Genomic DNA, 57,671 nt, shown 5'->3' with positions numbered 1-57,671 from the left:
AACAATGAATGACCGGCTTGGGGTTATAGAACAGATGACGAATCTGGAAGACTGCGCCATACCACGGCAGATTCTCGACAGGGTTGGAGATAAATGGAGTGTGCTGATCATTGTAAATCTGGGTGTGGAGTCCTTGCGGTTCAAGGAGCTGCAGCGGCGATCCGGCGGCATATCCCAGCGTATGCTGACGCAGACGTTAAGGCAATTGGAGCGGGATGGAATGGTCTGGCGCAAGGCGACACCGACCGTGCCATTAACCGTGGAATACGGACTCACCATGCTTGGGGAATCACTGCTTTTGCCGCTGACTTCTCTGGTGGAGTGGGTTAACGAAAATCGTGAAGTCATCACTCAGGCGCGCAGCAGCTATGACAGTGAGCATGGCGATATGGACATAACAGTTTCTACAGAACAGACAGAAGCGCCGTAAGCGGCGGAAACGATAGGGGCGGAATTAATAGTGTTGGCAAATACAAATTCAGATACAAGCGTGGAGCATCCATCTTATATATATACCTACGCGTGCTCAGGGGATGAAGTCTCCTTATGCGGGATGGAGCTGCGCAGTCTTTTTGGCCGGGAGATTCCGCCTGTAATATTTGACAGTGAGCGTGAAGTGGAGGTCAGCCGCAGTCCTTTTATTAAGGAGCGCATTGATGTCATGTACGCGGGAGACACGCTGGAACAGATTTATAAGATGACCGAGCAGGTGGAGGTAGCGGGACAGACCTTTAAGGTTATTTTTGTCAAGATGAATGATCTGTTACCGGCGGAAAAAATAGAGTATGATGAACGCAGGGTGATCGAACGGGAAATCGGCATGCGCATCGAGGGAGAAGCGGATGTCAATCACCCGCAGCTTGTGTACGGCATTGTAACGCTGGGAGGACGCTGGTATTTCGGAGCTTATCACAAGAACAAGGCAACCTGGTTCCGGCAGATGAAAAAACCGCGAAGCTACTCTATTGCACTCAGCACCCGCGTAGCCCGGGCGGCAGTGAACATCGCGGTGCCAAACCCGGCAGGCGTAAAAGCCATTGATCCCTGCTGCGGCATAGGAACGGTAATGGTCGAGGCGCTGTCGATGGGTATTGATATTGTCGGCCGTGACATTAATCCCTTTATTGCGGCCGGTGCGCGGACGAATATTGCCCATTTCGGGTTCAACAGCGAGGTTACCCTTGGGGATATTGCTGACATTGAGGAGCATTACGATGTGGCTGTCGTGGACATGCCTTACAATTTGTACTCGCGGATTACACCGGAGGAGCAGTTCGCGATTCTGGTCCATGCGCGCCGGATTGCAGACCGTGTTGTTATTGTAGCGATTGAGGCAATGGATGAAATGATCTCCTCTGCGGGTTTTACCATTATCGACCGCTGTGTGGCGAAGAAGGGCGCGTTCTCCCGTCATTTAATGCTGTGTGAATGAAGCGGTGCCGATATCTAATGAGGGCGGTGCGGATATGGAACAGAAATGGTTAACCTGGGCCAAAGAGATTCAAGCGATCGCCCAGACAGGTCTTACGTATGCTAGGGATGTATATGATATCGAACGTTATCAGGCGCTGCGGGAGCTAAGTGTGGATATTCTGGCGAACTATACGTATGAGAGCAAGGAGAAGATCAGGCTGGCTTTTGCCGGAGATGAGGGTTACGCTACACCGAAAGTTGATGTGCGCGGTGTGATTTTCAGGGAAGACAAGATTCTGCTGGTTCGTGAAAAGCTGGACGGCAACTGGGCGCTTCCCGGAGGCTGGGCCGATATCGGGCTGTCTCCCAGTGAGGTGGTTGTCAAGGAGATTGCTGAGGAATCGGGCTTTCAGGCCGAGGCTGTCCGTCTGCTTGCCGTGCTCGACAAGAAATTTCATGCTCATCCGCCGGAGCCTTATCATGTGTACAAGCTGTTTATTCTCTGCCGGATTGTCAGCGGGGAAGCGGCGGGAGGCGTGGAGACGAGCGAGGCGGCTTTTTTTGCCGAGGATGAACTGCCGGAGCTGTCGCAGGAGCGTAACACGCGGGAGCAACTGCTGACGATGTTTCAATTTTTAAAAAATCCTGAGAACCCAGTCATATTAGACTAAACAACGGCATATTATGCAGAAATAAGCTGAAAAACAAGTTTTCTGAAGTGGAAATTTATTTATTAATAATAATGTAAGCCTTTACAAATGAGTGCCGCTGAGCCTTTATATCTAAAAAAACTACCAAAAATGCAACTTTTGGGTCAGGCGGTCTACATTTTTTCCTCTACTGTGACGATAAGATATTTTAGGAGGGGATCGCATGGAACAAGAAGAATTGAGGCTTCCACTGAAGCAGGAGGTCATTACACGTCCTGCAGAAGGCAATATTGCCAACGGTTTGGTATGGGGCATCCTCATCAGCATTCCTTTATGGATCTCGGTTATCGGCTGGATTATGGGCATCTGGCATTAAAACTGCAGCAGAGCTACTACTTACTACTTAATTGCAACTATACAATGAAGGCTGCCTCTTCGTGATGAAGAAGCAGCCTTTTTAAATGATTGAATCAACAATCCGGAAATAGTGCAGGCTCTGCCGTATCAGGCACTACTTGCGGTGTACCAGCTTAAAGTTCTCGCAGATCACCCTCATTCCAGGGTCAAACTCTTTATTGTAAGCCTTAAGCTCTCTAGTAAAATAGACTTCATGCTCATAGCGCCACGATTCCAGGGTGCGGTCATCCTCGCCTTCGGAATAGGCAAACTCCGCAGTCACCTCGGCAAAAGAAACAATTTCAAACTTCGTTGTTTTAACGATTCCACGCGGCTCGCCATTACTGTCCAGCAGGATCGAATGCCCGCCGATAAAAGGCAAAGGCACACCCAGCACTTCGTTCAACTCGTAATTCATAGCCGTTCCGGTCTTGGTTCCGTCCAGCACCAGTGCAAGCAGTTCATCCGCCAGCCGGGGGTTGTCGCCAAATGCCCAGGCGCTGTCATAATAATCTGCTGCTTCAGGATGATCCTTCAGGTAGTCGTTCCAGTATTGTGTGATTTCTAGTTTTTCTGTCATGCGGTTCACCCGTTTCTTCTATTAGTTAATTGTCAGTCTCGTTCAGCCAGCCAGAATAGAGGTTATCAAGCTTCGCCTGCAATGCATCCCGGCTTAGCTGCATCGCTGCAAGTTTCTCTGCATCGCTGACGCTTAGCGGATCGAGCATGTCTGCGTCAATGAGTGCAAGCTGCGCTTCAACTGCGGCGATTTCCTCCTCCCATGAGATTTTGGGGCGGGGTTTGCGGGAGACAGCAGTGGTTGGGGAGCCTCCGATTCCGGCATTGGGATTGCCGTTTGGCTGGCGGCCTGCTTGGGAGCGTTGCAGTTCAGATGATACTTTGCCGTTAGGCTTGAGCGCAGTGGCATCGGCAGCCTTCTCAGCCTGCTTTTCCTTGTAATATTCGTAATTCCCGGAGAAGGCGCTGAACCTTCCATCCGCAATTGACCAGAGCTTGCCGAAGATGCGGTTGATGAAATAACGGTCATGGGATACAGCCAGCACGGTGCCCGGAAACTCCTCCAGTGCTTCTTCAAGCGCTTCACGGGAATCAATATCCAGATGGTTGGTCGGCTCATCGAGAATGAGCAGGTTCGGACGGCGGTGCATCAGCACCGCGAACCGCAGCCGTGTCCATTCTCCGCCGGAGAGATTGGCGACGCTTTTAAAAACATCGCTGCCATAGAAAAGAAACCGCGCGAGCTGCCCCCGCGCCTCACCTTCCTCCAGGCCTGCTTCCTCACGGAAGTAGCGCAGCACCGACTGGCTCCCCTCTTCGGGAACGGCTTCCTGTGCCAGATAGCCGACAGCCGCTCTTGAGCCGAGGGTGCAACTGCCACTGTCCGGTGTTTCCTGGCCCAGAATGATCCGCAGCAACGTACTTTTGCCCGCGCCATTGCCGCCGATCAGCGCCGTGGTCTCCCCGTACCGCAGAACGTCACTGGCTTCCGAGAAAAGCGTGCGTTCTCCGTATGTTTTGCCGATCCGGTCGAGAATGACAACCTGGTTGCCGGAACGGTCCTCCTGCTGCAACTGTAAATCCATAGCTTTGCGCTCCAGAATTGGCCGTTTGACCTTTACCATCCGGTCGAGCGCCTTCTGCATGGAGGCGGCCCGGCGGTGGAAGGAAGGATTCGGCGGATTGGAGCGGTTACCCCACTCAATCAGCCGCTTGATGCTCTCCTGCATCTGCTTGATTTTCTTCTGCTGCTCTTGATAATCGGCAAATTGCTGCAGCAGCCTTGCTTCCTTCTCGACCTGATAACCGCTGTAATTGGTGTGGAATGTGAAGGCTTCCCCGTCTTCGATCTCAATGACCTTCTTCACTACGGCATCGAGGAAGTAGCGGTCATGGGAAATCGCGAGTACGGTACCGTCGTAGCTCTGGAGAAACTGCTCAAGCCATTCGATGGCTTCCATATCCAGATGATTTGTCGGCTCATCCAGCAGCAGAACGTCGGGCTGGCGCAGCAGCAGCTCAGCCAGGCCGACTTTGGTTTTCTCGCCGCCGGAGAGGGAGCAGAAGAGGCGGTCATACTGGCTGGCTCCAATGCCCAGCCCCGCAGCTACACGCTGGATGGAGGCTTCAATCTCATAGCCGCCGGCCGCCTCGAATTGTTCCTGCAAAGCGCCGTATTCCTTAAGCAGCCTGTTCCAATCCTGCTTATTCGCTCCGGCGTCCGGTACAGACATTTCCTGCTCCAGCTCCCGAAGCCTCGCCTGCCACTGCAGAGGTTCGGCAAAGCTGCGCTGCAGCACGCCATAGACCGTCTCGCCGTCACCTACCTCTTGAATCTGCGACAGCAGTCCGACTACGCTGCCTCTGCGGATGGAGATTTGGCCCTGGTCGGGGCGTTCTTCCCCGTTCAGGAGGTGGAAAAGGGTGGTTTTGCCGCAGCCGTTGCGGCCGATCAGGCCGATCTTTTCGCCTTGGCGGATATCGAAGGTGATGTCGCTCAGGACGAGCTGGGCACCGTGGTGTTTTTGAACATTTTGGCATGAGATAATCATAGGTATTCTCCTTTTAAGAATGCCTACCCGCCGCGTTCAGCCTTGGAACATACAAAAAGACCGCAGGGAAATTTCCCCACGGCCTAAATGTTCTCCGGTTTAAAGAGTCCGTTGAAGTGCAGGCAGGAAAGGCATTTCACAATGTTGTAGTGTTATTAAATTCGTGTAAATGGACAGACTTCTCCCGTTGTCGGCATTTACATGAACGATGCCAGCCATAATATTAATCAGCCGGCTGCTAACACTGTTGGTCCGATTGTGATCCATTCCTCCTACACCTCCTTTCATGACAAATTTATAATTAGTTTAACCAATTATGGACAGATATGCAAGACCAAAAGCTCGCAGGGTGTGTTGTGCCGCCTATTTTATATAATTGGCCGGTTTGCAGCCACAATGCGAAAGGCCGGTCAGCTAAACTTTGTGCATGGCTCACAAAAAACCACTGAATCCAATTGACAAGGGTTTTGGCTGTGCTGTTAAATGACACTAACTTGAACGACAGGAATGGGGGATGGGGAGCATGACGACAGGTCCTGTAATCGGCACAAAAACGATGGTGGTCAGCCCTCATTATTTGGCTTCCGCCGCCGGAGCACGGATTTTGCAGAAGGGCGGCAACGCTTTTGATGCGGCGGTAGCGGTCAGCGCTGCGCTTGCGGTGGTGTATCCGCATATGACGGGGCTGGGCGGCGATGCTTTTTGGCTCACTTATTGCGCCGGTGAAGGGCGCGTCCGGGCTTACAACGGCAGCGGACGTTCGGGCTACGCCGTCCGCCGTGACTGCTACGCCGGCGAGGAGGAAATTCCGAGACGGGGAGTACGAAGTGCCATTACGGTACCCGGAATGGCGGATAGCTGGTCGGCGGTCCAGCGCGAGTATGGACGCCTGACGCTCGCGGAGGTGCTGGAGCCGGCCATCGGCTACGGTACGGACGGGTTTCCGCTGTCGCCGGACCAATACGGCAACAGCGTGCTTGCGGGAGCGGCGCTGTCCCCTGAAGCGGCGGCGATTTATCTTCCCGGCGGCGCGGCTCCCGCCGCCGGAGGCAGGTTTGTGCAGAAGCAGCTAGCGGCGTCGCTGCGGGCTCTGGCCGGGGGCGGCCGGGATGCTTTTTATAAGGGGGAGATTGCCGGGGAGATAAGCCGTTATATGCGGGCTTCCGGCGGGTATCTCACCCGTGAGGATTTTGCCGATCATGAGGGGAATTGGGAGGAGCCGGTGTTCACGGATTATCACGGGCATCGGGTCTACCAGGTTCCGCCGAACTCCCAGGGCTTCACGGCGCTGATGGCGCTGAATGTTCTGGAACGCTACAATTTCGGAGATATCGCGCATGGCTCTTATGAATATTATCATCTGCTGGTAGAGGCGCTGAAGCTGAGCTTCCGCGACCGGGATAAGGTGCTTACCGACCCTGCTTTCAGTAGGATACCGCTGGAGCGGCTGCTGGATAAGCAGTATGCGGAGCAGTTGGCCGCTTCGATATCATTTGCACAGGCTGCACCGCTGAGCAGTGATCCCGTAGGCCGGGATACGGCTTATGCGGCGGTGGTGGATGATGAAGGAAACGCGGTATCGTTCATCCAAAGCCTGTACTTTGAATTCGGCTCCGGTGCCGTGGCCGGGAATACGGGCATTCTGCTGCAGAACCGGGGCTCGTTCTTTTCGCTTGACCCAGGTCATGTCAATACGCTGGAGCCACACAAGCGAACGTTCCATACGCTGATGCCCGCAATGGCCTTCCATGACGGTAAGCCGGCTTATCTTTACGGCACACAGGGCGGCGAAGGCCAGCCCCAGACCCAGAGCCTGCTGTTGACCCGGATGCTGCATTACGGGATGGACCCGCAGGCTGCGGTGAGCGCGCCGCGTTTTGTCTGGGGCAGAACTTGGGGGGAACGGACCCAGGAGCTGAAGGTGGAGAGCAGAGTAGCGCCGGAGGTGCAAAATGAGCTTGCCCAAGCTGGACATCTGGTACGCCAGGTGGGCAGCTACGATGGCATTGTAGGGCATGCCCACGCGATTTCCATCGGTGAAAATGGCTACCGCAGCGGCGGAACGGACCCGCGTTGTGATGGAGCAGCGATAGGATGGTAGCGGTGTGGCCGGAGGACTGGGAGCAGAGAGGCGAAGGTGAGGGGAGCGGGGTAGGGAGAGTTAGGGTAGGGTGAGGTAAGAGGGGAAAAAAGGGCTGGGGCATTCGTGAACTGGAGGGAAAAAGAGAGCGGGTAGGGTTAAAAGAAGTTGAAGGTGGGGGGAGAGTAGAAGGAGTTGAGGAGCAGAAGGAGTTGAGGGGAGTAGGAGAGTTAGGGCAGTAGAAGGAGTTGGGGGGGAGAAGAGTGAGGGAGTAGAAGGAGTTGAGGGAATAGGAGAGTTGGGGCAGTAGAAGGAGTTGAGGGAGTAGAAAGAGTTGAGGGAGTAAAAGTAGTTGGGCAGTAGGAGAGTTGAAAGTGCAGGAGAGTTGAAGGAGCAGGAGAGTTGAGGGAGTAGGAGAGTTGAGGGAGTAGAAAGAGTTGAGGGAGTAGAAGTAGTTGGGCAGTAGGAGAGTTGAAAGAGCAGGAGAGTTGAGGCAGTAGGAGAGTTGAGGGAGTAGAAGGAGTTGGGGGAGTAGGAGAGTTGAGGGAGTAGGAGAGTTGGGGGAGTAGGAGAGTTGGGGGAGTAGGAAAGTTGAGGGAGTAGAAGGAGTTGAGGGAGTAGAAGGAGTTGGGGCAGTAGAAGGAGTTGATGAGGTAGAAAGAGTTGACGAATGAAAAGAGTAGTAGAAAGGGAAGGAAGAGTGGGATAATTGCATTTTGTGCAATTAAAAGAGGACATAACGGAGCAAAATCAAAGTTAACTGCACTTCGTACACTTAAATAATGCTTTATTCACCAAAACAAAGTAAATCGTCATTTGTAATTGTACGAAATGCAATTATCTTCCTAAATAGGCGGCTTCGCCTCCTTTTAATTGCAGGAAATACAATTATCTGTCCAGCAGGGTTGACAGGTTCAGCAGCATAGTGAAAACAACAATGCTTTCCCGGTTGTCAGGGAGGGAAGGAGGGGGAACGATGGTTCTTACTAATTTATATGGCGCGTTCATTAATCCGGGGCTGGAGGTCCCTGCCCTGCGAATAGGGGGGGCGCTGGATGGTCTCAACTTTGCTGTTAAAGATGTGTTTGCGGTAGCGGGGCACCGTTCTTCCGCCGGGAATCCGGATTGGCTGCGCAGCCATCCCCCGTCACTGGAGCATGCGGCTGTAGTACGGAGGCTGCTGCAGGCCGGAGCCGGCTTGCGGGGGGCTACGCATACCGACGAGCTGATGTACAGTCTCGGCGGTGAGAACCATCATTATGGCACGCCGGTCAACCCGCGTGCGGAGGGCCGCATACCCGGCGGCTCCTCCAGCGGCTCGGCAGTGGCGGTGGCCGGCGGCAGTGTGGATTTTGCCTTGGGTACGGATACGGGCGGCTCGGTCCGTGTGCCGTCATCGTACTGCGGCGTATACGGCTTCCGCCCGACGCACGGGGCGGTGGAACTGGACGGTGTGATCCCGCTTGCGCCGGGCTTCGACACCGTCGGCTGGATCGCCGACAGCCCGGAGCTGCTGCTGCGGGCGGGCGAGGTGCTGCTCGGGGCGGCAGCTCCCGGCAGCGGGAACAGCACGATGGGCAATCTGCACATCGTGCCTGAGGGTTGGGCGCTGGCGGGCGCAGAGAGCGCCGCCAGCCTGAAGCAGGGCCTGCGCAAGCTGCAGGCCGGTGCAGGGCAATCCGCCGACACGCGGATTGCCCCGGAGGGGCTGAAGACATGGATGGATGTCTTCCGTGAATTGCAGGGCGCCGAGATCTGGGCGACCCACGGGGCCTGGATAGAGCGGGAGCAGCCGCTCTTCGGACCCGATATCGCCGCCCGCTTCGCTTGGGCGGCAGGCCTGGCCGGGCAGGATCACCGCCGCGCGCATAGCTTGCGCGCGGAAATCGCGGCCCGGCTGCGGCAATTGCTCGGGGAGGACGGCTGCCTCGTCCTCCCGACGGTCCCCGGCCCCGCGCCGCTGCGGGGCGGAGATCTGGCGCAGCTCGAGCTGAACCGCAGCGGCGCCATGATGCTTAGCTGCATCGCCGGCCTGGCCGGCCTTCCGCAGCTTACGCTTCCGGTGACAGGACCCGGCGGCTTGCCGCTCGGCCTGTCGGTGATCGGCGGGCAGGGGCAGGACCTGCGCCTGCTCGCCTGGGTAAGGCAAATATGCGGGTAGACGCATATGGAATGACATAACTCCCGGCTCCGCGCTGTCCTGCGGAGAACGGGAGTAAGCCCGGCATGGGCTATAGCTCCGCTAAGGGTGTCCGGCAGAGGATTCAGCGCTGAACAGCCGGCACGTTTTACCGCATCAGGCACTGTCATGGCCAGTAGGTTTATTTTTTCTTAGCGACCAGGCAGGGAGAAGTAACAGCAGCAGGGGAATGACCAACCCGTTGGTTAAATCCCAGAGCGACCCGTAAGGGGGAAAGGTGCTCATATAGTATTCCAAATCCGGTGCGACAATAAGAGTCAGTCCAAAGATAACCATTGCGGCCACCCGGATCAGGGAACGATAATTCTTGAGTCTGAACAACTGGGCGGTTCCCAGAATAGTAGCATAGAAACTAAGAACGGTTTTGAAGAAGGCCGTGATGATCCACGCTGTCGCCAAAAAAGCTTCAAGCCGCTGCAAAAAGTCCCCGATACTGATCTTCTTGGCCATAAAAAACGTAGGGTATAAAGTACCTTCAGAGAGAAAAGGCCCTATTACCAGCAAAGAGGTCAGCAAAATGACCGTAAGCAGCGTTCCCCCGGCTATAGCTGCCAACAGCACATCACGGCTCAGATGCGGCTGCTTGTTCACCATAGGAAGCAGCATAGTGAACACTATGCTTTGTCCATAGGGATTGGCGATGACCATAACGGCGGCATGGAGGATGGACAGAGGCCTATTTTCCAGCAGCGGCTTCAGTTGTGTCGTATCACTTTGCGGCAGCAGAGAAATTACAAGAAAGGCCGATGCGAGCAGAAGTATCGGCAGCAGGAGTTCAGCACTGCGTGCAATAGGCTCGATACCAGCGGTTACTCCCCAAATCAGAAGGATAATAAACAGGATAACAATCAAGCTTAGGGGGGTGTTGTTAAAGTATTGTGTGACCAGAAAATCTGCAATTTGTCTGACGTACAGACCCGTGCTGAGGTAGAAATAGAACAAATACCATAAAGAAAGCATACCGCCTATCCATTTTCCCAGCACGGTTTGAGCGATTTGGATCAAGTTCTGTGAAGGATATTTGTGGTGCAGGCGCAACAGGACCCATACCAGCAGCACTCCGCACGACACCCCCAGGATGGAAGAGATCCAGGCATCCTGTTTGGCAATCGAGGTGAGCATGTTGGGATAGACGACTATGGTTTCTCCCAGAAGAAAGATAAACATAAGAACAGTGATCTGCCTGATACTGATGCGTCCTTTCTCAAGCACAATAGCTCCTCCTAATTACTAGAATACATACTTCAACATTTGCAGAACAGGCTGGAAAATCAGTTCAATCAGATGCAGCGGGGTGGGAACCGCCGTGAAGCTGACAGCTATGATGCTGAGCCATACCCCGAGTCCCAGCATCAATACATATACCAGCAGTTCCCTGAATCTCTTTTGCCGGAGCAAGGGCGGAACCTCTCTCCAGGAAATCAACAGCCCTGCCGCGCAGACCATTACGGTATCCTTCATGCTCATTTCGTGTTCTCCCTCATTTGCTTCAGATAGTTATCTCCTAGCTGGCCTACTCTTTTAACATGAACATCTGCGGATAGGTCGATCTTAAGCCCGCTAAAGGTTTTGCTCCAATCCTGTTTGAGGGTCTTCCAGACCTTGGGATGGGTCTGATGAATCAGACTTCCGAATCCGAAAATGTCCACTTTGAATTTGTGCTGTAGGACATCACAAGTGTTTTGCAGGATATGAACAACTGAGTCACTGCATTCCTGCTCTATTCTGCGGTAATCCTCCCTGCTTCTGAGGGATAGTTCAGTCGTTCCCATTTCGACAATTGCATTCATGTTGGTCACCTTTATCTGGATATGAGGCTCTCCATTGATTATTTTGGCTTTGACGTCCGTGGTGCTCTGCAGAATTCTCACGCCGACAAGCCCATTCCCATAGGCAATATGCCCGAAGCTCTGATTGACTTGATCGCGGATATAGTTGTAGCCTTTGCTCTCTTCCTCATTCAGCCAGCCAATCAGACGATCATTGTCGAATACAGCCAGGGAAGATACGCGAAGCTCTGTACGGGGTTTGATTGGTTCAAGATTATTATTCTCATCATCCCCTGCTGGCGGCGTGCTTCTTACGATTTGAATGCCTGTCAACACAGCTTCAACGCCTTCGGTCACTAAGCGTTTCATAAGCTCGTCAATGGTCACTGTAGAGGTTGGAGCCCAAGTTTTGGATGAGGCCAGCAAGGAGGAGTAGACTTGATTGGCAGGAATCCTTTCCAGCGGGGTAGACACTTGCAGAATATCCTCCGCCTTTGCCCCTTTGGCTACAACCACAAAGTAATCGGTACGGGCAAAAACATCCCGCATAAGCGTCTCCACCATGTTGCTGATCCCTCTACGGGCATAATCTTCTCCCAGAACGACAACCCGCAGTTGAGGGATGTATAACACACGGGGACTGGTTTCGATCAGCTTCCTGATAGCCTCGTATAATGTAGGTGCGGTAGCATCATACACCGTCACCGCATTGCCGTTCCCCCCGGATCTGGACTTTGAGGCTATTTCTGTGGGCAGTACCACCTGGGCAGATACCTTGTATAAATCACCCTGCATATCAATACCAAGGGCAAGCGCAATGCCAAGCTCGTTCAGTTCATCTTTATCCCAGCAGCCCGTTACCAGCAGGAGCATTCCAAGGGCTAGTACCTTGACCGTTTTAGATTTTAGGATACAAATGTTTTAATTTGCCTCTGGCTTCCTCGGTTGTGAATTGCCACTGGACCGATTTTTGATCCTGGTTGCGCTTGACTTTCCAAGCCGTTACTTCTTGCTGTAATTGTTCAATTGAGCTAATTCGGCGGTGCAGACATTGTATCGTCATTGCGCTCAGTTCAATTTCAGCAATATTTAGCCAGCTTCCATGCTTCGGTGTGTAGTGGATCTCCAAACGCTTTGCTAACGAGAGCGCTACATCAGGAGAAAAAGTTTCATACAGCGATGAGAGGGTATGCGTATTCAAGTTATCCATGACAAGTCGAATGCGCTTCGCCTTTGGATAGTGGACTTCGAGCAATTCGCGGATCTGTTCTGCCCAATCCGATTTGGTCCGTCTTTGGCTCGCACAAACGTGGCGCCAACCGGCCAAAGGTTCTGTGAATAAAAACAGGGTGCAACTACCTTTACGCTCGTATTCATAGTCTTCCCGGCGTACCTTCCCTGGTTTCATCTTCTCCGGCGGGCGGGTGTGATCCAGCAGTTGCACAGGCTGCTCATCCATACAAATGAGCGGGATCTCGAAATCATACGGGAGGGCGTAGGTTTCAAGCACGTCTTCCATGCGGGCAACAAATTCAGCATTGGCTTTTGCGGGTATGCACCATTGCTTTTTCAAATGAGGCTTAAGTTTCGTTTTTTTAACGTTTGGCGAATGGTTTCCCGTCCAACGGACTCCAGAATACCCAGTTCAATCACTCGACTTGTCAGAAGACGAATCGTCCAGCGGGCATATCCGTTTGGTGGCTCAGAACACGCGAGTGCAATGATCCGAGCTTCCTCTTCTCCGGTAATCGCAGCCGGACGGCCGGGATTGGGACGTTGCCGATAGTGAAGTGTCGATTCCAGCCCATACGTACAATAGTCTTTTATTGTATGATAGACGGTAACATCGCTGACACCAACACGCTGGGCAATTTCAATCTGTTTTGGAATCTGCCCCTGACTCTCATCAGCCAATAACAAAATGAGGCAGCGATTGCGGATGCCTTTGGATGTCTTCTTGTCATGAATACATTGATTAATCTGCTCCCGTTCTTTTAGACTCAATTCTATCTTATATTTTTTGTACATTGGTTTAACCCTCCCGTATACTTCTATATTAAGAGGGTAAGTCTAAAATGCTATGCGGTCAAGGTACTAGTGTACAGTGCAGGATTAGTCTTAGTCTTACCACCGTGTTCTCCTTTTCTTTTGCCTATAGGTCCGCGTTTGGGGGGACTGCTTCTCTTCGGAGATGAAAGAGACGGGTCTTGTTCTCATCCGGTGCCAATTGACCCGGAAAATGCTGTCCTTCAAGTCATCTGAAATAAACGGGCCAAACGGACTCATGTACGGGATGCCGAATGACCGCAGTGAGGTCAAATGCAAGGTCATCAGCACCAGACCAATCATAATGCCGAATAACCCTATGGAAGCAGCCAGCATCATTAATATAAACCGCAGCATGCGCACAGCTATTGACATGCCATTCTCAGGAACGACATAGGTGGAGATCGCTGTAATGGAGACGATGATAACCATTGCGGCTGAAACCACACCGGCTTCTACTGCTGCTTGTCCTATGACGAGAGTGCCTACAATGGACACTGCTTGACCGGCGTTCTTGGGGATGCGCAAGCTCGCTTCCCGCAGAATCTCATATGTGATCTCCATCAAGAGCGCTTCGATGAAAGCCGGGAAAGGAACGCCTTCCCGCTGCGCCGCCAAGCTGATAAGCAGATTGGTAGGAAGCATCTCCTGATGAAAAGTGGTAACGGCGATGTAAAAGGCCGGAGCCAGCAGAGCTATGAAAAATGCCAAATAGCGCAGAAAGCGCAGGAGTGTGCTGATATCGGCCCGTTGATAATAGTCCTCAGGCGATTGAAAGAACTGCATGAACAATGCGGGAATCAATAACACAAAAGGGGTGCCGTCCACAAAGATGGCAATTCTCCCTTCCAGAATACCAGCGGCAATAATGTCGGGACGTTCGGTGTTATAGATCGTCGGAAACGGGGTACGGGCTGTATCCTGTATCTGCTCCTCGATATATCCGCTCTCCAGAATGCCATCAATATCTATGTGGCCTAATCTGCTCTTAAGCTCAGCAAGAACATCCTTATTCACAACGTGTTCCAGATACATAATGGCCACTGTGGTCTTCGTAATCCGGCCTATTTTTCTGGACTCAAGCCAAAGCCGCTGATCTTGAATCCTCTTTCTGACAAGAGAAGTGTTGGTGCGGAGGTTCTCGGTAAAGCCCTCCATTGGACCGCGTACAACACTTTGGGAGATTGGCTCGGTGACGCTTCTTTCTTCATATCCGGCAGCGTCCGCCCAAATTCCGTAGCTGCTTCCCTCCAGGAGCACAATGATCTGACCCGAGAGAATCCCTTTGAACAGTTCGTCGGTAGAGCTGAACGTGCCTGCTTTAGATGCAATCAGCACATGCTTAAGGATAAAATTCAGCCGCTCTTGAGGGGGGAGAAGTGCAAGCCGCTCAGTCTCCATTTGAAGCAGGGATGGCAGAACGGAGTTGTTCAAAACCCCAGTGTCGACAAGGCCATCCATGTAAATCAATAGCATGTCCAAGGAGCCGCCACCCCGAATCTCTTTAGAAATGAGATCGCTGCTGTCCCCGAGACTTTTTTTAATGAAGGCGATATTGTCCGGAAGGCCAGGAGAGAGGTTGCGCGCAAAGCTGCTGCTATTGTGATCCGAACCTGCGGTCATGATTCATCTCCTTCCTTTTATGTACTAAGTTTGCTTCCAATATCAGCAAATTATCCTCAAATCATTCCTCCGGAAATTATTCAGCTATGAGCGGCAACCGTTAAGATTATGTGACTTGTGTTATTTTATCTAACATATTTATGTGTTTTTTTACTTTTCTCTTTCCATTGAGGGTCTCATTATCTATAATGTTACATAAAGTAACATTGAAGTCGCAGTTTCATTCAGTGTATGCAAGCTTAATCATATATTCATTGCAAAAAAGGAGGGGTGGCATGCATCTTACAGTCGAGGAAGCGTTGTCCGTGTATCCTTTGTCTGAAGCTAAGCTGATTGCAGGCTCTAAGGGGAAACACCGGATTATCAAATCAATTAATGTGATGGACGCCCCGGATATTTCGGATTGGATCAAAGAAGGGGAAATGCTGCTGACGACGGCTTATTTGATCAAAGACAGCCTGGAGGATGCCTCCGCTCTGCTGCATACCCTGAACCGCCGCGGTTCTGCGGGGCTTGGCATCAAGCTGGGCCGTTTTTGGGATACCGTGCCGGAGAAGCTGATTGCCGAGGCGGAGTCGCTGAATTTCCCGCTGATTGAGCTGCCGTTCCAGTTTACCTTCTCCGACCAGATGAACGGGCTGTTCCGTGCCGAGCTTTCGCGCAGCACCGGCGTGCTGCAGAGCATGATGGAGAAGCAGCGCAAGCTGATGCGGTTGGCCTTGCGTTCGGGGCGCAGCCGCCCGCTGTTCGAAGCGGTGTCGGAGGTGATTGATTACCCGCTTGCGGTTATCAGCGCAAGGGGCGAGGTTGTTTTTAACAATTCGGAGAATGCGCCGCCGAAGCTGCTGGAGGGCTGGCCTTGGCAGAACCGGAAGCAACGCTTCCGCATCGGCGACAAGGCGGGGTTCCGAATCCCGCTGCTCCAGGGAGAGAAGTGCCCGGGCTATCTTTTATACTGCTCAATTGACCCTTTGCTGCTACCAGTGGAAGAGAGCTTGTTCGTCCAGGGGGCGGAGCTGATTTCCTATCATATTCATTCCGGTTATGAGGATTATTTCGAGCATGCCGGGCACAGGGAGTTCAGCGGACTTTTGCGGCGCTGCCTGAATGGCGGAATGCCCTGCAGTGAACTGGCCCAGGCTGCTGACAAGCTCGAGGTTACGGTGCTGCAAGCGCCTTTCGAGCTGATGCTCACGGATACCCTGGCAGCGGGAGAGGCGCGGCAGGGAGAACTGCTCCGGCTGAAGGAGGAGTATCTTGAGCATCCGGTGCTGCGGGAGCTGAATGCGATACATGTAATGATGGACGAGGGCTTGGTGTCACTGTATCCTGCCGGTCAGCATAGTCCTGAGCAATTCCGTGATCTGATCCAGGCCTGCTTTCAGAATTTGACGTTCAATAAAGGATATTATCCGCGGGCGGCGATCAGCAGCACCAAGGTGAAGCCGGAGGGGCTGAAGGAGGCTTTTGGCGAGGTCAAAGAGTGTATGGGCGCAGTCCAGCATTGGGGAACGCACGGAAATGTGGTGCATTACCGGCAGCTTGAGCTGAACCTGCTGCTAGGCCGGATTCCGGCGGAAACGATGGAGAAATACTGCAACGGCAGCCTGCGCGGACTGCTCAGCCGGGAGCCGGAGTACATCAAGGAAATGCTGCATACGCTGGAGGTCTATCTGGAGAATGACGGCCATGTCAATGAAACGGCCAAAAAGCTGTTCATTCACCGCAATACCGCCACTTACCGGATCGAGAAGCTCAGCGAGCTGCTGGATGTTGATTTCAAAAAAATCAATGACCTGATGCGGTTGAAGCTGGTGTTTATTTTCCGCAAGATGCTGGAGCGAGAATAGGTGGACACGGGTTTACCGTTACAACAGATTATGCGCTGAACAAGTGACATAAAATTGGCTGATTCTGAAGTGTGTGTTAGAAATTATCACATATTTTAATCATAATTCAAGCTACTCTAGTGCTTAAAGCACAAAAAAACCAGAGCTTCTTATCAATTGCTACAAACGTATGTTATATAAATTTACGTGAACGCTGTGTCTCAGTATAGTAGAGATACATTAATGGCAGCAGCTATTATGAGAGATCTATTGGAGGAGGAGAATTATGAAAAAAAGGGGTCAGGCATTTACGTTCAGCTTTGTATTCATGTTCCTGTTAGCGGTGGTTCTGGCGGGGTGCGGCGGCAACAACAATTCCGGTACTAACGCCAAAGCATCTGAAGCGCCGGCAGCGTCAAATGCAGGTACAGCAACAGAGGCGGCGGCATCAACCGAGCCGGCAGCCAAGAAGCCGACGGTTGCTTTTGTCTACATCGGGCCTCCGGGTGACGGCGGTTATACGTATCAGCATGATCAAGGCCGTCAGTACATGGAGAAGGAGCTGGGCATCAAAGCGGACACGGTAGAAAATGTTCCGGAAAGCGCCGATGCCGAACGCATTATCACTGAGCTTGCCCAGTCCCATGACATCGTATTTACAACAAGCTTCGGATACATGGATTATACCCTTAATGTTGCTAATAAATTTCCAAATGTAAAATTCATGCATGCTTCCGGCTACAAAACAGCTCCCAACATGGGCACTTACTTCGGTAAAAACTATCAAGGCAGCTACTTGGCGGGGATCGCCGCAGGTAAAATGACCAAGAACAACCAGCTTGGTTATGTGGGAGCCTTCCCGATCAGCGAGGTTATTTATAACCTCAACGCCTTCACACTGGGCGCACAAAGCGTTAACCCGGATGTTAAGGTCAGCGTAGTCTGGACCAATACCTGGTATGACCCTGCGACGGAACGCCAGGCGGCGATCAGCCTTCTGGATAAAGGGGCAGATGTGCTGCTTGCTTATCAGGATTCTCCTGCAACGCTGCAGGCGGCTGCGGAACGCGGCGCTTTTGCCGGAGGGAATGACTCCGATATGGGCAAATACGCACCGGATAATTATTTGACCAACCCTGTGTGGAACTGGGGACCTTATTATGTGAAGGCTGTGAAGTCGGTCATGGACGGAACCTGGACGAATGAACAATATTCCGGCGATATGGCGGACGGCATGATTGATATCGCCCCATTCGGCAAGAAAGTCCCGGATGATGTGAAGAAGCTGGTGGAAGATGCCAAAGCCAAAATTATCAGCGGAGAGCTGAATGTGTTCACCGGCCCGATCTCGGATAACCAGGGCAAGGTTCAGGTTCAGGAAGGCCAAAAGCTGACGCTTGAGGAAGTTCTGGCGATGAACTGGCTGGCCAAAGGCATAGAAGGAACAATCCCGAAATAAAGAAATAATCCAATTGCATATTGCACGGCCTTATGGGTGGGGCGGGTTCCGTACAGCGGGACCTTCCCCACCCGTACTACAACTAGATAAGTTGAACTAAAGAAAACATAAAAGGGCCGAAGTGACGGAGGGGAAGTTTGGATACTTACGGAGCGGTAGCGACCGCCTCTGTCTGCGGATTTCCACCGCGAAGAGCGGTCATAATCAAGAAATCTGCAGGCGGGCAGCGGCCGGAAGTCCAACCATTCCCCGCAGTTACGACCAGACCTCAATATGAAAATCTATAGTTCAACTCTAATTATAGAAGGGAAGGAGCGTCACCTATGCAGGACCATTCAGTTGAAATGCGCGGAATTGTGAAGAAATTCGGTTCTGTCACGGCCAGCGATCAAGTCGATTTTTCGGCAAATGCGGGTGAGATTCACGCGCTGCTTGGTGAGAACGGGGCAGGTAAAAGCACGGTCATGAGCATGCTGTCGGGTGTGTACAGAGCAGACGCGGGGGAGATTCTGCTTCACGGCAAATCGGCGAAAATCCGTTCCCCCAAAGATGCTGCACTCCTTGGCGTCGGCATGGTATTCCAGAACTTCAGACTGGTGCAGAGCCTCACGGCAGCGGAAAATATCGTGCTTGGCGAAAAGTCGTCTTTCTGGCGGGGCAGCAAATGGATCAAAAATAAGCATAAGGAAATCGGAGTACTGGCGGAGCGGTTCGGGCTGAAGTTTCCGGTTGACCGTCCGGTCTGGCAGTTGTCTGTCGGCGAGCAGCAGCGTGTTGAAATCGTTAAGACGCTGTACCGCGGCGCGGATATCATCATTCTGGATGAGCCGACCTCTGTACTTACTCCGGGTGAGGTGGAGCAGCTCTTCGCCACACTGCAGGTAATGAAGCAGGCGGGCAAGACGGTCATTATGACCACGCATAAAATGAAGGAGGTTATGGCCTCCTCCGACCGTATTTCCGTCATGCGCAAAGGGAAAATGATTGCAACGCTGGATACTGCCGAGACCGATGAGCTGGAGCTGGCCCGGCTGATGGTTGGCCGGGAGGTTACGATCACCCGCCAGGAGCGGGAGGCTACGGAAGGAGAACCGCTGCTGATTGTTAATAATTTGGAGGTTTCAGCCGATCATGGCCGCAAGGCGCTGGACGGCTTGTCCCTCAGCGTACGCGAAGGGGAAATTGTAGGGGTCGCCGGGGTTGCCGGCAATGGACAGAAGGAGCTGGCGGAAGTGCTGACAGGACTTAGAACCTGGAGGAACGGTGAAATCATATTTGACGGCAGCACGGTAAAAACGGCTTCGGTACGGGGCGCGATTGACTCTGGAATCTCCCACGTGCCGGAGAACCGGATGAAAAGCGGTCTAGCCGGGCGGCTGGGCTCTGTGGATAATCTGCTGTTCAAATCCTACCGCAGCAGCGAGCATTCCAAATTCGGCATTCTGAAGGCTGCAAAAAACCGTTCCTGGTCGCAGGAGCTTGTGCAGCGCTTCAACGTCAAGACGCCGGAGCTGGATACACCGGTGCAGCAGCTCTCGGGCGGCAATCAGCAGAAGCTGCTGTTCGCCCGCGAGGTCAGCCATCGGCCGAAGCTGATGGTTGCCGTCCATCCGACGCAGGGGCTGGATGTGGGTGCAACTGCCGGAGTGCATGAGCTGCTGATGGAGCTGCGCGGCTCCGGCAGCGGAGTGCTGCTGATCTCGGAGGATCTGGATGAGCTGCTTCAATTATCGGACCGGATTCTGGTGATTTATAACGGGGCGATTATCGGGGAAAGCGATCATGAGCATGCGGACCGGGAGCAAATCGGCCTGATGATGGCCGGAATCAGGAACAAGGAGGTTAGCGCCGTATGAGTCAGAAAAATGCAGCAAATGCTGCGCTGCTTAATTCCGTTCCGGCTAAACCCGGAAGACGGCTGCCGATGCGCCTTGAGTATGACGCCAGCCGGACACGTTCTCCCTGGTGGTCGCCAATTCTTTCCATTATACTGGCGCTGCTGCTCTGCGCCGTGTTTATTGCCGCGAACGGTATGAGTCCGATAACCGTATATGAGAAAATGTTCCGCGGCGCTTTTGGTACTTCTTACGGATTCACCGAAACGATGGTGAAGGCCATCCCGCTGCTGCTCTGCGGGCTCGGCATCGCAGTCGCATACCGGATTTCCGTATGGAACATCGGTGCGGAAGGCCAGCTTACTGTCGGAGCAATGGCGGCTACGGCGGTAACGATTTATTTTCCCGATCTGCCTTCGTTCTGGTCTATTGCACTGATGCTTGTATTTGGAACCGCCGCTGGTGCCCTCTGGGGACTAATGACCGCCATTCCACGGACACATTTCGGTGTTAATGAGCTGATTACTTCACTGATGCTGAATTATGTAGCCCTGCTGGCACTGGATTATGTGGTGTTCGGACCGTGGAAAGACCCGAAGGGCTTCAACTTCCCGGGTTCACCCATGTTCACCGCTGCCCAGTCGCTGCCGGTGCTGGGGACTACGAGGCTGCATATTGGACTGATCTTCGGCCTGGTTGCGGTCGCTATCTATTATCTGATGATTAAGTTTACCCGCTGGGGTTATGAGCTGCGTCTGATTGGAGCGAATCCAACGGCGGCCCGGTATGCTGGGATTCACATCAAGAAGCATATTATCATTGTCATGCTGATCAGCGGCGGTCTGGCCGGCATTGCGGGAATGGCCGAGGTGTCCGGTGTTACCCACAAGCTGATGCAGGGGATTTCGCCGGGCTACGGCTATACCGCCATTATTGTCGCTTGGCTTGCCAAGCTGAACCCGCTCGGCCTAATTGTCACCTCCGTTCTGTTCGGGGGATTGATCGTCGGCGGATACAGTGTGCAGACCATCGGACTGCCTTCGTCCATTTCGGAAATGCTGCAGGGTGCGATCCTGTTTTTCCTGATTGCCGGCGAGATGATTCACCGCTTCCGCATCCGCCGGAGCGCATAGCAGCATCCTCTTATAGAAGGGAGTAAACCTATGGATTTCACAACACAATTATTGATAGCCGCCATTTCCGCCGGAACGCCGCTTTTGCTGGCGACACTTGGAGGCATATTGAATGAACGGGCCGGCATTATCCAGCTTGGCTCGGAGGGGCTGATGCTGATGGGTGCAGTCACAACCTGTATCGTCTACATCCGCAGCGGCAATCTGCTGCTGGCCCTGCTTGCGGCCATTGCCGTCACCGCTGTGCTTGGGATGGTTCACTCCTTCCTCTGTGTCACACTGCGGGCGAACCAGACGATGTCGGGACTAGCGATGACCCTGTTCGGCAGCGGCCTCAGCGCATATCTTGGCAAGTCGATCAGCGGTATTCCGCTGCCGGGCACTTCGCCAAAGCTTGATCTGGGCTGGGTGAAGTCGATCCCGGTGCTCGGCGATATTTTTGGCAGAATGGATTATTTGACCTGGTTCAGCCTGCTGCTGGTGCTTGTATTGCATTTGCTGATTCACTATACCTCCTGGGGCCTGCATTTGCGGGCGGTTGGCGACAGTCCGGCCACAGCCGATGTTATGGGTATCCGGGTGCAGCTCATCCGCTACAGCTATGTCACCGCCGGTGCTGCATTGATCGGTCTTGCAGGTGCCGATATGGTGCTGGCCTACGCGCCGACCTGGAATGAAGGGCTTACGGCGGGCCGGGGCTGGATTGCTGTCGGTCTGGTCATTTTCGCCAGATGGAATCCGCTGCGCGCTTTATTCTGCGCCTATTTCTTCGGAGCGCTGGACTCGCTGGGCTTCCGCATCCAATTGCTCGGCAGTGTAATTCCGTCTTATTTCCTGAAAATGATTCCGTATGTTGTAACGATCCTGGTGCTCATGTACCTTGGTTACCGCAACCGCAACAAGCCTTCCGGCACGCCGGAAGCGCTGGGGACGCCTTATATCCGCGAGCAGCGGTTCTAAAGAGTTCAAAAGAATGACAGAAAGAGGGGAAGAGGATGACAACACCGGCTTCAGTTTTGACCCTTGAAGAGATTAACAGCATGAGCAGAGATGAATTTGTGGCGAAACTCGGAGGAATCTTTGAACATTCCCCTTGGGTGGCGGAGATGGCTTACGGGCAACTCCCCTTCCATTCTGTTCAGCAATTGCATACCGTGATGCTCGAAGCGGCGCGAAGTGCCGGCCACAGCCGGGTTGAAGAACTGCTGCGAGCACACCCCGATTTGGCAACAAGGCTGCAGGTCAGTCCGCTGTCGGCGGTGGAGCAGCAGGGGGCCGGGCTGGACCGGCTGACGCCAGAGGAGTTCACACGGTTGACGGAGCTGAACGTTGCGTATACAGAGAAATTTGGTTTTCCTTTTATCTTGGCTGTACGGGGCAAAAACAAGGATGATATTATTGCGGCTATCGAAGAACGTGTGAATCGTACGCTACAGGACGAATGGGAGCAGGCGCTTGCGGAGATCGGCACAATCACCGGCTTCCGGCTTAATGATCTGATCATTGAAAAGAGTGCGGAAGCATGAGCGGGCGGCTGACTACCCATGTGCTTGACCTGTCCCGGGGACTGCCGGCCGCAGGGATGAAGCTGCAGCTCTGGAGCCTTGAGGCCGGGGAAGGCAAGCTGCTGTGCGAAGCTTCGACGAACAGTGACGGGCGGCTGGACGCGCCGCTGCTGGAAGGGCCGGAGCTTGTGCCCGGCTGCTACGAGCTGCTGTTCATGGCCGGAGATTATTTTCGCGGCAGCATGCCGGTATTCGAACAAATTCCGATTCGCTTCAATATTACAAGCTCAGATGACCATTACCATATTCCGCTGCTTGTAGCTCCAGGGGGATACAGTACGTACCGGGGCAGTTGACCAAAGCAAGAGCACAAGTGACCGGAGGTGACCTATTTATGAAGGAAACATATGAACTTATCATCAAAAATGGGGATGTAGTGCTGCCCGGTGAAGTGCGCAAACTGGATATTGGAGTGAAGAATGGCAAGATCGCCGCGCTGGCTGAAAACCTTCCGGCTGGTGAGGCGACCACAGTGATTGATGCCAAAGGGCAATATGTGCTGCCCGGCATGATTGATATGCATGTCCACTTCAATGAGCCGGCGTTCGGCCATTGGGAAGGCTTCCGCAGCGGTTCGGCTGCGCTTGCGGCAGGCGGCTGCACCTGTTATGCGGATATGCCGCTGAACGGGAATCCGCCCACAGTGAACAAGGCTGCGCTTGGGCTGAAGGCAGAAGCCGCCTCGGGGAACTCGGCAGTGGATTATGTGCTGTGGGGCGGGCTGGTTCCCGGCAATCTGGAGGATTTGGAGGAGCTGGCGGCGGCCGGAGTGACCGGCTTCAAGGCTTTTATCTCCAATCCCGGAGGCGAAGGGGAAGGTCGCTTCCGGGAAGTGGACGATGAGACGCTGTATCTGGGGATGCAAAAAATCGCCGCGCTCGGCGGTATTCTCGCCCTGCATGCGGAGAGCGAGGAGATTACAGCGGTATTAGCGGCGGATGCCGTCCGCAGCGGCAGGACGGGTGCGCGGGATTTCGCCGCTTCCCGTCCGGCGCAGGCGGAGCTGGAGGCCGTAGCCCGGGCGCTGCTGTACAGTGAACGAACCGGCTGCCGCCTGCATTTCGTGCATATCAGCACCTCCGCCGCGATTGAACTGATCCATGCAGCCAAGCTGCGCGGTCTGGATGTGACGGCGGAAACCTGTCCGCATTATCTGATGCTTAATGAGGGTAACATGGAACAGCTTGGACCAGTCGCCAAATGCGCGCCGCCGCTGCGTAGCCCGGAGGAACAGGAGAAGCTGTGGAAGGTGCTGGCCGAAGGCAAAATTGATCTCATCGCCTCAGACCATTCCCCCTGTCCGCCGGAGCTTAAGCTCGCCCCGGGCCTGTCATTTTTTGAAGCCTGGGGCGGGATTTCCGGGGCGCAGAGCAGTCTGGAGCTGATGTTCCATGAAGGCGTGCATGTGCGTGGTTTGCCGGTTACGCAAATCTCGGCCCTGCTGTCGGAGCTTCCCGCGAGGCGTTTCGGGCTGGATCACCGCAAAGGCTCCATCGCGCTTGGGCTTGATGCCGATTTGGTGCTGCTGAATCCTGCTGCGAACTATACATTGTCTGCGGAGGATCTGCTCTACCGTCACAAAATTAGCCCGTATGTCGGGATGACCTTATCCTGCAAGGTAACGGCTACGATCTGCCGGGGGAATATAGTATACACTGCCGAACAAGGCGTGATTTCAGCGGACGGGGGCGAGTGGCTGCGGATTTATCGTGAGCAGCCCGCCCTATGACCCCGCCGCTTCTAAAGGCCCCGGCCCGTGAAATGCTGGCGCTGCTGGAGGAATTGGCGGCATTCAGCGCCCCGGGGCCGGGGGTTACCCGGCTGCTGTACACGCCGGAGTGGAGCTCGGCGCAGCAATTTCTGCAGGAGAGAATGGCCGGGTGCGGGCTGGAGGTCTATACTGATTCTGTCGGCAACGTGTTCGGGCGGCTGAACGGATCTTTACACAGGGATAAAGTGATTCTAACCGGCTCGCATATGGATACCGTTGTGAACGGCGGCAAATATGACGGAGCTTACGGGGTAGCTGCCGCCATGACCGCGCTGCATGCTTTGCAGCAGACGTTCGGTCCCCCGTTGCGGACAGTGGAGGTTGCCGCCTTCTGCGAGGAGGAGGGTAGCCGTTTCCCGTTGACATTCTGGGGCTCGGGCCATGTGACGGGCCTCTATGACGGAAGCGGCGCGGAATCCGTTGCCGATGCTGAGGGCGTTACGCTTATGGCGGCGATGCAGGCTTGTGGCCTGGGCAGCGATAGGCCTGATGCTGCTGCCAATGTGAATACTTCTTTGAGAAATGACATCGGCATGTATGTTGAGCTTCATATAGAGCAGGGAATTATTCTGGAGCAGTCGGCACAGCAAATCGGGGTAGTGCAGGCTATCGTGGGTCAAAGGCGGTATACTGTCAAGGTCAGCGGAACCGCCAATCATGCCGGAACAACGCCGATGGGACTGCGCCGGGATGCCCTTGCCGGTGCGGCGGAAATGCTGCTTGCATTGGAGCGGTCGGCTGTGAAGGCGGGAGATCCGCTGGTAGCGACAACTGGCAGGCTTGAGGTAATTCCGGGCACACCGAATGTGATCCCGGGCGAAGTGTTGTTCACGCTGGATATCCGCCATAGTGAAGCGGAGCAGCTAGAAAGCTTTTGCACCGGAATTATGACCGGGTTCGCAGAGATTGCGGCGGGGCGCGGGCTTGCGCTGGAGGTTAAACAGACGTTAGCTACAGCTCCGGCACCTATGGACAAGGAACTCTGCGGAGTCCTTGAACAAATTTGCCTGGAACAGGGAAAAACCTGGCGGAGCATGGTAAGCGGAGCGGGGCATGATGCCCAACTGTTCGCGCCGAAATGTCCTGCTGCGATGATTTTTGTGCCCAGCCGGGCAGGGATCAGCCATTCGCCGGAGGAATATTCTTCGCCAGAGGAGCTGGCGGCGGGACTGGATGTTTTGACGGCATTATTATATAAGCTTGCCTACGAGGAGAGCTGAACATATAGAGGGAGAGATGATCATGAAGCGGTACGAAGATTTGTCGCCGTCCTTGCGGTGCATTATGACCCCTGGACCGGTGGAGGCCGATCCGCGTGTGCTGCGGGCGATGTCTTTTCCGATACTGGGACAGTTCGATCCCGAATTTACCGATATTATGAATGAAACGATGGAGATGCTGCGCGAGCTGTTCGCTACCGGCAATAAGTGGGCATATCCGGTTGACGGCACCTCACGCTCCGGTATCGAAGCGGTGATGACCAGTCTTATAGCGCCGGGCGACCGGGTGCTTATTCCGATCTTCGGCCGGTTCGGCCATTTGCTGCATGAGATTGCTGAACGCTGCGGCGCTGAGGTATTTACCCTTGAGCAAGCCTGGGGCAGCGTATTCACACCGGGGGAAGTCATTGCGGCTATCGAGAGCTATAAGCCCGATGTAGTAGCAATGGTCCACGGCGAAACCTCCACGGGCCGTGTGCAGCCGCTGGCGGAGATTGGCCGGGCTTGCCGCGAGCATGATGCGCTGCTGATTGTAGATGCAGTGGCGACCATCGGCGGCGTGCCGGTGGAGACGGATGCCTGGATGCTGGACGCCGTAATCGGCGGCACGCAGAAATGCCTCTCAGTACCGTCAGGCATGGCGCCGGTGACGTACAATGAACGCGCCGAAGCCAAGCTGCTGAGGCGCAAGCAGGTCGAGCGCGGACTGCGTACCGGCGGCGATCAGCACAGCGAGCTGCCGGTAGTGCGCAGCAATTACTTCGACCTCGGCATGCTGCAGGATTATTGGAGTCCGCAGCGGCTGAACCATCATACAGAGATGACCTCCATGCTCTATGCGCTGCGCGAGGGCCTGCGTCTGGCGCTGGAGGAGGGGCTTGAGGCGCGGTACGCCAGACATGCTCTGCACGAAAAAGCACTCGTGGCTGGACTTACGGCGATGGGCCTCACGCTGTATGGAGATCCTGAGAGCAAGCTGACTGTCGTAACCTGTGTGCTCATTCCCGAGGGCGTGGATGGCGAGTCGGTGCGGGCGATGCTGCTCAGCCGCTTCGGCATTGAGATTGCCAGCTCCTTCGGCCCTCTCAAAGGCCTGATCTGGCGCATTGGCACGATGGGCTTCAGTTGCCGTGAGAATAATGTGCTGCGTCTGCTTGGAGCCCTGGAGGCCGCGCTGCTGCGCCACGGCTATCCGGTTCCGTGCGGGCTTGGTGTTCAGGCAGCGCTTGACGTATATGAGCCGAAGGTGTAATATCGGCTGATTATGAGCTAAGCGGGGAGGAATGGAAGTCATGTCTTATCAAAGAAAACCGCTCGCGGATTGTGTGCCTGAGCTTGTGGCTACAGCCCGTGGCGATAAGCCGGCTACCTTGGTCATCACTGGAGGCAAGCTGGTCAATGTCTGCTCCGGCGAAATATTAGAGGGGATGTCTGTCGCGGTGCAGGGAGGCCGGATTGCCTACGTTGGCAAAGACGTCTCGCATATGATCGGCCAGCACACACAGGTCATTGATGCAGCCGGGAGATATATCGCTCCGGGACTGCTGGACGGACATTGCCATATCGAGAGCACGCAGCTTACCGTGACGGAATTTGCCCGTGCAGTGCTGCCGCTGGGGACTACCGGGGGCTTCTTCGATGCGCACGAAATCGCTAACGTCTTCGGGCTGAAGGGCATCAGGCTGATGCTGGATGAAATGCGCGGAACCCCGCTGGCTGCATACATGCAGGTGGCTTCCTGCGTCCCTTCGGCCGGTGCGGAATTTGAGACGACCGGGGCTTCGATTGGACCGGAAGAAGTGGCGGAAGCCTATACCTGGGGCGCGGATGTTATCGCCTTGGGCGAAGTGATGAACTTCCCCGGTGTAGTCTATGGCGACGAGAAAATGCTCGGCGAGATTCAGGCGACACTGCGGGCGGGACGATACGTGGATGGTCATTTCACCTGGCCGGCGGGTGACTGGCGGCTTCCGGTATATGCGGCTGCGGGCGTAACCGGGGACCATGAATGTGTTACAGCCGAGGATGTGATCGAGCGCGTCCGTCTGGGCATGTATGCCAAAATGCGCCGCGGCTCCGCCTGGCACGATGTGGCGAAGACGATCACCGCGCATACGGAGCATGGGCTGGACCCGCGCCGGATGCTGCTTGTGACCGACGACCGCAGCTCGGAATCGCTCCGTGACGAGGGTCATATGGACTTTGTGGTGCGCCATGCAATTTCGCAAGGGGTAAAGCCGGTTACCGCCTTCCAGATGGCGACCATCAATACCGCTGAGCGCTTCGGGGTTGCCCGCGATATCGGCTCAATTACACCCGGCTCGTGTGCCGATATTATTTTGCTGGATGGAAATCTGGCGGATGTTCATGTAGTTATGACTATAGCGTCAGGTGTTGTGGTGGCCGAGAATGGCAGAATGACCGCTGAGCTCCAAGCGTATACCTATCCCGATGAAGTGCTGGCCTCTGTTCATCTGCCGCAGCTTCCTGTGGCGGAGGATTTTGTAATCCATGCCCCGATTGAATCGGGCAGTCTCTCCACCCGGGTCATCAAGGTAATTGAGAACCATGTGGAGACCGGGGAGCTGATCATGAAGCTGCCTGTAACGGATGGCAAGCTGCAGGTGGACAATGGATTATGCAAGATAGCGGTATTTGAACGTCATAAAGGGACTGGAAACAAATCAGTGGGTGTTGTAGCAGGAATCGGCTTCCATGAGCCGGCGGCGATCGCCATGACCGTTGCCCATGACAGCCACAATGTATTGGTGATCGGCAATGACGATGCCCTGATGGCCGAAGCAGCCGGAGCGGTTGCGCAAGCACAGGGAGGCGTGGCTGTGATTACAGCCGGTGGAACCACGTTGTTCCCGCTGGCGATTGCCGGACTGATGTCCGCTGAGCCGTTCGAAATTGCAGCGGCCCAGTCCGCAGCCATCAGCACAGCGCTGTATGATGCGGGCTGCACGCTGAATTATGCATTTATGACCTTGTCCCTGCTGGCTTTGGCGGTAATCCCTACACTGCGGATATCCGATAAAGGCCTGGTGCGCATTTCGCCCGAAGAGGGAATTCAACTGGTGTCCCTTTTTGTATAAAGCGCGTTTTGGGAATGAATGAAGAAGAGTTTCGATGCGTTTCGATAAGCTAATTTTGCCCGACCTCTATTGCTTTTGGAGAGGATGTATCCCTCGACAACAGCTCAAATAGAGGTCTTTTTGAATTTCGGGAATTTAATTAACCATTTCATCACATTTAGAAACATGGTTTATTAAATTTTAACAAAAAGCATTAACAATCCATACAGAATGGACGATAATAATTTTAAATTAGTTTAAATTGTTGTCATATCATGATTTTGCAGAAAAGTTACAGAAAGCCCAAATACAAGGAACGGGGTGGATGAGATGTTGAAATTAGATACACAGGACATCGTGAATATCACCATGAAGCAAATTGCGAGTATTTTTAAAATGAAGCCGGTTGAACTGAGATTTGTCAACGATTTTCAGGGGGAGCAATATCTCTTGACGAATGATAAGCTGCATCTCAGCAATCAGCATTATTGGGCCAAGGTGATGGAATGCTCGTTCGATAATCATGTGCGTCCGGTTCTGATGTGTGAGGTGCTGTACTTCCTGCGGAATGAGTTTTTGGAGAGTGACATCAAGCTTAGATTCTCATACGATTTCTCGGACGGGGCGAATGGCGAGGCGGTGGCTTCCGCGGAGGTCAGCTTCAATGATACGCCGGAATTGCAGCAAGAAGAGATTGCTGAATTAATTGATCTCGCGCTTGCCATGCAGGATAAGCAATGGTTCGAGGAACTGACGGCCAAATACAAGCAGTTGACGGTGTGAGCTGCGGGGTTAAAGCATAGATCCAGCCGTGGGCATTTTCGTTTACAATTTGCTCTAACAAATCCGGTGTGGTGCTTAAGCGGCTTGCGGGCCGAAGCGGGTGCCCCTTTCGCGCAATTAGGCAGGAGAGGCATTCAATTTAGCGGCTGGTTCGGCATCGTAAAGCTTATTTACTATAAGCATGACATCGTTTCAAAATATCACATCGGGGTTCAAAACCGCAGTAAAAGATATCACATTGTTTTCATAAGACGGAGCAAATGGGAGAATCTGAGAGGTAAAAGCAATGTATTTTTTGTGTTAATTGCCGAATAGTGATGTTTCTTATAGGGTATGTGATTTTGTATACAGAGAAGGTAAGGATAAATTTGATACCATCAAGCCACAAATTACCACTAGCAGACTTGAATCCTTTTATGTGAATTTATTCACCTTATTATGTGAATTGTTTCACCTTTTACAAAAACATATAATTGGATGCAATTTTTCGTACACGGGATGGGTCGCGGAGGAATGGGAAAGGGGGGATGACCTCTTATGAAGAGACATGATGTTCTTCGTAAGAAGGGATGAGAGATGAGCATAGCAATGAATCGTTATAAAGGGCTACATACTACTGGGGATAAGGTAAAGGAGAATACGCAGTGAAAAAACTAATTTCTTTGACTGTCAGTGCAGCCTTGCTGCTCGCACCATTCGTGTACACGATTAATGCACCAGCTTTGAACTTGAAGGTAGATGCAGTTTCGGCAGCTTCCGAAGAAGCACCGGCAGCGCCAGCCAAACCGGCCGCAACGCCAAAACCGAAGCCAACGCCAAAAGCAACGGAAAAACCGAAGCCAACAGCAAAACCGACAGCCAAACCGGCAGCCACACCGAAGCCGACAGCGAAACCGGTAGCAACGCCAAAAGCAACAGCCAAACCGGCCGCAACGCCAAAAACCACTGCGAAACCGGCGGCAACGGCTAAAGCTACTGCAAAGCCTGCTAACACAGCTAAGCCGGTTGCAACAGCCAAACCGGTTGCTACAGAAAAACCGGTAACGGTCAAAGAAGCTGTGTACCAGGATGGAGTATATGTAGCTTACGGCAATGCTTACTCCAAAGGTACTGAAGGCGCTAAAGTAACCATCAAGGATGGAAAGATTGCAGATATTGAGCTTATGAGAACCAGTCCGAAGATTATTGACAAAAATGCCCGCGACAATTACAGCGGCGTTTGGGCAGCTTACGGATTGATGAAAGAAAGACTGCTCGGCAAAACAAGAGACGGCGCAGCAGCGGTAGATGCGGTTTCCGGCGCAACCCGCTCAAGCAACGGCTGGAAGCTTTCGGTGGACAGAGCGTTCGAAAGATCGCTGGAAGTGAAGCCGGCAGATGCGACTTATTTCCCTGGCGATCATATGGGTGTTGATCCGGAAGGCAAATATGCAGTATTCGCCAGCTACGATGCGAACAAGCTTACTGCGGTTAAGCTGTATCCGCTTACTGCAGCCGGAGATTTCGTGGATGAGAAAGCCTACACTCCAGAACAGGCTGCAGCCATTGCGGCAATTACACCTGTACTGCTTGCACAAGGTTCTTCCGCACAGCCGGTAGCCGGCTATGAGGCCGATTCCAAGGCTGCGATCAACGCTTTCTGGGATGCGGAACAAAATGCCACCATCAACAACACTTCCGCTTACACTGACGGATTCTACTCTTCCTACGGTACTGCAAGAAGTGTAGGCGTTGAAAGAGCTGATGTAATCATCCGCAACGGCAAGCTGGTTGACGTGAAGCTGTACAGACTGGGCACCAACCTGATCGACAGAGGCGCAACCGCTTATGCTGAGGTGGTTAAGGCCAATGCTCCAATGACTGCTAAATTGCTTGCTAACGGTTCTTATATCGCTAATTATAATGAGAAGGTAGACGGAATTTCCGGAGCAACCGAAAGCAGCCACGGCTGGAACCAGGCTGTAGAAAGAGCCTTCGAGAAAGCGCTGAAGGTTCCGGCTGAAGGCCAATACTTCGACGGCAGATTTGCCGGAGTGGATAATGCCTCTAAGATTTTCCTGCTGGTTGATGTTGCGGCAGACGAAGTAACGGGAGTTAAATTGAGCTTCTTCGGAACAGACGGCAAACTGATTGCTGACGATAAGCTGACCCCTGAACAAAAAACACTGGCGGGCCAGCTTACAGCTTCAATGCTGGCTAAAGGCGTAGACATGGATTATGTAAACGGTCAAGAAACCTTGTCCGCAGCAGCAAAAGCAGCCCTGATTGACGCTTTGGCCAATGCTTCCAAAGTGCAAGGTGCTTATAAAGACGGTACCTTCACTGCTTACGGTGACGCTTATGACAAAGGAACGAACAAAGCTGAAGTTACTCTGCGCAACGGCAAAATTGTTAATGTTGCTCTGAGCCGTGTGGGCATGAATATGGAAGACCTCGGCAAAGGCGCTTACGCTGAAGTGCAAAAAGCGATTCCGCAATTAACTTCCAGCTTCCTTGCCGCAGGTACCAGAGAAGGTGTACAGGAAGTAGATGCTATTTCCGGCGCGACCAACAGCAGCAAAGCATTGAAAACGGCTGTTGATAGAGCCTATGGAAAAGCTGAAGTTGTAGAAGCTAACAAAGCTGCTTACTTTGACGGAATTTTCATCGGCGTAAGCACTGACAAGTCGGTAAACGTTATGGTTTATGTGAAAAATGGTATTCCTGTGGATATGGTTCTCTACTTCCTGGATTATGCAGGTAAAGTAAAGGGACTTAATCAATTGACCGATGCTGAAAAAGCTGTAAAAGCGGAAATTGAGACGACCTCGTCCGGCTCCGGTCTGCACAAATACGGATACCGTCCGGCTGCATTCGGTGCGAACGATGATGAGAAAGCTGTCTCCGCCAAGGTGGTAGAAGCGATCAAAGCTGCGCTTGAAACAGCCGGCAAATAGTTTTCCCAAGCAATGAAGGGTTGTCTCTGGCCATGCGAATGGCTGGGGATGACCCTTTTTTCGTTAAGCAATACGGCGTCTGGTAAGATGGGACATAAATAGCTCCGGCAATCGTATAGTAATTGTATAGTTATTTTAAAGGGATTTCGGAGGTGAATGTCTAAAGTTACATATACACAGCAGGTTTAGGTCTGCTAGTAATGGGAGGCTCCAAAATGACACTAATTAAACAGCTATCTCCGCAGGATGAATTTGTCGGCTTTTACCTGTTACGGGAGCTGGCAATCAAACAAACAAACGGTACTCCTCCGAAGGATTATTTTGATATTGTTCTGGGTGATTCCAGCGGCCAAATCTCTGCTAAATATTGGGATGCCAGCACGACCGATAAAGAAACCTTTTTTCCGATGGCACTGGTCAAGGTACGCGGCATTGCGCATACCTACCGTGAGAAATTGCAGGTCAAGATTACCAAGATTAGGTTGACGAATGAAGCGGACGGCATTTCACTTACCGATTTCATCCGTTCCGCTCCGATTCGTCCGGTTGATCTTATCTATACGATTAAGGCGGCTATGGGCAGCATTGCGGATCAGGAAATTGCGGCGATCGTTTCGTTTTGCGTGGGCAAGGTGGAGGAGAAATTAATGCATTATCCGGCGGCGAAAACCCATCATCATGCCTATTTTGCCGGACTTGCTTATCATATGGTGCGGATGCTGGAAATCGGCGACTTTCTCTGCAAGCAGCGTCCGTTCCTGAATCCCGATCTCATGAAGGCGGGCATTATTCTGCATGATATCGCCAAGCCGGAGGAGATGATCTCCCAGTTTGGCATTGTGTCGGACTATAGTGTGCAGGGCAAGCTGATCGGCCACATCTCTATGGCTTCGAACTGGATTACGGAGGCGGCGATCCGCTGCGGCATAGATTTGGAGTCGGAAAAGGTGCTCGCCCTGCAGCATCTGGTACTGTCCCATCATAACTTGGGTGAGTGGGGCAGTCCCGTCCAGCCGCAGACGGCGGAAGCGGTAGCCCTGCACCATATTGATACGATGGATGCCAAGCTGCAGATGGTGGAGGATGCGCTTGATACGACACCTGAGACGGAGGAATGGACGCCGTTCATCCGGGGGCTGGAGAACAAGGCGGTATACCGGTTGAAGATTTAAGGTATCGGCTTATCACGGATTTCAGGCGCAGATATTCATGTTAACAGCCACCTGCTTTGAGCAGGTGGCTATATTTATTATCTGTCTTAACGGCTCAAAGAAATAACGCTGCGATTTATATGTCAAAGGATTGACATAAGTCAAACCTTTGACATATAATCTGTTTGAAGATGATTTGAAAGTGTTTTCAAATCTCTTTATACAAACTAACGATGGGGGAATGTAAACATGAAAGGATTTAAAAAGGTATCTTTAACAGCGCTTACTTTACTATTATCCGCCTCCTTGTCTGCCTGTGGAAGCAGCGGCAACAACCAAGCCACCACCTCTTCGAACAGCTCCAGCCCGGGTAAAAGTGTCAAGATTACTTTGCTAAATTCCAAAGGTGAAATTCAAACCCAATTAGAGGATGCGGCCAAGAGCTTTCATGAGGCTTATCCTGATATCACACTGGAAATTCAGCAGGTGCCTAGCGGAACATCGCCTTTTGAGAGGGCTTCCGCTCTATATGCCTCCGGCAATCAGCCTACCATGATTATGCTGGATACCGGAGATGTGGCCAAATTCAAGGATCGCATTCTTGATCTGAGCGCTGAGAAGTGGAATGGCGACGCTATTGACAATGCACTTGATCTGACGACGTTTGACGGCAAGAACTATGCTTTCCCGCTGGCGGTTGAGGGGTATGGCCTGATCTATAACAAGGCAGTCCTGGATAAAGCTGTAGGAGGAAGCTTTGATCCTGCTTCGATCAATACCACTTCTGCATTAGAGGAGCTGTTCAAGAAAATAGAAGCCAGCGGGAAGAAAGCCCTGACCATTTCTCCGATGGACTGGTCGCTTGGCGCACATTATCTTCCTCTGGCTTATGGAGGGCAGAGCAAGGACAGCAAGGAGGTTGCCGGCTTCATCAGCTCGCTTAGAGCAGGAACCGTGGATTTGGCCTCCAACAAGGTATTTAACGGGCTGATGGACACCTTCGATGTGATGATGAAGTACAACATGGATCAGGCCTCTCCGCTTTCTCCGGCTTATGAGAAGGGACCTGAAGTACTGGGCAAAGGTGAGGTAGGCATCTGGTTTATGGGCAACTGGGCATGGCCGCAGATCAGCGGCTTTGATACCGCCAACAAGCAATACGGCTTCCTCTCTGTGCCAATCAGCAACAATCCCGATGATTACGGCAACACCCAAATTTCTGCTGCTGTAAGCAAACGTATTGTTGTAGACAAGGAAAAAACGACTCCCGAGCAGCAAGCGGCGGCCAAAAAATTCTTTGACTGGATCGTGTATGAACAAGGCGGACAAGACTTCCTGGTGAATAAAGCCAACATCGTCCCTGCCTTCAAGAATATTACTATGGAGACACCAGATCCGTTAGGCAAGTCGATTCAAGCTTATTTGGCCGCAGGCAAGGTGGAGCCGTCTCTGAGCGATCTGCCGGCCGACCACTGGACCAAGGTGGGGGCATCCATGCAGAAATATTTGAACAAATCCGGCGACCGGGCCACTTTGGCCAAAGAGATTCAGGAATATTGGAAAACAGTAAAGTAATGTGATTCTGCCGGCGGGGCTGTTTCCGGCTCTGCCGGTTTTCAACACGAAGGAGAGTGAACATGCGATGATTGGAGAAAAGGGCTTTTGGAACCGGCTGCGGCTGCGGCTTCTGTTTACCGGACCTACCATGTTTGCCTTTTTGACCGTAATGATTATTCCTTTTCTATACGGCATTTACTTAACCTTTACGAACTGGGACGGCATTTCTGTTGCCCATACCCTGGTCGGCTTCCAGAATTACGGATCGGTTTTTGCAGACTCGGAATTTTGGAGCTCCTTCGGCCTTACACTCAAATACGTGCTGTTTACCGTGGTGCTCACCAATGTTTTGGCCTTCTTGCTTGCTTATGCGCTCACCAAAAGCGTCAAGGGCCAGAATGTGTTCCGGGCGGGATTTTTTATGCCAAACCTGGTAGGCGGTATCGTGCTGGGTTTCATCTGGCAATTTATTTTTAATAACGTACTGGTCTACCTGGGGCAAAAAGCCTCCATCGGCATCTTCAGCGCATCCTGGCTGGCTGAACCGGGCAAGGCCTTCTGGACGCTGGTTATTGTTACCATATGGCAGTATGCCGGATATATGATGGTGATCTATGTGGCGGGTTTAACCGGCGTGCCTGCCGATATTCAGGAAGCCGCCAGCATCGACGGGGCCAATAGCTGGCAAAAGCTGACCCGTATGACCATTCCGATGATGGTGCCCTCGTTTATCGTATGTCTTTTTCTGTCGCTGCAACGCGGCTTTATGGTCTATGACCTGAACCTGACCCTGACCAAGGGCGGCCCGTTCGGCTCCACACAGCTTGTGTCCATGCACGTCTACCAAAAAGCCTTCCTGTCGCGGGACTACGGTGTCGGCCAGGCTGAGGCATTCGTCCTGTTCCTGCTCGTAGCCGTAATCACATTGCTGCAGGTATATTTCAGCAAAAAGCTGGAGGTGGAAGCCTGATGCGTCTCCAAAGACAGCTTGGCTCAGCAGCAAGGTTCATTGTGCTCGCTATTCTGCTGATTTTATTTCTCGTTCCCTTTTTGCTGCTGCTGCTCAACTCCCTGAAAGAAAACGCGACGATTACTTCTAACCCGCTGGCGCTGCCTACCAGCTTTCAGTTCGCCAATTACAGCAATGCCTTTAAGCAGATGAATTATGTAGATGCGTTCACCAATACCATTATCATCACGTTCTTCAGCGTCATTCTGATCGGGATTTGCGGCGCCATGACCGCCCACTATTTCGTGCGCAACCCCAGCAGGCTGAACCAGAATACGTTTCTGTTTATGGTAGCTGCCATGATTATTCCGTTCCAGGCGATAATGATTCCTTTGGTGAAAATTTACGGCTCTCTCGACATGCTGAACAGCAAATCTTCCCTGATCTTTATGTATCTGGGGTTCGGCAGCTCACTGGCTGTTTTTATCTATCACGGTTTCATTAAAAGCATCCCCAAGGAATTGGAAGAAGCCGCGATGATTGACGGCTGCACCAGAACAAGAATGTTCTTTCAGATTGTCTTCCCGGTACTGGTGCCGACGACTGTGACCATCGGGATTCTGAATGTATTATGGATCTGGAACGACTTCCTGCTCCCATCGCTGATCCTGGTTGAGCCTGGGCAACGGACGCTGCCTCTGTCCACTTTTTCCTTTTACGGCACCTACACGGTCGATTACGGTCCTCTGATGGCGAGCCTGATGTTGACCATTCTGCCGGTCGTTATTGTGTATTTGTTCGCTCAAAAATATATTATCCAAGGTGTTATGCAGGGTTCGGTGAAATAGCCTTTTGCGGAGCTGACCGGGAGACAGAGTGATTGAAGGAGAGGAGCTTTTGAAGATGAAAAAGGATGCCCGTCCGGCTGCTGACCAGTGGCGGCCGCAATATCATTTTTCCGCGCCAGTCAACTGGCTTAACGACCCTAACGGCATGGTGTATCATAACGGAATTTACCATCTGATGTACCAATATCATCCTGGCGGCATAGAATGGGGGCCGATGCACTGGGGACATGCCACAAGCCGCGATTTGGTTCATTGGGAGCATCGGCCTGTTGCTCTATATCCCGATGAGAACGGGATGATCTTCTCGGGCTGCGCTGTAGTGGATCATAAGGATAGCAGCGGTTTTTTTGAAGGAAAACCCGGATTGGTTGCAGTTTTTACCCACCATACAGTCCAGCCGGATACCGGGACCGTCTGTCAGAGCCAGAGCTTGGCCTACAGCCGGGATGAGGGACAGACCTGGATCAAGTATGCAGACAATCCGGTGCTGAAGGAGCCCTCGCTTCCAGACTTCCGCGACCCCAAAGTCTTCTGGCATGATACGGAACAGTGCTGGGTGATGGTGCTTGCAGCCGGGGATCATATTCGCTTCTATGCTTCGCGTAATCTGAAAGAGTGGAGCTACACCGGGGAATTCGGACGGCAACAAGGCTCCCATCACGGCGTTTGGGAGTGCCCCGATTTATTCGAGCTTCCGGTGCGTAATAGGCCGAGACAAAGCCGGTGGGTGCTGGTGGTCAGCATCGGCGGCTTGCCGCAAGACATTGAAGGCTCACGAACCCAATATTTTCTGGGCCGGTTCGAGGGCGGATGCTTTATCGGCGAAGAGCCGGTGGAGAAGGTCCGCTGGATGGACGGCGGCCGGGATAATTACGCCGGTGTCACCTGGTCGGACGCTCCGGACGGCCGCCGGATCTGGCTGGGCTGGATGAGCAATTGGAAGTATGCAGCGCTCCTTCCGGCTGAACGCTTTCGCGGCGCCATGACATTGCCGCGGGAATTGGAGCTTCATCATCAGGGCGGGGAGCTGCAACTGCGCCAGCTTCCGGTATCCGAGCTGGCCGGGCTGCGGGCGGGCTCTGCCCTCTGGGAGGAGATCGCCGTTAGTCCGCAGACCCCCTTTAAGCCCGATTGTGCTGCGGAGCTGCTGGAACTGCTGCTTGAGTGGGAATGGTCAGGCATGGTCCCGGGCCCCGATTCCGAAAGCGCATATGAAGCAGGCATACGTCTATGGACGCAGGATGGCCAAGAAACGCGGATTGGCATAGATGCGCGGCAAGGAGAGCTGTATATCGACCGGACAGCTTCCGGTGAGAGCAGCTTTCATCCTGACTTTGCTTGCCGTCACAGCATGAAGCTGGCACCCGGTACAGGGAAATCGCCGAAGCTGCGAATTTGGGCAGACCGGATATCGGTGGAGGTTTTTGCCGGAGAAGGGGAACTGGCGATGACGGATCTGATATATCCGGCGGCCGGTCCATTCAGAATAGAGGTATACACCATTGGCGGAAATATTAGAATCCGCACCTTAAATATGCACAAGCTTCATATAAATCAGAGATGAACGATTCACATACCGGATAGCAGTAGGAGGGAGAACATGGTGTTTAAGCTGGATGAGAGAATTAAGCTGCCGGCCGACAGAGAATATGATGTGCTGACAGCGGGAGAGATGCTGGTTGATTTTATCTCGGAGGATTATCAGAATACTGCAGGACAAGGGACTTATCATCCTTTTTTCGGAGGGGCGCCTTCCAATATCGCTATGAATGTCAGCCGCTTGGGCATTCGTCCTATAGTGGCTTCGGCAGTCGGTCATGACCGGCTGGGTTTTTTTTTGATTGAATCCTTGAAAGAGGCCGGGATTGATACCCGGTGTGTGCAAATTGTACAGGATTCCACCAGTCTGGTGCTTATCACGAAAAGCACGTCCACGCCTGTCCCGATCTTTTACCGGGCCGCGGATTACCAATTGGCGTACACGCCGGAGCTGGAGCAGGCTGTGCAGAAGGCCGGGATCGTGCATTTCTCCTGCTGGCCGATCTCGATGGAGCCGTCGCGGCAGACCATTGACCGGGTGATTGAGGCGGCGAAGCAGCGCGGCATTCCGGTATGCTTTGACCCTAATTATCATCCCCAGGTGTGGGGGAAGGGCGAGGACGGCACGGCCTACGTCAAGAAGATCATCGGCAAGGCGGATATCGTGAAGCCTTCGGAGGACGATGCGGAGCGGCTGTTCGGCAGCGATACTCCCGAGAATCAGGTGCAAAAATACGTTGCGCTCGGCGCAGGGCTTGTCATTATGACGCTCGGCAAGGACGGCGCTATTGTCTCGAATGGACAGGAGACGGTCCGGTTTGAGACGCTGGCGGATGAGGTGGTCGATACGACCGGAGCGGGCGACGCTTTCTGGTCGGGGTTCTATACGGCGCTTGTCAGAGGCGCAACGGTCCGTGAGGCGCTCCGTTCAGGGTTTGCCGTAAGCGCATTTAAATTGAAATTTACCGGTGCAGTGGTTCCGCTGCCCGATTTGAGTACAATACAAGCTGAATACGGATGCTAGGGGGAGAAGACTATGGTTAAAAATCAAGTGCAACTGATTACGTACCCGGACTCGCTTGGCGGAGATTTGAAGTCCCTCCGTCATGTGCTGGATGTGTATTTTCCGGATGTATTCAAGGGCGGGGTGCATATTCTGCCTCCATTCCCTTCATCGGGGGACCGCGGTTTTGCACCGCTGACCTATCTGGAGATTGAGCCTGCCTTCGGCAATTGGGCGGACATCCGGGCAATCGGGGAGCGGCATGATGTGCTGGTGGATCTGATGGTCAATCATATCTCCTGCCAGTCCCCTTACTTTCAGGACTTTTTGCAGCACGGGCGGCAGTCGCGCTACGCCGATCTGTTCCTTACGCTGGACAAAATCTGGGCGGACGGACAGCCGGTACAGGCGGACATTGATAAAATGTTCCTGCGCCGCAGCAAGCCCTACTCCACTTTCACCATTCAGGAAACAGGGGAAGAGCTTCAGGTGTGGACGACCTTCGGCAAGACCGATCCGTCCGAGCAGATTGATCTGGATATCCGCTCGGAGCAAGTCAAGCAGATGTTTATACAATTCTTCACTTGCTTCAAGGAGAACAATGTTAAGATCGTCCGGCTGGATGCGGTAGGGTATGTGATCAAAAAGCTGGGCACCAGTTGCTTTTTCGTCGAGCCGGAGATTTATGACTTTCTGGACTGGATCAAGGAGCTGGCCGATTCTCTTGATATCGAGCTGCTGCCTGAGGTGCATTCGCACTATTCGGTTCAATACAAGCTGGCGGAGCACGGCTGCTGGATTTACGATTTTATCCTGCCGTACCGCATTCTTGATACGCTGCTGAACAAGGACAGCCGTGAGCTTAAGGAGTACCTGCGCACCCGTCCGGCCAAGCAGTTCACAATGCTCGACTGTCATGACGGCGTGCCGGTCAAGCCTGACCTGGACGACCTGATCGACACGAAGGGTGCCCGTAAGCTCGTGGATACCTGTGTCGAAAGAGGAGCCAACCTGAGCCTGATCTTATCCGACGAGCACAAGGCGCCCGACGGGTTCGATGTCCATCAAATCCGCTGCTCCTTTTACTCGGTGTTGAACTGCGATGACGATGCGTATGTGGCAGCGCGGGCGATTCAGTTTTTTGCTCCGGGTATTCCGCAGGTGTATTATGTCGGGCTGCTGGCTGGTGAAAATGATCTGGAGCGGGTGCGGGACACCGGCGAGGGACGCGAGATCAACCGCCATAACTATACGATCCCGGAAATCGGGCAATCGCTGGAGAAGGAAGTTGTACAGCGTCTGCTCAAGCTGATCCGGTTCAGAAATGAATACGAGGCGTTTAACGGCGATTTTGCAGTGGAGGAAGCCGCAGCGCATGAAATCAGACTGTCCTGGACGAAGGGCGAATTCCGCTCTACACTGTACATTAACCTTGATACGATGCGCCCTGAGATTGAATATACAGATGGGGAGGGCGTGCTGGTGCAGCTTGAGGTGTAGAACTGCGCTGTCAGAGGTTCAGGACGGTGTCAGCGATTCTTTGGTCAGCCCAATCTTTTCCTTTCATGCGCCCGTAAATTATAATAGAGAGACGAGCTTTAGGAAGGAGCAGTGCAATGGCTACGATCAACGATGTGGCGGAAAAAGCCGGTGTGTCCGTGACCACCGTTTCAAGAGTGTTAAATAACCGGGGGTATATCAGCCAGAAGACCCGGCAGAAGGTATATCAGGTCATGGACGAGCTGAAATATCAGCCAAATGAGCTGGCCCGTTCGCTGCTGCGCAAGCACTCGAATGTACTCGGGCTGATTATCCCGAGCGTGGCCCATCCGTTCTTCGGTGAGCTGGCGAATGAAATCGAATCTGTCGCTTATCAGCACGGGTTCAAGCTTCTTCTATGCAATTCGCAGTTTGATTCCGCCAAGGAGCGGGATTACGTCGATATGATGCGGCGCAACCGGGTGGACGGGATGGTTCTCGGCAGCCATACGCTGGAGGTCGGCGATTATACCAATTTGAATTATCCGCTGGTTACCATCGACCGCCAGATTGGTGATATTCCGTTCGTCGCTTCGGACAATGAGCACGGCGGCGCACTGGCGGCCCGTCTGCTGATCGCTAAGGGCTGCCGCAAGCTCAGCCTTCTGGCTGGCAATATGAAGCTGGATATGCTGTCCAATCTGCGTACGACCGGCTTTGAGCGTGAGGCGGGACAGGAAGGCGTCAACGTTGTCACCTATCAGACTGAGCTAAATGTCTTCGATGAGCAGGTCTACAATCGAATTATAAGTAAAATGTTCACTGAGCACCCCGACATTGACGGCGTATTCACAACAAGCGATCTGATGGCGCTGTCCGTGATGAAATGGTGCCGCACCGTCGGGAAGGAGGTCCCCCGCGATGTACGGGTCATCGGCTATGACGATATCCCCGCCGCCTCCTGGTACATGCCCGGGTTAAGCACGATCAGACAGCCGATCAAGGATATGGCTAGGCGGGCCGTTGAACTGCTGCTGGAGCAGATGGAAGAGAAGCCGGTAGAGCGGGAGAACGTTCTGCCGGTGGAATTGATCGAACGGGAAAGCACATGAGGCGTTAATTTGAGCTATATCAATTGAAGTGAAATCCTCTGTGAAAAAAGGGGGGGCGTAACTGCGGTGAATGTTTGGACTTCCGGCTGCTGTTATATTTGGATTTCCTGATTGAAACCGCTGGCTGCGGTAGAAATCCAAATATAAAGGCGGACGCGTTCGCTCCTACAGTTCCAAAATTCCCCTCCGTTACTTACCCTTTTTTTAGTAGGTTTTCAAGTTCAATGGATATAGAAATGATTGAGTAGCAGGAAGAACCCCCGATCCGCTGGAATGGATCGGGGGTTTGGTGCGTTCAGGGAAGCGCTGATGGCTGAGCAATTTCAGAAGAAATTGCTCCAGGCAGAGCTGCTGCCAGAGGTGCCTTTTGCCGGACGGGCGGAAGGCAGCGGAGCGCTTTTCTTGGCTGCTGCTTTTTTGGCCGATTTCTTGGGCGGAGCCTTGAACGGAGTATAGCCGCCTGCATACATCGTTCCGGCCGTATAGCCTTGACTTCCGGCAAGCAGCAGGGGATCGGAATGTCCATTCATCTCCATCAGCTTGAGCAGAATGCAGGCTGAAGCGCGGGCATCATCCAGGGCATCATGATGCTTCAGGCCGATTCCGAAGTGCCGTGCTACTGCATCGAGCTTATGGGAGGGCAGCTCATGCAATATTTTTTTAGCCAGCAGGTAGGAGCACAAATATTGAAAAGCAGGGTAGCTGAAGGCGGTCCCATCCAGACAGTAACGCAGGACACTCATATCAAAGGAAGCATTGTGCGCCACAACAATCTCTCCCTGCAGAAGTGGTTCCAGAGTAGGCCACAGCCCGTCAAAGGTAGGTTTGCCCTCAACCATCGAGGGGGTAATGCCGTGAATCGCAATATTCATCCCGTCAAACCGCTGCTGCGGGTCGATTAGCCATACGTGCTCGGCGCTTATTGCGCCGTCTCTGACTTGAACAAGCCCCAAGGCACAAGCGCTGGAGCGGCTGGAATTCGCAGTTTCAAAGTCAATTGCTGTGAAATTCATAGATAAAGCCCCTTAACTAGTATGTATATGCTTCATATTAAAGGAGCAGAGCGGTAAATACAATCTATTGAATTTACAAAGTATAGCGGATATGGTATTCCTTATCTATGCAGAATTGGTAATATGCTGAGATGACAAGGAGTGAGTCTATGAATTTGTTAAAAGGGCAAAAAGTAGATTTGACCAAAGGAAACAGCTTGAATGAATTGAAATTTACTTTTGGCTGGATGTCGGAAAATACTGAGATTGGAATTGATGCCGCAGCTTTTTTGCTTTCGCCCCACAACCGTTGTGAGCAGGATGCAGATTTCATTTTTTATGGCAATCCTAATTCTCTAGACGGAGCAGTTATACACTCAGCCGCAGAAGAAGCAGGGAGAGAGGAAATATCTATTTCATTAACCCGGCTCCCCGAGAAGTATGCCCGGATTGCGCTCACTTTGACAATCTACGAAGGTGAGCAGCGAAATCATTGGATGAAGCACTTGTCCGGTCTCTACTTGAAGCTGACTGATCGAACAAGCGGCAAAGAATTATGCCGGTTTGATTATGGGGCTGATTTATCGGAAGAGACAGCGGTGGTGGTTGGTGAGCTTTACCGTCATAACGGAGAATGGAAATTCAATGCTATAGGCAGCGGATTTAATGGAGGGCTGGCTGCATTATGCGAGAATTACGGACTTGAAGTGGAACAGGAGGAGGGTGCTGAAGTTGCTGCTACTGCCGAGATGGTTAGGGAGGACACGCATGTGAACACTGCGGCTAAGCCACCTGTGCCTACCATAGATCTGCGCAAAAAAATTGTAGAGCTTACTCTGGTAAAAAAGCAACTGACAGGAGTAACAGCCCGAGTAGGAATTGTACTAGATATCACGGGCTCGATGCGAAGTCTTTACTCCAGAGGAGTTGTGCAGGAAGTAGTAGAACGTATTCTCGCAGTAGCCAGTAAATTTGATGATAATGGTTCATTGGATGTGTGGGTCTACGATACAGAGTTCAGCCGGCTGCCGCCAGTTACGGAGCAAGAACTGGGACGATATGTATTTACACATATTTTAAATAATCATAACATTCACAAATTCGGGCGGAATAACGAACCTCCGGTAATGGAGGATGTGATTCGCAAGTATACCCAAGAAGAAAAGGATACAACACCGGTATTCATTATTTTTATTAATGATGGTGGCGTAGTAAGGTTAACCAGAAAAGTCATTATGGAGGCGTCTATACAGCCAATTTTTTGGCAATTTGTAGGTATAGGCGACTCCGACTTTGAAGTGCTGAAGCAGCTAGATACGATGACCGGACGGCTTGTAGATAATGCGAATTTTATACACCTGGACCGTATTGAGGAGGTTTCCGACGAGGAGCTTTATGATCAGCTTTTGAACGAATTCTCCCTCTGGCTTAAGGCGGCAAAGGAGAAGAGGATTCTCTAGGCAACGGAATTAGAGAAGTTCCTACTTGAGTACCTCCACGGGGCAAGGAACAGGAAGCTGAAACAGTCCTGTTTCATACCGTGGAGGTTTGTTCTGCATGCTGCCCGGCGTATCTTTCCAGATCAAGCCGATACCCTTTGACCAGGGTTGTGCCGTTCATAATATCCGTCTCGAAGGCCCGCTCGAAGCCGAGTCTCTCATAGAGCTTGATCGCCGAGGCCATCATATCTGAGGTGTGGAGGTTCAAGGTTGCAGCCCCAAGCGCTAAGGATCTTCTGACAGCCTCATGGATCAGTAAAGCGGCAATGCCGCGGCCCCGGGCGTCCGGTGAAACCGCCAGCAAACGAATAATAGGTGAATGAATACCCAACTCCGGTCTGCCGTAAGCTTCCTCCGAGGAGAGGAACAGCAGTACACTGCCAACGATCTGTTGATCTATCTCCGCAATAATCCTCGCTGCCGGGGCTGTTCCGTGGACCGACAGAAGGATGGAATCACGGTATTCTATCCAATACGGCTCTGGCAGCACAGATGAATATTGACCATACGCCTCCAGCAAAACTCCCGCAATGGCTTCACGGTCGGAATCGACGGCTTCACGAATAATGATCTCTTTTGAGCTGGACATGTCGCGCCCCCTGTTCATGAAATAGAATAATTGAGCTTTATTATAATCGACAAATCCGATGAATATAAGTGGAATTTAACAATTCTGATAAATGAATAGAAAAGTTCTATCTACATTTGTGATTTTTTTAATGGTTTTTCTGAATAAGCACATGAGAAGTCTGTTGACAAAAAAAGGACCTGTGAATAAGATATTAACTAAATCTATAGGGAAACGCACTTTTAATTCATTGTTAAACGATTGGAATAGTTAATATTTCTAGATGTTAATGAGGAGGGTTATTATTGAACATCGAAAATATTGAGGCGTTTGTCTATATCAACCATTACGGGAGCTTCAATAAGGCCGCGGATGTCCTGTATATTTCCCAGCCCACAGTGACTGCCCGCATTCAGTCGCTTGAACGCGAGCTGGATTGCAGAGTGTTTGAGCGGCTGGGCAAGCAGATTCAGCTCACGGACAAAGGCAGGCAGTTTCTCCCCTATGCGCAGCAAATTCTGCAGGTCTATCAATCCGGGAAGCATCACATCCAATCGAAAGGCCAGGTTCCGAATGAGCTGAGAATCGGCAGCACGGTATCCGTCTCCAATTATCTGATGCCGCAGTTGTTGCTCCATTTGAAGAGAACTTATCCGAACCTTAATATCAAGCTGACGACGGCATCCACGGAGGCCCTGATTGACAAGCTGAAGGCAAAGGATATTGATCTGGCTTTTATCCGTAAGGTGGTTAATCCGGCAATTCAGGCCTATCCATTCTGTGAGGACCCGATTTCATTGTATGTGTATGAGGGACATCCGCTGGCTCAGACGGAGACGCGCCGTGCCTCCATTCAGAGCATCCGTGAGGAGACGCTTGTGTTCTTCGAATGCGGTTCTTTGGACTGGATGCGGCTGCACCGCGTATTCGGGAGCATGGAGCAGCCGCCGAATATTGTGTACCAGGTAGATAATCTGGAGACGGCCAAGAAGCTGGTGATTCGAAAAGCGGGCATCTGCTTTCTGCCGGCCTTGAGTGTGCAGGAGGAAGTGGACGCAGGGACATTGATCCGGGTGGATATTGCGGAGACGGAGGGCATCTCCTTACGGACCAGTCTGATTTCCTTAAACGGGGAGCATGCCGGATTTATCGAAACACTGCTGGAGCTGGTGCCGGTTCCGGGCAAACCGCTTAATCGACTTATTGTATAAATGGATTAAAAAACTCTATTAGCGCATGGTCACATGCAGTGATAAAGTTAATTGCATATAATCCAACTAAAACTATAGGGATTATAAACAAAACATTTTCATTCAAAGGGGATAACAAGATGAAGAAGACGATCTTACTGGCCAATTTATTGATTTTGACGCTGGCGATTGCCGGCTGCGGCACGAACAATAACAGCGCAAACAGCAGCAAGAGCGGAAATGCAGCCGAAGCAGCGCCACAAGCTTCCGCAGAAGCATCTGCCGCAGCAGATGAGCCGGCCAAAGTGACCAAGATCGTCGTCGGTACGGGCACCGGGTTCCCGAAGGTATGCTTCATTGATGAGAACGGTAAGCTGACGGGTTTTGATGTGGAGCTGATTAAGGAAATCGACAACCGTCTGCCGCAATATGAATTTGATCTGCAGACGATGGATTTCAGCAACCTGCTGCTGAGCCTGGAGACCAAAAAGATTGATCTGGTCGCGCATGTCATGGAGAAAAACCCGGAGAGAGAGCAAAAGTACTCTTTTAACAAAGAAGCCTACGCCCACTGGAGAAACCGTATTGTTGTTGCCAAGGACAATGATTCGATTCATTCCCTGGATGATCTGAAAGGTAAAAAGGTGCTGACTGGCGCAACCAGCGCGGAGGCGCAAATTCTGGAGAACTACAACAAAGAGCATGATAATGCGATTAACATTGTCTATCAGAACGGTGCGGCCAATGATACGGTGAGCCAGATTAGTTCGGGCCGGGTGGATGCTACGCTCGCTGCAGATTTTGTCCTGCCGATTATTGATCCGCAGAATAAGCTGAAAGCCATTGGCGACGAGTTGTCCTCCGCTGACATTCTGTATGTCTTCCGCAAAAATGATGCCGATTCCCAGAAGCTGTCGGATGCCATTGACGGAGCCATCAAGGAATTGAAGGCAGACGGCACGCTTGGCAAGCTGAGCACGGAATGGCTGGGAGCGGACGTTACTGCAACTACAGTTAAGTGACCAGAATGATAAATAGGGGGAAGGGGGTGCGGTATGGGCGCGCCATTTGATATCAGCTATATATTCTCATTTTTGCCCAAGCTGCTGAGTACGCTAAGCACCACACTTCTGATTGTCGCCTGCTCGCTGCTCGTAGGTATCCTTGTCGGATTTCTCATTGCCCTTCCCCGCCTGTATAAGGTACCGGTCCTGAAGACCTGCGCGGAGATTTATATCTCTTTTTTCCGGGGGACACCGATTCTAATCCAGTTGTTCTTGTTCTACTACGGTCTGCCTGAAATATTAAAGCTGGTTCATCTGGATGTGACGCGGACGCCGGTGCTGATCTTTGTGATTCTGACTTACGGGCTGCACAGCGGAGCCTTTATGTCTGAAATGATCCGCGCTTCGGTAACGGCTGTGGACAGAGGGCAGGTTGAGGCGGCGTATGCGTCGGGAATGACGTCCTATCAGGCATTTTCGCGGATTGTGCTGCCGCAGGCGCTGGGGATCGCGGTTCCTGTATTCTCCAATCTGGTGATTGCGCTGCTGAAGGATACTTCGCTCGCGTTTACCCTGGGCGTGATGGAAATGACGGGGAAGGCGCAGACACTGGGCAGCATCAGCCAGCATTTTATCGAAACATACATTGCGCTTGCTCTTATTTATCTGGTGATCAGCTATACCATTGAGAAGCTGCTGCTGGTGGCCGAACGGCGCCTCCTGCGGCATGAGGACAGCAGCAATCCTGTGAAAAAAATGTTCAGACTGCAAAAAAACAGTTCTTCCCGGAGGATCATTGCAGAGCTGGGACAGGGTAAAGGAGGAAGCGGATTATGAAGCTGGACCCTTCATTTATATGGACGGCATTTCTGCAAATTCTGACCGCAATTCCGACGACACTGTATATTACGATTGTCTCTGTGCTGGCCGGATTCATCATCGGGACCGTCGTGGCTCTCATCCGGATTTACAAGGTCCCGTTCCTGTATCCCCTGGCTGTAGGGTATGTCACGTTTATCCGGGGTACGCCGATGCTCACTCATTTGCTGCTGATCTATTTCGGGCTTCCGATGATTATTGACGGATTGGCGGTTTATTTTGGATGGGGCTTCAGAGCGGTATCCATTCCAATGATCGGCTTCGCTTATATTTCATTCTCGATTACGGCAGGGGCGTATATGTCCGAGGTGGTCCGCTCCGGTCTGCTGGCTGTGGACCGCGGTCAAATCGAAGCTGCCCATTCCGTAGGCATGACCACGCCCCAGGCGCTGCGGCGTATTGTATTCCCCCAAGCCCTGGCGGCGAGCTTGCCCAATCTGTCCAATTCGGTCATCGGCATGCTGCATGGATCGACGCTTGCTTTTACCGTATCGGTAGTGGAAATCAACGCCCAGGCGCAGATTGTGGCCTCGACGAACTGGAAGTTTTTTGAGGCATATCTGGCGGCAGCCCTTATCTTCTGGGGCTTAACGTTTCTGATTGAACGGGCAACCGCCCTGATCGAGAAGCGGATCAATCTATACAATCGAGGTGGAGTCGTATGATTAAGATTGAGCATCTTTCCAAGTCCTTCGGACGCCATCAGGTGCTGAACAATATTGATCTAACTGTTACCAAAGGCGAGGTGGTCGTCATTCTCGGACCCAGCGGCTCAGGCAAAACAACGCTGCTGCGCTCTGTAAATTACCTGGAGAAGCCCAGCGGCGGAGAGATAACCATCGGTGATTTCAAGGTGGACTGCCGGCATGCAAGGAAGAAGGAGATCCATCAGTTGCGGCAAAAAACAGCGATGGTCTTCCAGCAGTACAATCTGTTCCGGCACAAGACAGCACTGGAGAATGTGATGGAAGGGCTGGTTGTTGTGAAAAAGCTTCCGAAGGAGGAAGCGCGGAGCAAAAGTGTGGCGCTGCTGGAGAAGGTTGGGCTTGGAGCCAAGCTGGATGCGTATCCGAGCCAGTTGTCCGGGGGCCAGCAGCAGCGTGTCGGCATCGCCCGCGCTTTGGCGCTGGAGCCGGAAGTGATTTTGTTCGATGAGCCTACGTCGGCGCTGGACCCGGAGCTGGTCGGGGAGGTGCTGGCCGTAATCCGTAAAATCGCCAAGGAAGGCATTACGATGATTGTAGTCACGCATGAAATGGGTTTTGCCCGCGATGTGGCGAATCATGTGGTGTTCATGGATGGCGGAGTTATTGTCGAGGAGGGGACGCCTGTCGAGGTGTTCAACCATCCGCGGGAAGAAAGAACGAAGCAGTTTCTGAAGCGGATCACGCCGGAGCTGAACTATTCCATTTAGGAGGCAACCTTATGGCAATTACAATAAGTGTACTGGATCAAAGTCCAATCTATCCCGGAGAAACGCCGGAGGAAGCCTTTCAGCATACAATCAAGCTGGCGCAGTTATCCGAGCGGCTGGGCTTCCGCCGGTTCTGGGTTTCGGAGCATCATGACTCCGAGCAGGTGGCCGGCTCCTCCCCGGAGGTGCTGATCTCGCATCTGCTGGCAAAAACAGAGCGCATCCGAATCGGCTCCGGCGGCATTATGCTCCAGCACTACAGTCCTTATAAGGTAGCGGAAAATTTCAACGTGCTGGCTTCGCTGGCTCCTGGCCGTGTGGATCTGGGGGTCGGCCGCGCACCCGGAGGGCTGCCCCGGAGCACGCAGGCGCTGCGGCAGGGAGAAGAAGCGGCCACTTTGACGGACAAAATTATTGAGCTTGAGAAATATGTTCATAACAAGCTGGAGGAGGAGCATCCGCTGTTCGGATTGAAGGCGGGACCGATTCCGGGTACTCCGCCTGAGCTTTATGTGCTTGGCGCCAGTGTAGCCAGCGCCGAAATTGCTGCCGGGCTGGGGCTGCCGTACGTGTTCTCTTTGTTCATCGGCGGAGACCAGGCGGTGGCTGTGGAAGCGATTCGCGTCTACCGGAGCAAATTTGACACTTCGCAGGGCAAGGAGCCGCATGCGATTCTTGCACTTGCCGTGCTGGCAGCCGAATCGGAAGAGGAGGCCCGGGAGCTGGCCGGAGCGCACAAGCTGATCCGGATTCATCTTGCCAGCGGCAAAACGCTGACGGTGGCAACCCGCGAGCAGGCCGAGGAATTCACCCGGCAGAGCAAGGAAGACTACACGCTGGAAGAGCGGGAGCCGGAGATTACCAAAGGCACAAAGGAATCGGTCCGCGAGCAGCTTTTGGCGTTAGCCACGGCTTCCGGTGTTGAAGAGCTTATCGTGACAACCAATGTGCAGCCGTTTGAGAAGCGGGTCCGGTCCTTTGAGCTGCTGAACGAAGCACTTGCCGAAGTGCCTGCGGAGGCATAGCGGTTATGACGAATACAACGCTGAAATCCGGCGCGGAGGCGCTAAGTGAGACATTAATTGACATCCGCCGTCATTTGCACCGGCACCCTGAGCTTTCCAATGAAGAATATGAAACGACGAAATACCTCATTTCTCTGCTGGAGGAGGCTGGTGTGACAATTGTTGACTACGGGCTGAAGACGGGGGTTATTGCAGAGGTGGGCGGATTGCAGGGTGGACCGGTGATTGCCCTGCGGGCCGACATTGATGCGCTGCCGATTCAGGAGGAAACCGGACTGCCCTATGCTTCGCTGTATCCCGGCAAAATGCATGCCTGCGGACATGACTTCCATACGGCGGCCTTGCTCGGGGCTGTCTATCAGTTGAAGCAGCAGGAGAGTCAATTAAAAGGGACGGTAAGGTTTCTGTTCCAGCCAGCCGAGGAAAAGGCGAAAGGCGCGCAGCAGGTCATAGACAGCGGTGCGCTGGAAGGCGTCCGCGCGGTGATCGGGATGCACAATAAGCCCGAGCTGCCGGTAGGGACAATCGGGATCAAGAGTGGTCCGTTAATGGCTGCCGCAGACGGTTTTGCCGTGGAGATAAAAGGGTCCGGCTCCCACGCGGCGGTGCCGGAGACAAGCGTGGACCCTATCGTGGCGGCTTCACATATTGTAGCTGCGCTGCAAAGCATCGTCAGCCGCAATGTCAGCGCACTGCATAGCGCAGTAATCAGTGTCACGCAGATACACAGCGGAAATTCGTGGAATATCATTCCCGATACAGCGGTGCTGGAGGGCACAATCCGTTCCTTCGATGAAGCGGTGCGCAGCACGGTGCTGAAGCGCTTCGAGCAGGTGGCGGCCGGCGTTGCCGCCGCCTTCGGAGCAGAAGCCCGCGTGCGCTGGATTGGCGGACCGCCTCCGGTCATCAATGATGCGTTGCTGGCCCAGCTTGGGGAGGAGACATCGGCGGTGCTGGGCTACACTTCCGTGAAGCCGGTGCCTTCACCGGCTGGTGAGGATTTTGCTTTTTATCAGCGGGTAGTTCCCGGACTGTTTGTATTCATGGGTACTGCCGGCAGCCGGGAGTGGCATCACCCCGCTTTCGAGCTGGATGAGTCGGCGCTGCCGGTAGCGTCCGCTTTCTTCACCGGCCTCGCTGTGCGTGTGCTCGAACATTTCTCTTCCGAAGGAGGTGCAGGAGCATAGCCGTTCACCGGAATTATGACGTTATTATCGTTGGCGCCGGGTCCATGGGCATGAGTGCCGGATATCAGCTTGCCCGGCGCGGTGTCACAACGCTGCTCATTGATTCGTTTGACCCGCCGCATACACAGGGAAGCCATCACGGGGAGTCCCGGCTGATCAGGCATGCCTACAGCGGTGATCCCGCTTACATTGATCTGGCCCTCCGGGCCGATGCTCTGTGGAAGGAAGCTGAAGAGCACAGTGGAACGGAACTGCTTGTACGCTCAGGCGTGCTGAATCTGGCGGACAGTAGTGTATATTCCTTCAGCGGCCGCCTTGCGGAGGCGGAGAAGCGGAAGGTAAGGGTCGAGCCGCTGGATGCGGCGGAAATCCGCTACCGCTGGCCGGGGCTAAGCATCCCGGACCGCTTCGAGGCGATGTACGAGCCGGATGCCGGATATCTCTACAGCGAGAAATGCATCGGGGTGTACCGGCAGCTTGCTCTGGCACACGGCGCAGAGCTGCTTCCGAATACAGCCGTGCAGAATGTGACTGCCCGGGGAGGAAGCGTCACCGTCCATACCCGGAATGGCGATTATCACGCAGCCGCTGCTATTCTTAGTGCCGGTGCCTGGTTTGGGACGTTATCGCCCTTTATTACCCTGCCGATTAAGGCGGTCCGCAAGGTGGTTGGCTGGTTTCAGAGCACGCCGGATTTCAATGCCGGAAGCTTTCCCGGCTTTACGCTTGGTGCCGGGGAAGGCGGATATTACGGATTTCCCAGCATTGGCGGGGCAGGTCTGAAGATTGGCCGTCATGACACGGGTCTGGAATGGAAGCCGGGCGATCCGCTGCTGCCTTTCGGCAGCGAGGAGAGTGACGAAGGCGATCTTCGCCGTGTGCTGGAAGCCTATATGCCTGGCGCTGCCGGCCGGCTGCTCAAAGGGGCAGTCTGCAAATATGAGCATACGCCCGATGAGGATTTCATTATTGACCGCCATCCCGTTCATGCGAACGTGCTGCTGGCCGGGGGATTCTCGGGACACGGATTCAAGTTTTCCAGCGCTGTAGGCGAAATATTGGCGGATTTGGCGACAACCGGACGGACCGGACAGAATATCCGGCCATTTTCTTTGGCCCGCTTTGACACGCCGCCGGGTCAAGCACAAGCGGGACTTACATTGGAGGGGATCTAATGAGCAGTGTGCAGATCGGGGACTATCTGAATACTCATCAGCAATTGATACAGGCGGTAGAGGGCTTGACGGAGGAACAGCTTAGGTGGAAAGCGGCACCGGCGAGCTGGAGTGTAACCGAGGTGCTGGCCCATCTGGCCGATCACAGCATCGTGGTTTCGTTCCGCATCCGGGATATTCTGGCGGATACCAAGGTGCAGCTTCCGGCTTTCAACCAGGATGCCTGGGTTAGCGGGCAGCACGCGAATCAGGGGAATGCGGCTGACAGCCTGGAGCTGTTCCGCAGTCTGCTTCATTATAATAGTCTGCTGTTTGGACGGCTGAGCGATGAACAATGGAAGAAAAGCGGCATTAACTTCAAAGGGGAAACCGTCAGCATTACGGATATTGTCCGCAGCTTTATAGCGCATGTGCAGACCCATCTGGGCCAGATCGAGCGGATCAAGCAGGGGGCGGCCGCGGTGCCACTAAGTTAACCATAGAACTAAAAAAAATTAAAAAGCGGCAAAAGTAACGGAGGGGAAGTTTGGAACTGTAGGAGCGAACGCGTCCGCCTTTGTCTTCAAGTTTCATCCGCTAAGAGCGATATAAATTAAGAAATTTGAAGATGGGCAGCGGCCGGAAGTCCAAACATTCCCCGCAGTTACGACCAGACGCCAATATGAAAATCTATAGTTCACAAAACTTTTAAGGAGGAACATAACATGACCAAGCCAAAACAACTGAAGCTGGGGGCGCTGCTGCACGGGGTTGGAGGCGGCACGTCGATGTGGCGGCACCCGGATGCCAAGCCGGATGCCAGCGTGAACTTTGAGCTTTACAAGCAATGGGTGCAGAAGGCTGAAGAAGGCAAGCTGGACCTGATCTTCATCGCAGACGGCTTGTACATTAATGAGAAATCCATTCCTCATTTCCTGAACCGCTTCGAGCCGCTGACCATTCTTAGTGCACTTGCGGGAGTCAGCAGCAAAATCGGCCTGGTAGGCACCTTGTCCACCTCCTATAGCGAGCCTTTTACCGTAGCGCGACAATTTGGATCGCTGGATGTTATCAGCGGCGGACGGGCAGGCTGGAACGTGGTGACTTCGCCGCTGGAAGGCTCAGCATCGAATTACAGCAAGAAGGAGCATCCCGATCACGGCAAGCGGTACCGGATTGCGGCCGAATATTTGGAGGTGGCGCGCGGCTTGTGGGATTCGTGGGAGGATGATGCGTTTGTCCGCGACAAGGAGACGGGCGTCTTTTTTGACCCGGAAAAATTACACACGTTGAACCACGAAGGCGAGTTCTTCTCGGTTAAAGGGCCGCTGAATATCGCCCGTTCGAAGCAGGGGCAGCCGGTTATTTTCCAGGCAGGCTCTTCGGAGGTGGGCAAGAATTACGCCGCGAAGGAAGCCAATGCCATCTTTACCGGACAAGAAACGCTCGAAGAAGCGCAGGAGTTCTACAGAGATGTTAAAGCCCGCGTAGCTTCGTTCGGACGTAATCCTGACGAGGTCTTGATCTTCCCCGGAATTGCCCCTATCCTTGGGGACACGCCGGAGGAGGCGGAGCGCAAATACCAGGAGATTGCCGGGCTGGTGACAATTGAGAACGCGCTGAACTATCTGGGAAGATTCTTCGAGCATCATGATTTCTCGCAATACCCGCTGGATGAGCTGTTCCCCGAGCTAGGCGATTTGGGCCGAAACAGCTTCCAGAGCGGCACGGATAAAATCAAAAAGGATGCCAAAGAGAAGGGCTTGACCCTGCGCGAGGTCGCGCTGCAATCTGCCACTCCGCGAAGCAGCTTCATCGGTACACCGGAGCAGGTGGCCGATCAGCTTCAGGCCTGGTTCGAGGGCGGAGCGGCAGATGGCTTTATGCTGGGAGCCGCCGTTCCGAACGGGCTGGAGGAATTCGTGGACCGCGTTGTGCCTATCCTGCAGGAGCGGGGGCTGTTCCGTACCGAATATGAGAGTGATACCCTGCGGGGCAATCTCGGTCTCCCTATACCGGAGAATCGCTATTTGAAGGCTTCGGAGCCTGCGGCACAGGTGTAACGGCATCGTGGGACACGCCAAGCTCCGAAAACCGAATATTGCCGGAATGATGAGATCCACCGGATTGCTTGAGGATGAAATGGTTGCCATCCGCCGTGATCTTCATCTCCACCCTGAGCTCCTGTACGATGTTGCCCGTACCTCCAGCATGGTTGCCGAACTTCTGGAGAGTTGGGGGATTGCCGTGCGGCGGAATGTTGGCAAACATTTCGGGATGGGTGTCGCCGGTACTCTTGAAGGAACGGCGGGAGACGGGCCGACCATTCTGCTGCGGGCGGATATGGATGCTCTGCCGATTACGGAGCAGAATGAGGTGTCGTATAGGTCGCTGAACGCTGGAGTTATGCATGCATGCGGTCATGATGCCCATACCGCCATGCTGCTGGGAGCAGCAAAGACCCTGGCTGAATATCGGCATCAGTTGCCGGGGAAGGTGATCTTTATTTTCCAGCCCGCCGAAGAAGGAGCGGTCCAAAGTCCGCTGGATGGAAGGCTGCTCTCAGGCGGGCGCGATATGATTGAGGATGGAATTCTGGAGGGAGTGGATTATGCTTATGCGCTGCATGTAATGCCGGAGCTGCCGGTCGGCACGCTTGGCGTTCATCCGCACTATGCAATGGCAGCCTCCAGCCATTTCACGCTGGAATTACGAGGGACCGCCGGACATCATAGCGCTCCGCACCGGTCGGTAGATGCAATTCAGATGGCCGCCCGATTCATAACCGAGACCAATGCTCTGATGGCGAACCAAATTGATCCATCCGAAGCGGCGGTGCTGGCGTTTGGTACACTCAACGCCGGGACTGCCATTAATGTTATCGCAGAAAGCAGTGTTCTGACAGGGACATTCAGAGCATTCTCCAAATCAACCGTTGACGGAATCACCGAAGGATTGAAACGCCAGGCAGCAGCGATATCTGCTGCTTCAGGCGGAAGCTGGAAGCTGGAGCTGCGCGAGGGGATTTCCGTACTTAATGATAAAGCCGCTGTGCAGCGGGTGATCAGGGCGGCGCGCGAGGTGTTGGGTGATGATCAGGTACATGTACTGAATCAACCCAGTTTGGCCGGTGAGGATTTTGGCTGGTACCTGGATCGTGTTCCTGGCGCTTTTGCTTTTATCGGCTGTGGCAATGAGGAGATGGGAATTACCCATGCCATCCACCAGCCAAACTTCAATATTGACGAAGCTGTACTGGTACATGGCGCGCGTCTTTTAGTAAGGCTGGCTTTGCATGAGGCTTGAAGAGCTTGAAGAATAGCTGTACATCAAAAAAGGAACCTGCCCCATGAAAATACAGGGGAAGTTCCTTTTTTTCTCTAAGGATTGAATCCTTCAGTTTTGTTTATGGTCGCCCGGCTTCCGGCTGCGGAGCCGTTCAAGCTCTGCCTCAACCGCGCTGTTCAGCGGAGACTCGGCGGCTGCGGCGGAGTAATGATGGGTGCTCTCCGCTTGCGCCTCCCATTCATTGATTTTATCTTCCATCCGTTCGAAGCCGCGTGTGGCGGCACCGGGATTCAAGATTTGTCCGGGATATCCGGTTTTTGCTTTATAACCGCCGCTTGCGGACGATTGTTTTGTCAGCTCCGCCGCTTTGCGGGCACGTTCCGCCAGCTCAGCTCTTTTGGCTTTAAGCCGCTTATGCTCTTCTTTGGCATTCAGGAGGTTGCCCTCCAGCACCACAAGGGCTTCGCGGGTTTCTTCCAGGCCTTTATTGCATTCCTGGAGGCTCTCAGTGTAACGGATTTTTGCCATAACCGCTGCTCTGGCTGCAGGCTCATTGTTTTCACTCATCGCTTGCACGGCTTCAGCTTCGCTCCGCTCCGCCAGCACCTGATATTCGTAGATACGCCGCTCCAGGACGCTTGCTGCTGCTGTGAACTCACGCTGCTTGCTTTCGGCATCGGCTATCTTTCCTTCCAGATCCCGCAGATATTGTCCGGTCAGCAGCACCGGGTCCTCCAATTTATTCAGGCCTTCATGGATTGCCGCTTTGGTCAAGGTTGTAATTCTTTGAAAGATACTCATGTTCATTTCTCCTTTTTTAATAGGTATTAGTAACTTTAGGTTTCATATTAGGGTCTCGTCGTAACTGCGGGGAATGTTTGGACTTCCGGCCGCTGTTCGCGGTTGAAATCCGCAGACAGCCCATGCTTACGCTGCCAGCTTTCCTACGGAAAGCTCTCAGGCGGATGCTAACGCTCCTACAGTTCCAAACTTCCCCTCCGTACTCTTGCCCTTTTATGATTTTTTAAAGTTTATACAACGATTAGTAATACTCGTAGCCTTCAGGGTAGCTGTTGTACGACTCTTTAGGAACCAGGATACTGGCCAGAATATACAGGAATGCTACAGTGCCGAAGCTGAACAGGGCAGCGGCGACAACCAGCAATCTGATAATGGTAGTGTCGATATTCAGGTAACGGGCCAAACCTCCGCAGATGCCGCTGATTCTTTTATCGCTTACGGAACGGTACAATTTTTTCATAATTTCATCTCTTCCTCTCATATGGGTTAACCCTTAGCAGCAGTTCGTCTTTGCCGTTGTCTATGTGTTTATTGTAAAGCTATCAGGGATGCTGCAAAACGGCCTGAGGACTGTTCTTTCATCCCGACTAAAGTCGGGGATGGCTTCCGCAGTAAGACGGGGAACGTACCAATATATACCTGTAAGGGGGCTTTCTTTTTTTAACACAACCGGTCAG

Annotated in this window: 52 protein-coding genes and 1 pseudogene (1 of these 53 only partly in view); 40 read left to right on the top strand and 13 right to left on the bottom strand. The window is 53.0% G+C overall.

Features of this window, described 5'->3' with window-relative positions; all coding sequences use genetic code 11:
* The 4 genes from B212_RS0119915 to B212_RS35075 all read left to right on the top strand — a co-directional run.
* Nucleotides 1–430, top strand: the 3' portion of a protein-coding gene (locus B212_RS0119915) for a winged helix-turn-helix transcriptional regulator (protein ID WP_019912788.1). The gene continues 8 nt to the left of window position 1, outside the view; only the last 430 of its 438 coding nucleotides appear in the window; the start codon falls outside the window, past its left edge; its stop codon occupies nt 428–430.
* 30 nt (nt 431–460) lie between these two features.
* Complete coding sequence (locus tag B212_RS0119910) at nt 461–1,432, top strand: RNA methyltransferase (RefSeq protein WP_028530945.1); 972 nt, start codon at nt 461–463, stop codon at nt 1,430–1,432.
* Between the two features lie 34 nt (nt 1,433–1,466).
* The gene (locus tag B212_RS0119905; protein ID WP_028530944.1) at nt 1,467–2,084 is read left to right on the top strand and encodes an NUDIX hydrolase; all 618 of its coding nucleotides are present in this window, start codon (nt 1,467–1,469) and stop codon (nt 2,082–2,084) included.
* A gap of 202 nt (nt 2,085–2,286) precedes the next feature.
* Nucleotides 2,287–2,439, top strand: coding sequence for a hypothetical protein (locus B212_RS35075; protein WP_019912785.1), 153 nt, complete (start codon nt 2,287–2,289; stop codon nt 2,437–2,439).
* Between the two features lie 135 nt (nt 2,440–2,574).
* Here the strand turns inward: B212_RS35075 and B212_RS0119895 are convergent, their stop codons facing one another.
* The 3 genes from B212_RS0119895 to B212_RS34620 form a co-directional block, all read right to left on the bottom strand.
* Nucleotides 2,575–3,039 carry an ASCH domain-containing protein gene (locus B212_RS0119895; RefSeq protein WP_019912784.1) on the bottom strand — a complete coding sequence of 155 codons (465 nt, stop codon included), beginning with the start codon at nt 3,037–3,039 and terminating at the stop codon, nt 2,575–2,577.
* A 25-nt stretch (nt 3,040–3,064) separates the two neighbouring features.
* Entirely contained in the window at nt 3,065–5,029 is a 1,965-nt protein-coding gene (gene abc-f / locus B212_RS0119890; RefSeq protein WP_019912783.1) for a ribosomal protection-like ABC-F family protein, read from the bottom strand.
* A 99-nt stretch (nt 5,030–5,128) separates the two neighbouring features.
* Complete coding sequence (locus B212_RS34620) at nt 5,129–5,296, bottom strand: hypothetical protein (protein ID WP_019912782.1); 168 nt, start codon at nt 5,294–5,296, stop codon at nt 5,129–5,131.
* Between the two features lie 256 nt (nt 5,297–5,552).
* Between B212_RS34620 and ggt the strand changes: the two genes are divergently transcribed.
* Both ggt and B212_RS0119875 read left to right on the top strand, forming a co-directional pair.
* Nucleotides 5,553–7,130 carry a gamma-glutamyltransferase gene (gene ggt / locus B212_RS0119880; RefSeq protein WP_019912780.1) on the top strand — a complete coding sequence of 526 codons (1,578 nt, stop codon included), beginning with the start codon at nt 5,553–5,555 and terminating at the stop codon, nt 7,128–7,130.
* Between the two features lie 955 nt (nt 7,131–8,085).
* Entirely contained in the window at nt 8,086–9,270 is a 1,185-nt protein-coding gene (locus B212_RS0119875; RefSeq protein ID WP_019912779.1) for an amidase, read from the top strand.
* A gap of 135 nt (nt 9,271–9,405) precedes the next feature.
* Here B212_RS0119875 and B212_RS0119870 read toward each other — a convergent pair whose 3' ends face one another.
* The 6 genes from B212_RS0119870 to B212_RS0119845 form a co-directional block, all read right to left on the bottom strand.
* Nucleotides 9,406–10,521 carry a GerAB/ArcD/ProY family transporter gene (locus tag B212_RS0119870; RefSeq protein ID WP_019912778.1) on the bottom strand — a complete coding sequence of 372 codons (1,116 nt, stop codon included), beginning with the start codon at nt 10,519–10,521 and terminating at the stop codon, nt 9,406–9,408.
* An 18-nt stretch (nt 10,522–10,539) separates the two neighbouring features.
* On the bottom strand, nt 10,540–10,776 hold the full coding sequence (locus tag B212_RS0119865; protein ID WP_019912777.1) for a hypothetical protein: 237 nt from the start codon (nt 10,774–10,776) through the stop codon (nt 10,540–10,542).
* Nucleotides 10,773–11,990: a Ger(x)C family spore germination protein gene (locus B212_RS0119860; RefSeq protein ID WP_036668347.1), complete on the bottom strand. Its 1,218-nt coding sequence runs from the start codon at nt 11,988–11,990 to the stop codon at nt 10,773–10,775. Before B212_RS0119860 ends, B212_RS0119865 begins: the two co-directional genes overlap by 4 nt.
* The gene (locus B212_RS35980) at nt 11,977–12,651 is read right to left on the bottom strand and encodes an IS630 family transposase (RefSeq protein WP_019910227.1); all 675 of its coding nucleotides are present in this window, start codon (nt 12,649–12,651) and stop codon (nt 11,977–11,979) included. The genes B212_RS0119860 and B212_RS35980 overlap by 14 nt, the downstream gene beginning before the upstream one ends.
* A complete protein-coding gene (locus B212_RS35975; protein WP_019912431.1) occupies nt 12,648–13,106 on the bottom strand; it encodes a helix-turn-helix domain-containing protein in 459 nt (152 codons plus the stop codon). Before B212_RS35975 ends, B212_RS35980 begins: the two co-directional genes overlap by 4 nt.
* Before the next feature lie 96 nt (nt 13,107–13,202).
* Complete coding sequence (locus tag B212_RS0119845) at nt 13,203–14,747, bottom strand: spore germination protein (RefSeq protein WP_019912774.1); 1,545 nt, start codon at nt 14,745–14,747, stop codon at nt 13,203–13,205.
* Nucleotides 14,748–15,022: 275 nt separating this feature from the next.
* Between B212_RS0119845 and B212_RS0119840 the strand changes: the two genes are divergently transcribed.
* The 21 genes from B212_RS0119840 (at nt 15,023) to B212_RS0119735 (ending at nt 41,993) form a co-directional block, all read left to right on the top strand.
* Complete coding sequence (locus tag B212_RS0119840) at nt 15,023–16,597, top strand: PucR family transcriptional regulator (protein WP_019912773.1); 1,575 nt, start codon at nt 15,023–15,025, stop codon at nt 16,595–16,597.
* A gap of 265 nt (nt 16,598–16,862) precedes the next feature.
* On the top strand, nt 16,863–18,035 hold the full coding sequence (locus B212_RS0119835) for a BMP family ABC transporter substrate-binding protein (protein WP_019912772.1): 1,173 nt from the start codon (nt 16,863–16,865) through the stop codon (nt 18,033–18,035).
* A 323-nt stretch (nt 18,036–18,358) separates the two neighbouring features.
* A complete protein-coding gene (locus B212_RS0119830) occupies nt 18,359–19,891 on the top strand; it encodes an ABC transporter ATP-binding protein (RefSeq protein ID WP_019912771.1) in 1,533 nt (510 codons plus the stop codon).
* Nucleotides 19,888–21,003, top strand: a complete 1,116-nt coding sequence (locus B212_RS0119825) for an ABC transporter permease (protein WP_019912770.1) — start codon at nt 19,888–19,890, stop codon at nt 21,001–21,003. The genes B212_RS0119830 and B212_RS0119825 overlap by 4 nt, the downstream gene beginning before the upstream one ends.
* Nucleotides 21,004–21,033: 30 nt before the next feature.
* A complete protein-coding gene (locus B212_RS0119820) occupies nt 21,034–21,963 on the top strand; it encodes an ABC transporter permease (protein WP_019912769.1) in 930 nt (309 codons plus the stop codon).
* 35 nt (nt 21,964–21,998) lie between these two features.
* The gene (gene uraD, locus B212_RS0119815) at nt 21,999–22,529 is read left to right on the top strand and encodes a 2-oxo-4-hydroxy-4-carboxy-5-ureidoimidazoline decarboxylase (protein ID WP_019912767.1); all 531 of its coding nucleotides are present in this window, start codon (nt 21,999–22,001) and stop codon (nt 22,527–22,529) included.
* Nucleotides 22,526–22,864 carry a hydroxyisourate hydrolase gene (gene uraH, locus B212_RS0119810; RefSeq protein ID WP_019912766.1) on the top strand — a complete coding sequence of 113 codons (339 nt, stop codon included), beginning with the start codon at nt 22,526–22,528 and terminating at the stop codon, nt 22,862–22,864. Before uraD ends, uraH begins: the two co-directional genes overlap by 4 nt.
* A gap of 38 nt (nt 22,865–22,902) precedes the next feature.
* A complete protein-coding gene (locus B212_RS0119805; RefSeq protein WP_019912765.1) occupies nt 22,903–24,297 on the top strand; it encodes an allantoinase in 1,395 nt (464 codons plus the stop codon).
* Complete coding sequence (locus B212_RS0119800) at nt 24,294–25,559, top strand: Zn-dependent hydrolase (RefSeq protein ID WP_019912764.1); 1,266 nt, start codon at nt 24,294–24,296, stop codon at nt 25,557–25,559. Before B212_RS0119805 ends, B212_RS0119800 begins: the two co-directional genes overlap by 4 nt.
* 22 nt (nt 25,560–25,581) lie before the next feature.
* Nucleotides 25,582–26,811: a pyridoxal-phosphate-dependent aminotransferase family protein gene (locus B212_RS0119795; RefSeq protein WP_019912763.1), complete on the top strand. Its 1,230-nt coding sequence runs from the start codon at nt 25,582–25,584 to the stop codon at nt 26,809–26,811.
* A gap of 40 nt (nt 26,812–26,851) precedes the next feature.
* Nucleotides 26,852–28,657, top strand: coding sequence for an adenine deaminase C-terminal domain-containing protein (locus B212_RS0119790; RefSeq protein WP_019912761.1), 1,806 nt, complete (start codon nt 26,852–26,854; stop codon nt 28,655–28,657).
* 309 nt (nt 28,658–28,966) lie between these two features.
* On the top strand, nt 28,967–29,419 hold the full coding sequence (locus B212_RS0119785; protein WP_019912759.1) for an IDEAL domain-containing protein: 453 nt from the start codon (nt 28,967–28,969) through the stop codon (nt 29,417–29,419).
* 644 nt (nt 29,420–30,063) lie between these two features.
* Nucleotides 30,064–32,355: an FMN-binding protein gene (locus B212_RS0119775; RefSeq protein ID WP_019912757.1), complete on the top strand. Its 2,292-nt coding sequence runs from the start codon at nt 30,064–30,066 to the stop codon at nt 32,353–32,355.
* 215 nt (nt 32,356–32,570) lie between these two features.
* Nucleotides 32,571–33,527, top strand: coding sequence for a 3'-5' exoribonuclease YhaM family protein (locus B212_RS0119770; RefSeq protein ID WP_019912756.1), 957 nt, complete (start codon nt 32,571–32,573; stop codon nt 33,525–33,527).
* 228 nt (nt 33,528–33,755) lie between these two features.
* Nucleotides 33,756–35,081: an ABC transporter substrate-binding protein gene (locus B212_RS0119765; protein ID WP_019912755.1), complete on the top strand. Its 1,326-nt coding sequence runs from the start codon at nt 33,756–33,758 to the stop codon at nt 35,079–35,081.
* Between the two features lie 67 nt (nt 35,082–35,148).
* Nucleotides 35,149–36,033 carry a carbohydrate ABC transporter permease gene (locus B212_RS0119760; RefSeq protein WP_028530939.1) on the top strand — a complete coding sequence of 295 codons (885 nt, stop codon included), beginning with the start codon at nt 35,149–35,151 and terminating at the stop codon, nt 36,031–36,033.
* On the top strand, nt 36,033–36,860 hold the full coding sequence (locus B212_RS0119755; RefSeq protein ID WP_019912752.1) for a carbohydrate ABC transporter permease: 828 nt from the start codon (nt 36,033–36,035) through the stop codon (nt 36,858–36,860). The genes B212_RS0119760 and B212_RS0119755 overlap by 1 nt, the downstream gene beginning before the upstream one ends.
* 55 nt (nt 36,861–36,915) lie before the next feature.
* The gene (locus B212_RS0119750) at nt 36,916–38,424 is read left to right on the top strand and encodes a glycoside hydrolase family 32 protein (protein ID WP_036669735.1); all 1,509 of its coding nucleotides are present in this window, start codon (nt 36,916–36,918) and stop codon (nt 38,422–38,424) included.
* A gap of 36 nt (nt 38,425–38,460) precedes the next feature.
* Nucleotides 38,461–39,423 (top strand): carbohydrate kinase family protein, encoded by a 963-nt coding sequence (locus tag B212_RS0119745; RefSeq protein WP_019912750.1) that lies wholly within the window; start codon nt 38,461–38,463, stop codon nt 39,421–39,423.
* A gap of 12 nt (nt 39,424–39,435) precedes the next feature.
* Nucleotides 39,436–40,902: a sucrose phosphorylase gene (gene gtfA, locus B212_RS0119740; protein ID WP_019912749.1), complete on the top strand. Its 1,467-nt coding sequence runs from the start codon at nt 39,436–39,438 to the stop codon at nt 40,900–40,902.
* Nucleotides 40,903–41,018: 116 nt separating this feature from the next.
* Nucleotides 41,019–41,993, top strand: a complete 975-nt coding sequence (locus B212_RS0119735; RefSeq protein ID WP_019912748.1) for a LacI family DNA-binding transcriptional regulator — start codon at nt 41,019–41,021, stop codon at nt 41,991–41,993.
* Nucleotides 41,994–42,316: 323 nt separating this feature from the next.
* Here B212_RS0119735 and B212_RS31970 read toward each other — a convergent pair whose 3' ends face one another.
* On the bottom strand, nt 42,317–43,006 hold the full coding sequence (locus B212_RS31970; RefSeq protein WP_019912746.1) for a 3'-5' exonuclease: 690 nt from the start codon (nt 43,004–43,006) through the stop codon (nt 42,317–42,319).
* Nucleotides 43,007–43,137: 131 nt separating this feature from the next.
* Between B212_RS31970 and B212_RS35455 the strand changes: the two are divergent.
* Together B212_RS35455 and B212_RS35450 are read left to right on the top strand one after the other, a co-directional pair.
* Nucleotides 43,138–43,671 (top strand): annotated as a pseudogene (locus B212_RS35455) (TerD family protein); the annotation flags it as partial.
* 108 nt (nt 43,672–43,779) lie between these two features.
* Nucleotides 43,780–44,445: a vWA domain-containing protein gene (locus tag B212_RS35450; protein WP_028530937.1), complete on the top strand. Its 666-nt coding sequence runs from the start codon at nt 43,780–43,782 to the stop codon at nt 44,443–44,445.
* 73 nt (nt 44,446–44,518) lie between these two features.
* Here the strand turns inward: B212_RS35450 and B212_RS0119720 are convergent, their stop codons facing one another.
* Complete coding sequence (locus B212_RS0119720; protein ID WP_019912743.1) at nt 44,519–45,073, bottom strand: GNAT family N-acetyltransferase; 555 nt, start codon at nt 45,071–45,073, stop codon at nt 44,519–44,521.
* A gap of 284 nt (nt 45,074–45,357) precedes the next feature.
* Here B212_RS0119720 and B212_RS0119715 point away from each other — a divergent pair, with 284 nt between their 5' ends.
* The 11 genes from B212_RS0119715 to B212_RS0119665 all read left to right on the top strand — a co-directional run bounded on the left by B212_RS0119715 (nt 45,358) and on the right by B212_RS0119665 (nt 56,211).
* On the top strand, nt 45,358–46,263 hold the full coding sequence (locus B212_RS0119715) for a LysR family transcriptional regulator (RefSeq protein WP_019912742.1): 906 nt from the start codon (nt 45,358–45,360) through the stop codon (nt 46,261–46,263).
* 119 nt (nt 46,264–46,382) lie between these two features.
* The gene (locus tag B212_RS0119710) at nt 46,383–47,264 is read left to right on the top strand and encodes a transporter substrate-binding domain-containing protein (RefSeq protein ID WP_019912741.1); all 882 of its coding nucleotides are present in this window, start codon (nt 46,383–46,385) and stop codon (nt 47,262–47,264) included.
* 33 nt (nt 47,265–47,297) lie between these two features.
* A complete protein-coding gene (locus B212_RS0119705) occupies nt 47,298–48,083 on the top strand; it encodes an amino acid ABC transporter permease (RefSeq protein ID WP_019912740.1) in 786 nt (261 codons plus the stop codon).
* Nucleotides 48,080–48,790 carry an amino acid ABC transporter permease gene (locus B212_RS0119700; protein WP_019912739.1) on the top strand — a complete coding sequence of 237 codons (711 nt, stop codon included), beginning with the start codon at nt 48,080–48,082 and terminating at the stop codon, nt 48,788–48,790. The genes B212_RS0119705 and B212_RS0119700 overlap by 4 nt, the downstream gene beginning before the upstream one ends.
* Entirely contained in the window at nt 48,787–49,539 is a 753-nt protein-coding gene (locus tag B212_RS0119695; RefSeq protein ID WP_019912738.1) for an amino acid ABC transporter ATP-binding protein, read from the top strand. Before B212_RS0119700 ends, B212_RS0119695 begins: the two co-directional genes overlap by 4 nt.
* Before the next feature lie 11 nt (nt 49,540–49,550).
* A complete protein-coding gene (locus B212_RS0119690; protein WP_019912737.1) occupies nt 49,551–50,564 on the top strand; it encodes an LLM class flavin-dependent oxidoreductase in 1,014 nt (337 codons plus the stop codon).
* Between the two features lie 5 nt (nt 50,565–50,569).
* Nucleotides 50,570–51,751: an amidohydrolase gene (locus B212_RS0119685; protein WP_019912736.1), complete on the top strand. Its 1,182-nt coding sequence runs from the start codon at nt 50,570–50,572 to the stop codon at nt 51,749–51,751.
* Complete coding sequence (solA, locus tag B212_RS0119680; RefSeq protein ID WP_269637018.1) at nt 51,748–52,926, top strand: N-methyl-L-tryptophan oxidase; 1,179 nt, start codon at nt 51,748–51,750, stop codon at nt 52,924–52,926. Before B212_RS0119685 ends, solA begins: the two co-directional genes overlap by 4 nt.
* Nucleotides 52,926–53,402, top strand: coding sequence for a DinB family protein (locus B212_RS0119675; RefSeq protein ID WP_019912734.1), 477 nt, complete (start codon nt 52,926–52,928; stop codon nt 53,400–53,402). The genes solA and B212_RS0119675 overlap by 1 nt, the downstream gene beginning before the upstream one ends.
* A gap of 228 nt (nt 53,403–53,630) precedes the next feature.
* On the top strand, nt 53,631–54,968 hold the full coding sequence (locus B212_RS0119670) for an LLM class flavin-dependent oxidoreductase (RefSeq protein ID WP_019912733.1): 1,338 nt from the start codon (nt 53,631–53,633) through the stop codon (nt 54,966–54,968).
* A gap of 7 nt (nt 54,969–54,975) precedes the next feature.
* On the top strand, nt 54,976–56,211 hold the full coding sequence (locus B212_RS0119665) for a M20 metallopeptidase family protein (protein WP_019912732.1): 1,236 nt from the start codon (nt 54,976–54,978) through the stop codon (nt 56,209–56,211).
* A 90-nt stretch (nt 56,212–56,301) separates the two neighbouring features.
* On the opposite strand, the gene B212_RS0119660 is transcribed toward B212_RS0119665, so the two are convergent.
* Nucleotides 56,302–56,994: a PspA/IM30 family protein gene (locus B212_RS0119660; RefSeq protein ID WP_019912731.1), complete on the bottom strand. Its 693-nt coding sequence runs from the start codon at nt 56,992–56,994 to the stop codon at nt 56,302–56,304.
* Between the two features lie 241 nt (nt 56,995–57,235).
* Nucleotides 57,236–57,454 (bottom strand): PspC domain-containing protein, encoded by a 219-nt coding sequence (locus B212_RS0119655; protein WP_019912729.1) that lies wholly within the window; start codon nt 57,452–57,454, stop codon nt 57,236–57,238.
* Nucleotides 57,455–57,671 lie beyond the last annotated feature (217 nt).

This window comes from Paenibacillus sp. HW567 (genome assembly GCF_000374185.1).
Classification (GTDB): domain Bacteria; phylum Bacillota; class Bacilli; order Paenibacillales; family Paenibacillaceae; genus Paenibacillus_AQ.
Note: the sequence above shows the minus strand (reverse complement) of the source record. Positions and strands in the feature narration are given on the sequence as shown.

Excerpts from the sequence above, each read along its gene's own strand:
- B212_RS0119905 (WP_028530944.1), top strand. The coding sequence starts at position 1,467 with ATGGAACAGAAATGGTTAACCTGGGCCAAAGAGATTCAAGCGATCGCC.
- B212_RS35075 (WP_019912785.1), top strand. The coding sequence starts at position 2,287 with ATGGAACAAGAAGAATTGAGGCTTCCACTGAAGCAGGAGGTCATTACA.
- B212_RS0119895 (WP_019912784.1), bottom strand. The coding sequence starts at position 3,039 with ATGACAGAAAAACTAGAAATCACACAATACTGGAACGACTACCTGAAG.
- abc-f (WP_019912783.1), bottom strand. The coding sequence starts at position 5,029 with ATGATTATCTCATGCCAAAATGTTCAAAAACACCACGGTGCCCAGCTC.
- B212_RS34620 (WP_019912782.1), bottom strand. The coding sequence starts at position 5,296 with ATGGATCACAATCGGACCAACAGTGTTAGCAGCCGGCTGATTAATATT.
- ggt (WP_019912780.1), top strand. The coding sequence starts at position 5,553 with ATGACGACAGGTCCTGTAATCGGCACAAAAACGATGGTGGTCAGCCCT.
- B212_RS0119875 (WP_019912779.1), top strand. The coding sequence starts at position 8,086 with ATGGTTCTTACTAATTTATATGGCGCGTTCATTAATCCGGGGCTGGAG.
- B212_RS0119865 (WP_019912777.1), bottom strand. The coding sequence starts at position 10,776 with ATGAGCATGAAGGATACCGTAATGGTCTGCGCGGCAGGGCTGTTGATT.
- B212_RS35975 (WP_019912431.1), bottom strand. The coding sequence starts at position 13,106 with ATGTACAAAAAATATAAGATAGAATTGAGTCTAAAAGAACGGGAGCAG.
- B212_RS0119845 (WP_019912774.1), bottom strand. The coding sequence starts at position 14,747 with ATGACCGCAGGTTCGGATCACAATAGCAGCAGCTTTGCGCGCAACCTC.
- B212_RS0119840 (WP_019912773.1), top strand. The coding sequence starts at position 15,023 with ATGCATCTTACAGTCGAGGAAGCGTTGTCCGTGTATCCTTTGTCTGAA.
- B212_RS0119835 (WP_019912772.1), top strand. The coding sequence starts at position 16,863 with ATGAAAAAAAGGGGTCAGGCATTTACGTTCAGCTTTGTATTCATGTTC.
- B212_RS0119830 (WP_019912771.1), top strand. The coding sequence starts at position 18,359 with ATGCAGGACCATTCAGTTGAAATGCGCGGAATTGTGAAGAAATTCGGT.
- B212_RS0119825 (WP_019912770.1), top strand. The coding sequence starts at position 19,888 with ATGAGTCAGAAAAATGCAGCAAATGCTGCGCTGCTTAATTCCGTTCCG.
- B212_RS0119820 (WP_019912769.1), top strand. The coding sequence starts at position 21,034 with ATGGATTTCACAACACAATTATTGATAGCCGCCATTTCCGCCGGAACG.
- uraD (WP_019912767.1), top strand. The coding sequence starts at position 21,999 with ATGACAACACCGGCTTCAGTTTTGACCCTTGAAGAGATTAACAGCATG.
- uraH (WP_019912766.1), top strand. The coding sequence starts at position 22,526 with ATGAGCGGGCGGCTGACTACCCATGTGCTTGACCTGTCCCGGGGACTG.
- B212_RS0119805 (WP_019912765.1), top strand. The coding sequence starts at position 22,903 with ATGAAGGAAACATATGAACTTATCATCAAAAATGGGGATGTAGTGCTG.
- B212_RS0119800 (WP_019912764.1), top strand. The coding sequence starts at position 24,294 with ATGACCCCGCCGCTTCTAAAGGCCCCGGCCCGTGAAATGCTGGCGCTG.
- B212_RS0119795 (WP_019912763.1), top strand. The coding sequence starts at position 25,582 with ATGAAGCGGTACGAAGATTTGTCGCCGTCCTTGCGGTGCATTATGACC.
- B212_RS0119790 (WP_019912761.1), top strand. The coding sequence starts at position 26,852 with ATGTCTTATCAAAGAAAACCGCTCGCGGATTGTGTGCCTGAGCTTGTG.
- B212_RS0119785 (WP_019912759.1), top strand. The coding sequence starts at position 28,967 with ATGTTGAAATTAGATACACAGGACATCGTGAATATCACCATGAAGCAA.
- B212_RS0119770 (WP_019912756.1), top strand. The coding sequence starts at position 32,571 with ATGACACTAATTAAACAGCTATCTCCGCAGGATGAATTTGTCGGCTTT.
- B212_RS0119765 (WP_019912755.1), top strand. The coding sequence starts at position 33,756 with ATGAAAGGATTTAAAAAGGTATCTTTAACAGCGCTTACTTTACTATTA.
- B212_RS0119760 (WP_028530939.1), top strand. The coding sequence starts at position 35,149 with ATGATTGGAGAAAAGGGCTTTTGGAACCGGCTGCGGCTGCGGCTTCTG.
- B212_RS0119755 (WP_019912752.1), top strand. The coding sequence starts at position 36,033 with ATGCGTCTCCAAAGACAGCTTGGCTCAGCAGCAAGGTTCATTGTGCTC.
- B212_RS0119750 (WP_036669735.1), top strand. The coding sequence starts at position 36,916 with ATGAAAAAGGATGCCCGTCCGGCTGCTGACCAGTGGCGGCCGCAATAT.
- B212_RS0119745 (WP_019912750.1), top strand. The coding sequence starts at position 38,461 with ATGGTGTTTAAGCTGGATGAGAGAATTAAGCTGCCGGCCGACAGAGAA.
- gtfA (WP_019912749.1), top strand. The coding sequence starts at position 39,436 with ATGGTTAAAAATCAAGTGCAACTGATTACGTACCCGGACTCGCTTGGC.
- B212_RS0119735 (WP_019912748.1), top strand. The coding sequence starts at position 41,019 with ATGGCTACGATCAACGATGTGGCGGAAAAAGCCGGTGTGTCCGTGACC.
- B212_RS31970 (WP_019912746.1), bottom strand. The coding sequence starts at position 43,006 with ATGAATTTCACAGCAATTGACTTTGAAACTGCGAATTCCAGCCGCTCC.
- B212_RS0119720 (WP_019912743.1), bottom strand. The coding sequence starts at position 45,073 with ATGTCCAGCTCAAAAGAGATCATTATTCGTGAAGCCGTCGATTCCGAC.
- B212_RS0119710 (WP_019912741.1), top strand. The coding sequence starts at position 46,383 with ATGAAGAAGACGATCTTACTGGCCAATTTATTGATTTTGACGCTGGCG.
- B212_RS0119705 (WP_019912740.1), top strand. The coding sequence starts at position 47,298 with ATGGGCGCGCCATTTGATATCAGCTATATATTCTCATTTTTGCCCAAG.
- B212_RS0119700 (WP_019912739.1), top strand. The coding sequence starts at position 48,080 with ATGAAGCTGGACCCTTCATTTATATGGACGGCATTTCTGCAAATTCTG.
- B212_RS0119695 (WP_019912738.1), top strand. The coding sequence starts at position 48,787 with ATGATTAAGATTGAGCATCTTTCCAAGTCCTTCGGACGCCATCAGGTG.
- B212_RS0119690 (WP_019912737.1), top strand. The coding sequence starts at position 49,551 with ATGGCAATTACAATAAGTGTACTGGATCAAAGTCCAATCTATCCCGGA.
- B212_RS0119685 (WP_019912736.1), top strand. The coding sequence starts at position 50,570 with ATGACGAATACAACGCTGAAATCCGGCGCGGAGGCGCTAAGTGAGACA.
- B212_RS0119675 (WP_019912734.1), top strand. The coding sequence starts at position 52,926 with ATGAGCAGTGTGCAGATCGGGGACTATCTGAATACTCATCAGCAATTG.
- B212_RS0119670 (WP_019912733.1), top strand. The coding sequence starts at position 53,631 with ATGACCAAGCCAAAACAACTGAAGCTGGGGGCGCTGCTGCACGGGGTT.
- B212_RS0119660 (WP_019912731.1), bottom strand. The coding sequence starts at position 56,994 with ATGAGTATCTTTCAAAGAATTACAACCTTGACCAAAGCGGCAATCCAT.
- B212_RS0119655 (WP_019912729.1), bottom strand. The coding sequence starts at position 57,454 with ATGAAAAAATTGTACCGTTCCGTAAGCGATAAAAGAATCAGCGGCATC.